Source organism: Microcoleus sp. POL10_C6 (assembly GCF_036701585.1).
Lineage (GTDB): Bacteria > Cyanobacteriota > Cyanobacteriia > Cyanobacteriales > Microcoleaceae > Microcoleus.
In genome coordinates, this window is record NZ_JAUBRB010000007.1 from 1 (window position 1) to 57,671 (window position 57,671).

Consider the following 57,671-nt stretch of genomic DNA (forward strand, 5'->3'; position numbering starts at 1 on the left):
TACTGCTATGGGAATTACACGGCTGCCCTAGAAAACATTACCCAAGTCAAACAGTATTTGATGGGAGTATCGGGATCGGTTTTTGTTCCCATTTTTCATTTTTATGCCGCCCTCACCCACCTGGCACTTTTTCCCACACAGCCAGAAAGCGAGCAAGCTGAAATTCTCGCCCAGGTGGAAACCCATCAAAGCACGCTGCATCAGTGGGCGCAAAATGCTCCCATGAATTATTTGCATAAATGGTATTTAGTAGAGGCTGAACGACATCGAGTTTTAGGTCAAAATATGGAGGCGATGGATGATTACGATCGCGCCATTAAACTCGCTAAAGAAAATCAGTACATTAACGAAGAAGCACTTAGCAATGAGCTGGCAGCAAAATTCTATTTAAGCTGGGGAAAAGAAAAAATAGCCCAAGTCTACCTAACTGATGCTTACTACGCCTATGCACGCTGGGGAACCCAGGCAAAAGTTGAGGATTTAGAAAAGCGCTATCTCCAATTACTGGCGCCTATTTTTCACCCTACAACGAGCTTAAAGAGAGGTCATACACTTGCCCAAATGATGACGGCAACTGTTGCCACTACCAGTTCAGGTGTTTCACACATTCTGGACTTGGTAACAGTAATCAAAGCATCTCAATCACTTTCAGGAGAAATCAACATCGATAAGTTGCTCTCCACTTTGATGCAAGTGATGATTGAGAATGCGGGAGCAGAAAAAGGATCTATGATTTTGAGAGAAAAAGATTCTTTCTTCGTCGCGGCTCAATGTGCGATCGGTAAATCGTGCAACCTGCACTCAACTCCCGTTGCTGACTCTAACGAAATTCCGATCGCGATTATTAACTATGTCTCGCGCACCCAAGAAACTTTGGTAATTAATGATGCGACGATTGAGGCTACCTTTGCTGCTGACTCTTATATCATCCAGCATCAACCCAAGTCGGTTTTGTGTCTGCCGATTCAACATCAAGGAAAGGTGATCGCCATTCTTTACTTAGAAAATAATCTCGTTACAAATGCCTTTACTCCCGATCGGTTGGCAGTCTTAAATATCTTAGCGTCCCAAGCTGCCATCTCCATAGAAAATGCCCAACTGTATGCCAACTTAGAAGCAAAAGTAGAAGAACGCACCCAAGAATTATCGCAAGCTTTAAGCAATCTCGAAGCCACCCAAGAAGGATTGATTCAATCAGAAAAAATGGCAGCTTTAGGACAACTTGTGGCAGGAGTTGCCCACGAAGTTAACACTCCCCTGGGTGCAATTCGCTCGTCGGCAGGAAATGTTTCTAAGTTCTTGAATCAAACTTTAGAACAGTTGCCCGCACTTTTTCAATCTCTCTCTCCAGAAGAAGCACAGAATTTTTTGAGTTTACTTCAGCGTTCCCTCCAACAAGAAGCAAGCTTATCAACCAAAGAAGAACGCAAATTGAAGAGAGCTTTGAGAAGCCAACTGGAAGAATTAGGAATTGACAGTGCCGATACCGTAGCCGATCGCCTAGTGATCATGGGGGTTTATAATGAAATTGATACCTTTGTCCCTTTATTGCAAAGATCGGATAGTTTACATATCCTAGAAATCGCCTACAAAATTTCTGAATTAAAAAGAGGTATTGCTACTATCAGCACAGCTACAGATAGAGCATCAAAAGTAGTTTTTGCATTGAAGACTTATGCCCGCTACGAACAGTCTGGCGAAAAAACAGCAGCCAGTATCAGAGAAGGTATTGAAACAATCTTAACCCTCTATCAGAATCTACTGAAACAGGGAGTTGAGGTCATCAAAAACTATGCCGAAATCCCGCCGATACTGTGCTATCCCGACGAACTCAATCAAGTTTGGACGAATTTAATTCACAATGCTTTGCAAGCCATGGATTATCGAGGCACGTTAACAATTGAGTTAACTGCTCAAGATGACCAGGCTAAGATTAGCATTAGCGACAGCGGCCAGGGGATACCCGAAGAAATAAAAGGGAAAATATTTGACCCATTTTTTACTACTAAGCCCGCAGGAGAAGGCAGCGGATTGGGACTAGATATTGTGAAGAAGATTGTTGACAAGCATCAGGGAAAAATTGAAGTCGAATCAATTCCGGATCAAACTACATTTAATGTTTTCCTGCCAATGAGCGGTGTATAATACCAATTTTATATGAGGCTGCATAGAATCTGATCCCCCTTAGTAGGGGCGGGCACGGGGGCACCGCCCCTACTAAGGGGGGGACAAGAGCTTGGTCAAAGTCAACCCCTACTCCCCTTATTAAGGGGGATGCGAGGGGGCTCGAAATATATGTAATTTCACATTAAATTGGTATAAGCAGGTGAAGGATCTCGCCAACGATATAAAGCAGTAAGTAGGTCGGGTTTTACTTGGTTACACCTCACATCTTGCACCATTGTCAATAAACCTTTTATGAACAGGCTTTCCGGTCTGTTCCACAAAAAAATTTATCTCTCGTGGAACAGGCCGGAAAGCCTGTTCTTGAGAATGGTGCAAGATGTCAGTTACACCCAACCTGCAATCTACCCAACTGGGAGGATTTTAAAAGTTAAAGCGTTATGATGCCAATAAGTTGGATTCCACAGGAAACGGATGTAAAACAGCACTACAATGCGTTATGCTTACGCATATAAATTGCTTGGTTTCGGCGACTGGGGAGGGGGAGAGGATTTGGCGAGCCGTTGACTTGTGACATCTTAAGATAAGATGGGGTCGACTAATACACTTTACTACTGTGACTACTTTTGCTACTAATAACAAGTAAAAAGGAGAAAAAATAGATGTCTAAACCAGTTATTTTGTGCGTTGACGATGAGAGAATGGTATTAGACAGTCTCAGGACGCAGCTAGCAGCAGAATTTGGCAATGTCTACACCTACGAAGCAGCCGAAGATGCTGAGGAGGCTTTAGATGTAATCAGCGAACTTTCTGACGAACAAACCCACGTGATTCTGATTATTTCGGATTGGTTAATGCCCGGCATTAAGGGAGATGATCTACTAATTCGCATTCACAAAAAACACCCGCATATTATTAAAATTATGCTGACTGGTCAAGCAGATGAAGTAGCAATTGATCGAGCCAAAAAACTGGCTAACCTTCATTGTTGCTTATCTAAACCTTGGTTGGAATCCGATTTACTAGAAACGATTAAATCTGGTTTATCTAAACTATGAGCCAACAGGTAATTATCTGTGTTGATGATGAAAAAACTGTACTCAGGAGTCTTAAAGCAGAACTGCAAGAGGCTGTTGGCAATGATTATATAATCGAAATTGCTGAAGGTGGGCAAGAGGCATTAGAGTTAATTGAAGAATTGCTAGAGGATGGGGATGAAATTCCTTTAATTATTTCCGACCACATTATGCCTGAAATGAAGGGAGATGAGCTGTTAAAACAGGCTCATATAATTTCGCCTAAAACTATAAAAATTATGCTGACAGGACAAGCAGATATTGGGGCGATCGCCAATGCTATTAACTCTGCCAACTTATATCGTTATATTACTAAACCTTGGCAAGCTGAAGACTTGAAATTGACGGTTAGAGAAGCGCTAAATAGTTATCTTCAACATCAGCAACTCGCACAACAATATGCCCAACTCCAGCAAATAAATCAGGAGTTTGCCGAGTTAAACAGCCAGCAAACCCTACTCATTGCTAAACTACACGAAGATGAAAATCGGTTGACGCAGTTTTTGGAAGCAATGCCGATTGGTGTGGGTGTCCTAGATGCGGACGGCCAACCTTACTACATTAATCGGAAAGCAAAAGAGATATTGGGTAAAGGAGTTGTGCCGGATACCAGTTTCAAGGAATTGTCAGAGGTTTATCAACTCTATCAAGCAGGCACAAATCAAAAGTATCCTACGGAAAATTTGCCCATCGTGCGCGCCTTGAAGGGGGAAAGTGCTACGGCTGACGATGCAGAAGTTCATCAAGGCGACAAGATTATTCCCTTAGAGATATTCGCTACTCCAATCTACGATCAACAAGGAAATATTGTTTATGCTATCAACACTTTTCAAGATATCACGGAACGCCAAGAAGCTGAGGCAGAACGCAAAAAGTTCATTGAGGATCTCTTTGAGGTCAATTGCAATTTGGAACTTTCACTGGATGCAGAATTAGAAATTGCGGAGGCGACAAGTCGCTTTGTACCCAATGAGTTTTTAGCTTTTTTGGGATGTGATAGTATTGTTGATATTAAATTGGGAGAAGCGGTGGAGTTGGAAATGTCAGTTTTGTTTTCTGACATCCGCGATTTCACTACTCTCTCGGAAAAGATGACACCGGAAGAGAATTTCAAATTTATCAATTCTTATCTGAGTCGAATGGAACCGCTGATTGTGGAAAATCAGGGGTTTATTGATAAGTATATTGGCGATGCAATTATGGCTTTGTTTAGTGAGGGGGCGGATGATGCTGTGAAAGCCGGAATTGCGATGCTGCATACTCTGGCTGAATACAATCGAGATCGCGCTTCTGTGGGTTATGTGCCAGTTGAGATTGGGGTGGGAATCAATACTGGTTCTTTGATTCTGGGTATAGTGGGCGGAAAAAGCCGCATGGAGGGTACTGTGATTAGCGATGCGGTTAATTTGGCTTCTCGGATAGAAAGTTTGACGAAGAATTACGGGGTGTCGCTGTTAATTACTCAGCAGACTTTCGATCGCTTGACAAATCCTGCTGATTACGGAATTAGGGTAATTGATAAAGTTCAGGTTAAGGGTAAGTCTGAATGGGTGACTGTTTATGAAGTTTTCGATGCGGATTTGCCGGAAGTTAAAGCGGGGAAGTTAGCGACTCTGCAACTATTTACTGAGGCTTTGTCTTTGTACAATATGAATAATTTTAGGGAAGCTGCGGGACTTTTTGCGGATTGTTTGGGGCCAAATCCGGGGGATAAGGTGGCTCGAATTTATTGGGAAAGGTGTCAGTAGTTAGTTGGCAGTTGGTAGTTGTTAGTTGGCAGTTGGCATTTGTCAGTTGTTATTAGTTATTAGTTATTAGTCATTAGTCATTAGTTATTAGTCATTGGTTAGGGATCGAGCGTCATCAGTCAACAGTCATCAGTCAACAGCCAACAGTCACAAATAACCAATAACCAATGACTAATGACTGCTGACTACGGTTGTTCGATCGGCAATTCTATGATAAACTCGGCTCCGTGGCCGAGTGCGGACACGCAGCTAAGTTTGCCACCGTGTTCTTGGACAACTTTGTAGGAAATTGACAGGCCTAAACCGGTGCCTTTGTCGGCGGGTTTGGTGGTAAAAAAAGCCTCGAATAACTGCTGGGAAACTTCTTCGGGCATACCGGGGCCGTTGTCAGAAATCCTAATTACAGCATGGGAGTTTTGGACTTCTGTCCTAATTTTAATCTTGCTGCGGTTAGCTTTGACTTCGGCAACTGAACGCCCTTCGTTGTATTCCTCGATCGCGTCGATCGCATTTCCGATCAAATTCATAAATACCTGATTGATTTTCCCAGCATAACACTCAACCAAAGGCAAATTTCCATAGTCCTTAATTACTGCAATTTCGGGATAGTTGCCTCTGGCTTTCAGGCGGCTTTGCAGGATCAGCAACGTTCCTTCAATCCCTTCGTGCAGGTTAACTTTGCTCATTTGAGAATCATCTTTGCGGGAGAAATTTCTGAGCGATCGCACGATTTCCCGAATGCGATCGGCCCCAACCTGCATCGAAGACATCGCTTTCGGCAAATCTTCTAGCAGAAACTCTAATTCGATATCCTTAATTTTATTTTGAATTGCTGCCGGCGGCTGCGGGCAGTGCTGCTGGTACATATCGAGCAAATTCAGCAAATCTTCCGTGTAGTGGCCGACGTGAACGAGATTGCCGCAAACGCTGCTAACGGGATTGTTAATTTCGTGAGCAACACCGGCTACCATTTGACCGAGAGTAGACATTTTTTCAGTGTGAATCAATTGAGCTTGAGTTTGCTGCAATTCGTGCAAAGTATTTTCAAGTTGAAGTTTTTGTTGGGTTAACTCTGTTTGCGATCGCCGCAAAGCTTCTTCACTGCGTTTCTGCTCGGAAATGTCAGTAATTAACCCTTCCAAAGCTATCAATTCTCCCGAGTCGGAAAACACTCCCAAACCTTGCTCCCAAACCCATTTTAATTCGCCATTTTTAGCAGTAATTCGGTAATTTAGCTGATAGGGTCGATTTTCTTGCAAAGCAACTTGCACGGCATTCCACAAATTCTCACGATCGTCCGGGTGAGTCAATTCCGATATAGAAACTTGCCGAGTGCCGATAAATTCTTCAGGAGAATAGCCGGCTAACTGATAGCAACCTTCGCTGACAAACTCCATACTGCGATCGGCATCGTTGCGAAAACGGTAGGCCATTCCCGGCAAATTGCTCATCAGCGTCGCCAAGGCCCGCTGGCTTTCCCGTAGGGCTTCTTCGGCGTGTTTGCGATCGGTAATATCCGTCATCACCGCCAGCATACAGAGTTCGCCGTCCAAATTAATCAACTCTGCTGACAGCAAACATACCACCACAGATCCCGACTTCATCCGAAACTCGCATTCCTGATTGCGAACAACACCTTGTTCGTGCAAACTTCGCCTAAAATTAAGTCTGTCTTCAGGCCTTACCCAAATATTTAACCCCGGTACTGTATTCCAGGTCGTTTCTTCTAAATCGTAACCAGTCATCGACAGAAAACTATCATTAACTTCAATAAAACGACCCTCAGCAAAAGTAGTAATAATCATCGGATCTGGGCTCGATCGAAAAGCCTTAGAAAACTTTTCTTCCGATAAACTCAACTTTTTAATAGCCTCTTCCAACTGACTTGTCCGCTCTTTAACCCGGCATTCCAATACCTCATTAGCCTGCTTCAGGGCTTCCTCAGCCTGCACCCGATAAGTGATATCGCGCACCACGCCTTGCAGCCCTATTTTGCCGCCGATATCCATAGAAGTTAGCAGCACTTCCGCCGGAAACTCAGAACCATCCAAACGACGGTGCCGCCAGTCAAAACGGCAATTTCCCGATCGCAGAGCCGTATTAATTCGCTCTTGAGAAAGACTCCTAGAATCTTGTCCATCCGGTTGCAACGGCGGGCTGAACTCCGAAGGATGCTTGCCGCAAAACTCCGACTCAGTGCTGCATCCAAATAAGTTTAAAGTAGCCGGATTGCAATCCAAAAAACCCTCTTCATCTAGCAGCATTACCGCATCAGTCGTCGATTCGTACAAAGTGCGAAACTTTTTTTCCGACGCCTGCAAAGAAGCAATCAACTGCATCTTTTCCTCAGCCGCCCGCTTTTGCTCAGTAATATCCTGCATTACTTGAGAAAAGCCCTGCAACTTTCCCCTTTCATCGCGCAAAGGAGTAACAATAATATTCGCCCAAAATCGCGATCCGTCTTTGCGAAGCCGCCAGCCTTCATTTTCGTATCGACCTTCTGCCACCGCCAGGATTAATTTTTCTTTGTGCTTGCCGATTTCAAGATCTTCTTTAGTGAAAAAACACTCCGAATTATTGCCGACTATTTCATGAGATCTGTATCCCAAAATGCGTTCTGCACCAGAATTCCAGCTAGCTACATACCCCTCAGGATCTAACATGAATATAGCGTAATCCTTAACGCCTTCAATTATTAAGCGCAGGCGTTCTTCGCTTTCTCGAAGTGCAGATTCTGCTTGCTTTCGCTGGGTAATATCTTCTACAAAACCTTCGTAGTAGAGCAATTTTCCTGCTTCATCGCAGACAGCGCGCGCATTCTCAGCGATCCAAATTATTGTTCCGTCCCGCCGATAAATCTGCGACTCAAAATCCGATACGATGCCCTGTTCTTGCAAAGCAGAAACAAACTGATCGCGCCGATCGGGATTGACATAAAGCTGATCGCTGATATCAGTCAGACAGCCCATTAATTCTTCGGCGGAATTATATCCGTAGATGCGAGCCAAAGCTGGGTTAGCGCTGATGTAGCGACCGGATTGGCTTGTTTGAAAAATACCCGACACAGCATTTTCAAACATACTATAATATTTTGCTTCCATTTGGTGCAGTGCCTCCGCGACATTCAGGCATTCTATCGCTTTATTTCCTAATTTTTGATTTCCCACTTGTGAATACCCTGCTCTTGTGTGTGAGTTGAATATTTTTGGTCTACCGCCTGTTAAATTTGAGCCGTTATTTAGGCTGAAAGATGGTGTATCGCAGCCGGAGACGAGTGTGTTTATTCATCTGTCCTACTGGACTGTTAGTTATTAGTGATAGTTGCGGAAAGTTTAGCTAATCCCGTATTTATTTGATGCTTGACTGGCTGTCACGATCGCATTGGCACATCGATCGGCTTGCGGTGCAGGTGTTCGAGCAAAACCCGCTCCTTGAAATCTCCCTGAATATATTAGCAGTTGAATACCCTGAAATAAGTTAGTAGCAAGGATGTTCTTACAATAAAAGGCAGCGACTTCTACAACCGCAAGATCCTATTTTTAGGATTTGGGTGAGAGTACGACGATCGACTCTTGCCCAATGCCACAAACCCGCCTGCAAGAGCTAAACGCTCGCTGTCCTTGCTGTCAATCGATTTGAGATTTTAGATTTTAGATTAAAGAATTGACTCCACAGATGAATCTTGGGCTCCCTAATGTCTAAAATTTTTTGGTCTCCAGAACTCCTCTCGGAAACTTTTATCGGTCTTTGGCTGCTCTGAGTTAGTGTTAAGTATTATTGCTGATAGATAATACAGCAGACTGCTAGCAGTTGTACGATTTGGGGTTTCTATGTAAAGTTGGCACAACAATAGGGTAATTGTTGTATCAAAAAATTCATATTCTGCTACTGCGGGCGGAAAAATTCTGTAGCGGTGCTGGCATTTGAGCAAAAATCGGGGCCCGATCGCGCAAAATGTGGTCGGCAAGTCTGGTAAAATCCCGATCGATTCTCGGTTTGGCCACAAAGCTCGATCAAGCTAAATTTGACTAAAAACTAATAAATGACAAATTCTCCTCTACTAGCAACGCCAGAGTTATCCCCTGCTTCAACCCAGACGCCGGATTCTCCTGTGTGGCCAGCCCTCCTGCAACAACTATTAGACAGACAATCTCTCTCACGCACCCAAGCAGCCGACTTGATGCAGGGATGGCTAGCCGAAGCTATTCCCCCCGTCCTCTCAGGAGCCATTTTAGCGGCCATCCAAGCCAAAGGCATCTCAGCCCAAGAATTGGCAGGAATGGCTCAGGTATTGCATTCTCAGTCGCTTGCAGGTGAATCAGAGAGCATTTTCAATCCCAAATCCTCAATCTCCAATCTCAAATTAATTGATACTTGCGGCACAGGTGGCGACGGCGCTTCCACGTTTAACATTTCCACTGCTGTAGCTTTTGTGGCCGCCGCCGGCAAAGTTCGAGTCGCCAAACACGGAAATCGCTCCGCATCGAGCAAAGTGGGTTCTGCTGACGTGTTGGAAGCACTCGGAGTCAACCTCAACGCCGATCCCGCGAAGGTAAGATCTGCGGTAGACTCTGTGGGCATCACCTTTTTATTTGCCCCTGGGTGGCATCCCGCACTTAAGGCTGTAGCGCCGCTCCGGCGAACTTTGAAGGTGCGGACTATTTTTAACCTATTAGGGCCCCTTGTCAATCCTATGCGCCCTACAGGGCAGATAATCGGGGTGTTCGATCCTACTCTGGTATCAACTATTGCTCAAGCTTTGGGCGAGTTGGGGACTGAGTTAGCTTTAGTCGTTCACGGCAGAGAAAAATTGGACGAGGCGGGTTTGGGTGATGTGACTGATTTGGCGGTTTTGTCTGATGGCAAAGTGGAACTCACTACTTTAGACCCGGAAAAGGTAGGATTGACACCAAGTGCGATCGGCTCATTAAAAGGCGGAAATGTTGAGGAAAACGCCGAGATTTTGCGGAACATTTTGCAAGGGAAAGGTACGCGCGCGCAAATGGATGTTGTAGCTTTGAATGCGTCTTTAGCTTTTCAGGTGGGAGGTGCAATTCCTATGGGTTCTCACGCAGCAGGAGTTTCTCTGGCTAAGGAGATTTTATGGAGCGGCGAATCTTGGTTGAAGTTGCAGCAGTTGATTGAGTTTTTGAAATGAAGGAAGAAGGAAGTTCGCCAACGGATTTTGCAACGGATGTAACGGAAGGAAGAAGGAAGAAGGAAGAAGGAAGAAGGAAGAAGGAATTTTTTGTTTTAACTAACCCACAAGAAAAATTATTTAATTTTCCATTTTTCTTTACTTCTTCCCTCTCCCTCCTTCGTTCTTGTTAAGAGCGCGCTCGAAATTCAATGACATCTTGCTTAATAGTCACATCTTTATTACCAAAAAAGTCGTGACCCAACAGTCCGATATCTAGCGACGGCGAGACTGCGACAACTACATTGTTAACTGCCAGACCACCTGCTTCCATAGAGCTCAGGCGACCGAGGGGAAAAGTAGCCACTCCGTTGGGAGTTTGTGCTTGCACTGTTCCCTGGAGAACAACGCCCAAGGCTTTAGCCATTGCTGGTGTAATTACTGTGCCACTAGCTCCAGAATCTACCATCATCTCGAACTTTTGTTTGCCGTTAAACGTGACTTCTATGACGGGGATATTAGCCTCTCGGCGTTTGATTTTTGCCTGAAACACTCCCGACTTTGCCGCCGCCGAAGTGGGGGGAGTCAATTCTTTGGGGAGAAAACCGCAGACTGATTGGCTGAGGTTGACGGTTCGGCCTGACGAGCTCCGCATGAAGCATCCCTCACTTTCTTGAGCCACTGCTGGCGAGGAGTTGGCAACACTCCCTACTAAAATTGAACTGCTCAGAGAAATAACCCCTGCTAAAACCAGTAAAGGTTGGCGCAGGTTTTGAGGGATCGGTAGAGGCTTTTTTGAGTTTGAGAGTAAAGGCAAGGGTGATTTACTAGCCATAGTTTCGTTAAACGCTGTAGCTCGATCGTAACAGCGACAACTGCCTTTTGGTATAGATATAGAATTTCCGCCCGCCTCCTAAGCTGCTTGCAGATAAATTGCTGGCGCGGGGGAGATGGAAAATTTGCACGCACTTATAGCCTTTCTCAGTAACATGAGGTACACGCTTTATAAGCGGGCATAGGGCATAGGACATAGGGCATAGGGCATAGGGCATAGGGCATAAGGCATAGGGCATACCTCACCAAGATTGAGAACTGCTGTATTGCTGCTTTTTGATTACCTGCGGCATAAGTGCCTTGCTTTTCCGAACCCTTGCACAAATTAAAATAATATCTGTATATTGCCGACTAGCATCAAATCCCTGGCAGTGGTAAGAATGAAACCAAACGAAAGTAATTAAGGATGCCATGTCACTTTCAACTGCACAACCCGCTCTCCTAGTCCTGGCTGACGGTACTGCTTACCGCGGCTGGTCGTTTGGCGCTGACGCCACCGTCGTTGGCGAGGTAGTATTTAATACGGGAATGACGGGCTACCAAGAAGTATTGACCGATCCCAGCTATTGCGGTCAAATTGTAACTTTTACTTATCCAGAATTGGGCAATACCGGGGTAAATCTCGAAGACGAAGAATCCTCGCGCCCGCAAATTCGGGGTGCGATCGCCCGGAACGTATGCAGCCGCCCCAGCAACTGGCGCTGCTCGCAATCTCTGCAAGACTACCTGAAACAGTACGATATCCCCGGAATTTACGGGATCGACACCCGCGCCCTGACTCGCAAAATTCGCACGGTGGGAGCGATCAACGGTGGCATTTCGACCACGATTCTCGACCAGGCAGAGCTTTTGGAGCTAGTGCAAGACGCCCCCAGCATGGACGGGCTGAATCTAGTCCAGGAAGTCACCACTCGCGAGGTTTACGAGTGGTCTGAAGCCACGGACTCGGTTTGGGAGTTCAGTCCTACAGTCAAACCTGCTAACGGCAAAATGTGGACTGTGGTAGCGCTAGACTTTGGGATCAAGCGCAACATCCTGCGGCGTCTGGCGAGTTACGGGTGTCGGGTCATCGTTGTCCCCGCTGACACGTCGCCGGAGGAAATTCTCAAATACAACCCGGACGGCATTTTTCTGTCCAACGGCCCTGGAGATCCGGCGGCGGTAACGGAAGGGATAGCGACTGCGAAAGCTTTATTAAAGTCGGACAAACCCGTATTCGGCATCTGCATGGGACACCAAATTTTGGGACTTTCCTTGGGTGCAGAAACTTTTAAACTTAAGTTCGGCCATCGGGGATTGAATCATCCAGCGGGTTTAACTGAGCAAATAGAAATTACTAGCCAAAATCATGGTTTTGCGATCGACCCCGATTCCCTAGCCCCCGAAGTAGAGATTACTCATCTCAATTTGAACGATCGCACCGTAGCCGGATTGAAGCATAAAACTCTGCCACTGTTCTCAGTGCAGTACCACCCAGAAGCCAGTCCGGGCCCGCACGACGCCGACTATTTATTTGATCGATTCGTGCAGTCAATGCGAGACAATCAGAAAGTAGCCAGCAGTAAGTAGTCAGCACTCAGCAGTCATTAGTCAGTAGTCATCAGAGGCTGTTTGTGTCGATCGCTTCTGACTAATGACTAATGACTAATGACTCATAACTAAAAAACTGTAGACAAAAAACCAAAAAACTCCTATAATGAAGCCTCGACTTTAAGCCATATCTAGCTAGGAGGGTGTCATTTCTGAGTCATTGACCCTGACCGTTAGCCTCAGAGGCACTCGCGAAGTCAGGAATAACTGTCAGTTATTTCGCCTGACGGGCCTGCTGGACGCTTTTTCTGAGGCCACTTTTCGGAAGGTAATAAGCAAATGTATTGACGACGGCCCAAAACACGTAATTTTGGACTTGTCTCAGATAGACTTTGTGGATAGTTCAGGCTTGGGCGCACTTGTGCAACTTGTCAAAAAAGCCCAAACCTTGGAAGGGACATTGCAAATTGTCTCAAATCCCCGCGTAACTCAGACTGTTAAACTGGTTCGCTTAGAGAAATTTTTGTCTTTGCAGCCTTCGGTTGATGAGGCGGTAAAAAACGTCAAGGATGCTTGACGCCAAAGTGGATTAAATTAGCTATCCGGTTCTCAACGCTGGATAGCAAATTTTTATTTTTTTGCGGGTAAAATAATACCGATTTTCCCAGAAGCTGCGACACGCGCCAGCCGCTATTTCCCCGATGCTTAGAGTTTCGGTGGATGGGCAGTAAAATATGTGTGGCAAACACGCGAAAAAATGGTATAAAAATTAGAGCATCCCGATCTGGTAAAAAGCCTTTTTTAGGAGTGCGATCGTCACGCCAACCTTTGCCTATATATCTCGCTTCGCGATCGGACAGCGAACACTCCTGTGAAAGCTATAATTGCTGAAGTAACGAAAGACGAAATAAGTAAGTGACTAGAAAAACCAAGCTGTGCGGAAGTTTTATTTAAAAAAGTATGTCGCCGATCGCAGATGACGGACTCAAACTGAGTCTGACGGATATCAGTTTAAATCGAGTGCATCCTGCGAGGGCTACACCAGCAGAAATAGAAAGAATTTCGCCCGCAGCCTGGGCATATTTGGGAGATGCAGTGTACGAACTCTACGTTCGGAGTTCGTACTTAGTGCCACCCAGAAGATTGCAAGCTTATCACGAATTAGTGGTGGGGCAAGTACGAGCCGAAACTCAAGCGCGTCATTTGCGATCGATCTCTCCTTACTTGAACAGTACAGAATTAGCAATTGTCAAGCGCGGCCGCAATGCTGCAGCGGGCCGTTCTAAGCGAGCAGATCCAGAGATATACCAACAAGCCAGCAGCTTAGAAACTTTGATCGGATATTTGTATCTCACCGATCCCGAAAGATTGACCGAACTTCTGGCACTTTTAGATCTTGAGACTTAAAGGATTTAGCAGTTAAAAGTTGGGAATGGGGAGGGATTAATTAACCATCCTGGCACGGCTAACATAAAACCGCAAAAATCTTGATCGGCAAAACAGGATTGATCAGTTATTAACTAGCAATTTGAACACAGCAAAATCCTTGCTCCCTCGCTAGACTATCTCAAATCTCAAAGCCCAAAGATTGCTCCCTCAATCAAGAATCTCACATCTACCATCTACAATCGACTAGCCTTCAGCCAAAACGTTTTGAGCACAAGAAACCCATGAGAAAATTTACCAAACCCAACTTTTCGCGATCCAATTCCGACAGCAAGCCATTCAAAAGCGAAGGCCGCCGTCAGGACTCACAACCATCCTCTCCCCGCTTTGAACGCAAGCCCCGTCCCGATACTCGCGGAGTAGACGCGCCTCAAAAGCGATCAACCTTCGCCCCGCAATCACGAGAAATGCCTGTGAGAGCAATTTTCAAACGGAGATCCGATGCCGACGGCCAACCGGAAATTCGCAGAAATAATCATTTCAAAGACAGAGACAGCAGCCCGCAGGAATCCAGGGGCAATTATTACCAAGACAGAGATAGCAGCAGCCCCCAGCCGGCCCGCAACAATTTCCGAGACAGAGACAGAGACAGAGACAGCAGCCCGCAGCCGGCCCGCAACAATTTCCGAGACAGAGACAGAGACAGCAGCCCGCAGCCGGCCCGCAACAATTTCCGAGACAGAAACAGAGACAGCAGCCCGCAGGAATCGAGGGGCAATTATTACAAAGACAGAGACAAAGACAATAGCCCGCAGGAATTCCGGGGCAACCATTTCAGAGACAGAGACAAGGACAGAGACACTCGCCCTATTGACAGTGCCTCAAATACTGTCGTGCAACCAGACGCAGACACAGACGACATGATTTACGGCCGCCATGCGGTGCAAGCAGCTTTAGAAACAAACCAAGTCCTCAACCGGATCTGGGTTGTTCCCCACCTGCGCTACGATCCCCGCTTTCACAGCTTGCTAACCGAAGCCAAAGCCAATGGCAGCATCATTGACGAAGTTGACGATTTGCGCCTCGACTACATCACGCGCAAAGCAAACCACCAAGGCGTAGCCGCTCAAGTATCAGCCTACGAATACCTGGATTTGAGCGAGCTGATCGCAAAGGCTAAGTCGGCTTGCGAAGATCCAGTAATTGTGGTAGCAGAAGGACTCAACGACCCGCACAATCTAGGGGCGATTATTCGCACCGCAGAAGCATTGGGATCTCAGGGCATGGTGATTCCGCAGCGACGGGCTGTTGGGATTACCTCAGCAGTGAGAAAAGTGGCAGCAGGGGCATTAGAAAGCCTGCCCGTGGCGAGGGTTGTCAATCTTAACCGGGCGCTGGAAGAACTCAAAGAGGCTGGATTCTGGATTTATGGCACTGCAGCAGGTGTCGGTCAATCGGTAGAGACAGTCAAGTTCTCGGGGCCCACTGTTTTAGTGGTGGGCGGTGAAGCTGACGGTTTGAGCCTTTTGATACAGCGCGGATGTGATGGATTAGTTTCAATTCCTTTAAGGGGCCATACTCCTAGCCTGAATGTCTCCGTAGCAACGGGGATGGCTTTATACGAAATTTACCGCCAGCGCGGGCCCAAAAAGTTTCACGTACACGGATCGTAAAGGTGGTTGAAAAAAAGAGCACAACAGAGTAGCTTATTGTGAATGTCGCCCAGAATGGAGTGGCATCACACCGGGAACAAGTAAGGATAGCCGATCGACTGTCGTTACTTGTTCAGGCCAAAGTATAAGGGGTCTTGCCCCTACGTTCAAACAGGAATTCGACACAAATCTATTTAGATATATTTAAATAGGTTTGGAGCGGTTCTTGGCAGCAGTCAGCCACGTGTAAATAACAAAAGCCTAGGCGTGTTCGCAGCACCCAGAAAACACCGTCAAATACATTAGAAAAGCAGATGAAAGAATTCTTGATTAGCTTGCTCAACTTTTTCGGATTGGCTTGGTGGGTTGAAGTTAAAACTTCAGCGCCGCGGTGCATTTACTATTTTGGCCCGTTCTTAACCCAGGGAGAGGCGGAAACGGCAAAAGCAGGATATGTAGAAGACATAGAAAATGAAGGGGCAGAAGGTGTTAGTGTTTCGATTTACCGCTGCAAACCAATTACTTTGACTGTTGCAGAAGATTTGGGAAAGCTTGGTGATGGAGGGCTGTGGCCGGTTTTGAGCGGTCAGTAGAAACAGGGGAGTTTTGAGTTTTGAGAGGGCTACGCTTCCCTCGCAACGCTGTGCGGTTTTGAGTTGTGAGTTATAACTTCAAAACTCTTGAGTGTTGGGTGATAAATTGCTTCTGACAAACTCCCAACTCAACACTCGCAATTTCCAACTGCTTCGGGGTGACTCTCAATCCAACTATCGATGTCTGCGATTACCCGATCGGGAATTTCCCAAGGGAACAAGTGGGCTGTATTGGGATAGCACTGCCACTGACAATCCTGGAGGTGGCGGGCGGTTTCTAAACTGGATGCTGAGGTGATGTGCCGATCGGCCTCTCCGGCCAACACCAAGCTGGGACATTGAATGTCGCCAAGGTGCAGCAGTCGATCGTATCCAGCCCTCAGAGCGGTATTTAACGCCTTGGTGGCCGTGTTGGAAGTCTTGAGGTAGGCGGGAGTACCTGCCTGTGCTAAGTAGCGGTAAGGGGTGGCGTTATGCTGCTGTATCAAGTAGCGAAAGAGCGATCGCCTCGCAAAAGTATCAATATTCCACTGCCAACCGGGTAGGGCCCAATTGATAATTCCGGCTAAACCGGTGTAAAGGTTATCTTGCCAAGAGATGGGAGGGTGACTTCCTCGCGGTTTGGCTGCGGATGCAAGGAGAATCAAACCGGTGACTCGCTGGGGATATTTCATGGCTAATTCCAGGGCTAAAATCCCTCCCAAAGACCATCCAATCACCAAACAGCGATCGACTCCTAATCTGTCTAATAGTGCTTCTAAATCCACCAGATGATCGGTCATTTCAAAGAAAGTTGAGGTGCGACTGTTGCCGTAGCCGCGCAAGTCTGGGGCGATCGTCTGGAAGCGTTTTGAGAGGTGTTCTGTGAATACCGACATACAATCGCCGGAACCTGGATGGCCGTGCAAGCAGAGAATAGGAAATCCTTTGCCTTTGACGGAAACACTGAGTTTTTGATGCGGCATTTTTTAACTGTTTGGGCGGTGCGTTTTCCCCCGCTATAAATTGTATATTCCAGCGATTAAAAGCTGGGGTTTCGGACCATGTAATCTGCAATTTTAGAAATAGACTGGCGCATTTGTAGCTCGCCGCTGCGGCTGTCAATCACAGTAATCACATAGGCCTCGTCGTCAATGCTCATCGCTAAAGTTGTGCCGAGCACCCAGGAATTTTGACCAGTTTTTTCCCCCAACCACTGAGCTTTAGTTCCTTCCAAGGCAGCAAATCCCAGAGCGTGATCGTACTGGCGGTTGAGAGTTTCTATTAACAGTTTAGCACCGGGTGTTTCGCCGTTGTAAATTTGCACCATCATTTCGGTGAGTTCGTTAGCAGTCACGCGGTTGCGACCCGAACCGGGGTTGGAGGGCATAATTCTTTCCCCCATTAATTTGAAGTTGACGCGGGTGACTTCGTAGCCGCTATTATCTAAATATTGATTGATGTAATCCGAACCTAAATAATCGATCAGTTGATTGGTGGCGATATTGCTGCTGCGATAGATCATTTCTTCTAACAGTAGCTGTAGCGGGTAATTGCGATTGGACCTAATCTTTGCCGATGCGTCTTCGGTGAAATTACCGCGAGTGACTAATACTTCCTGGTTCAGACTAATTTTTTCTTTATCGACTTTTTGCATCAGGGCGACAGCAATCGGCAGTTTAATTAAGCTGGCTGGACTGACAGGAGGTACATCGCCCCGGAGGTTTACGCATTCTCTAGAAAGGTTGCAAATACCGATCGAAGCTTGAGCCGACAAACCGCTTTCTCGGGCAAGCGCACCCAAAACATCAGATTTTGCTTGCTGCACTTGAAAGGTTGCTGCTGTTAAATTTTCCCGGTATTCTTGAGTTTTTGAGGCAGTGACGGAAGCTAAAAATGAATTTTGAGGAACTTCCTGCAAGTTGTTGAGCGCCTGATGCCAGAAAAATTGAGTTTGCTGCGAAGATTCGATCGACTTATTTGGCTGCCGTTTAGTTTCTACGGCTCTGTTGGCTAAACGGACTGCTTGCTGTAAGTTGTCGTTAGCCCTCTGTTCTACTAATATTTGAGCTTCCACCGCTTGCAACTGCTGTAGCAGTTGTTCTTGAGGATTAGCTGCGAAGGGAACTAAGCCGGAAAGGATGGTTGGTTCTGGGGAGGGAGATGAGGGTTGTTCTAATTCGGTGATCAGCCCATCGCGAATTTTGTAGAGTTCGTCGAGGGAACGCGGGTTAGATGATTGAGAGAATGAACTTGCGATGGTTAACATCTGAACCAGTCCAATGCCGGCTACTACTGCCGCCATCTTGTTGGCGATCGACAAAAAACCCCTGATTTCTGGCATATTTAACATCCTCCACACAACCCTATTCAATATAAGCAGCTATTGTTACATCATTGAAATACTCACCGGCCTCTTATGAGCGGTGATTCTTGACGCTTCATCGGGTTTTGCTAACCGTTGCTAGTCTGACAATCCCTCTGCGCCCGTTTTGAGTCGTGGCGATTCCCCATCCCGACTTTCTCTATAATTCTAGAAGCGTTTTGATCCCTATCTTGTTTAGTACCACAACTCAGGCAAAGCACTGAACGAACAGACAAATCGATTTTACCCCATTTGAAACCACAATCCGCACAAACTTGGCTAGTAGGTTCCCACCTACTAATTACTTGAAACTCTCTGCCAAACTTTTCGGATTTGGATTCACAGAGAGTTCTAAACTCTCTCCACCCTTGCTGGCTAATTGCCCTTGAGAGCTTCCGGTTTCTTACCATCCCGGATACATTTAAATCTTCCAAAATAATCACTTGGTTTTCGTTAACTACTTTAGTTGACAACTTGTGCAGAAAATCTTTACGGGTGTCGGCAATGCGGTTGTGCAATTTAGCAATCTTGATTCGTGTTATGTTTCTCCTTTTAGAGTCTTTCGGCTGGCGAGCTAATTTACGTTGAAGTTTACGGATTGTGCGGTCTAGACTTTTATAGCTAGGGCTTTTGGCTTCCTCACCGTTACTCATCACTGCAAAAGTTGTGATTCCTAAATCGATTCCGATACTTTGGTTTTTCGCCTCAGATGGAATGTGTTGAATTTCTACTAAAAAACTCAGGAAATAACGATTTCCACAATCTTTGATTACTGTGACAGAGCTAGGTTCGGATGACAGTGTTCTTGACCATATAGGGTTAACAACACCTATCTTGGCTAAATAGACACCGCCATTTTTCAGAGAAAAACCCCCAATCCTAAATCGTGCCGACTGGCTATTTGCTCTTTTTTTGAACTTGGGATAACCAACCTTGCAACCTTTTCGCTTTCCTTTGCAGGAGTCGAAAAAGTTCTTGAAAGCCGTTTCCAAGTCCGCTACAGATTGCTGTAGAGGAATATTGGAGACTTCGCTTAGCCAAGCTCTTTCTTCGGTCTTTTTCGCTTGGGTGATCACGATTTTTTGCAGTTCGGCCGAACTTGGCTTTTTCTCGGACTGCTTGCAGAGAGCTAGGCTATCGTTCCAGACCTTCCTCACGCAGCCAAACAGCCGAGCCAAGCTCTGCTTTTGTTCTGTCGTTGGATAAAATCTGTACTTGAACCTCGCCTTCATGTTTATACTAATATTGGTCTGTAGGTTTGATTATATATTGGTTTGCAAGTAATGACAACTATTTACCGCCATGAGCGCAATTCTGTTACAGAACTTAAAATGCACTTGGTCTGCGTAACAAAGTATCGTCGGTCTGTATTTACGAGCGAAAGTCTTGATTTGATTGAAAAATCGTTTCGTGAGGTAGCTCAAAAAATGAACTTTCAAGTGCTAGAGTTCGATGGCGAAGGCAATCATGTTCATGCGCTGATTGAGTATCCGCCTAAATTATCGACATCTCAAATTGTTAACGCATTAAAAGGCGTTTCCAGTCGTCGGTACGGACAGGCTGGACACGAAAAACCCCACAAAGAAGCTTTGTGGAGTCCTAGTTATTTTGCTGTTTCTGTAGGAGGTGCGCCTTTAGAAGTTTTGAAGGAATATATTAGAAACCAAGAAAAGCCGTCCTAGAAGGACGGGGCTTGTATCTCATTTTTTTTGTCAAACGGTTTTAGATTTTAGATCGGAGATTGTAGATTGAAGAACAAATCTCAAATCTCAAATCTCAAATGGTTTTGATCGCGCCAATGTGGCAAAATAACCAAAATAAAGGGAGCGATCGCACCAAAGCAATCAACCCCCTCTAAATATTGCGAACTATCTACTTTCTGCGCCGCCGTCGCCAGTCAGCACCCAACCGCTTGAGGTAATCCCAGCCGCGTTGGGGCCAGACATGATCGCTACCAATCTTTTCGGCAATCCAGCGAGCGACTTTGGGGCCTGTCCAGTCTCCGCCGTCGGGGGCAGGGCCTTGCAGCGCTTGTCGCAGTTCTTCTTGCTGTTCAGGATTCAGCAAGGATTTTGCAGGAGGGGGCTGGCGGTCTCCGCTGCGATTTCTCACAGAGTTAGGCCCTTCTCGGTTGTAGCGCTGGACAATTTCTTTGGCGTAGTCGTAGTTGAGACCTACGACTTGGGCTGCTTGTTTGATAGTCCAATTTCGGGACACTAACAGCAGCAAGTGCCAGCGGCGCGACTCTGTGGTGTTTTGTGCCTGCCGGTAGCGAATTTTGAGTTCCTCTGCCGTCAGGTGGGATTCTAAGTGAGCTTTAGGTGGCATTCCTCCAACGGGGCATCGGGAACTTCTTACCATATATCTTGGGTTTTGGGGATAATTCCGGATGAAATTATTTTCCTGGGGATCGATCGGGCAAATAAGTAGCTTTTTTTACCGCAGATGCACGCAGCTAGTCGCAATTGAGGAAGGACTGCTGTTTTTTTGCAGGTGCGCGCAACAGGAGACCACGGCGTGGCGGTGAGCGTTCCCAGCTTTTTTGTGAACCCCAGATTTCTGACAGGCTTGTTGACCTCTGGCACAAGGGGCGTGGATCGGAAAAGGTCGATCGCTATTTTCTTCGATCGGGCAGCGGCCCTTAATTCACTCGGCTGAATGATAACTTTTAGTCATTTTTGAATAAAAAAGTATTCTTCATAATCGGATACTAATTATTAGGCTATAGACCGCCATAATCTAATCTTTATTATCATATTTTTTTTATTTTAAGTTCATTTTTTTGTGGACTTACAGGAGATGAGTTTTTTATAAAATCAGCTTTAAACGCTGCTAGTTATGCTCTTTAAAATAACTTAAACCTAATAAATAAATAAATATGTATTGTGAATTATAATACTCTGAAAGTTACCCGGAATAAAGCATTCACAATCGGGAATTGGTTTATTTTATATGCCATCTTTTTCTTCCCTAAATACTGGATGGCGTCGAAGAGAAGCTAGGTTCTAATGTTTGAGAATTTAGATTGCAGAATTGGGAATGACTAATTCCCTAATGATTGTGATCTTGCATACACATTCTTGGAGGCAGAACCTAATTATGTAGGGGTCTCATTGCACACATTACCGCTTCCTCACATAATTCGTGCGTCCAACCACTTGTTGCATAAGTTTTGATACAGTTGCATTCTTGGTTTGTTAAAAGATGAGGTAAAAAACTCGATCGCTATTTTGTGTTCGGTGGGATTTGGGGAATTTAATCTATTGTAGATAAAATGACCTATCGCCCGTTAGCGGAGTCCTCTTTGAGGCTCGAACTTTCGCCACAAAAATAGCCGACTTTGCCTTCGGGCTGTAAGCAGGTACAATTGCCAGTTATATTAACTGTATTGTCTCAAAGTAGAAATAATAAAGGTACGAGCATGGCATCCATCCGCGAGTTGCACCGACAACTGGTCAATAAAGAACGCTCTGCTGTGGAAATTACTCAAGAAGCATTAGACCGAATTACCCAGCTAGAGCCGAAGTTGAAAAGCTTTCTGTGCGTGACGGCAGACAGCGCACTGGCGCAGGCCCATAAAGTGGATGCCCAAATCGCAGCCGGAGAGCAAATTGGCCTGTTGGCCGGCATCCCGATCGCCGTTAAAGATAATATGTGCACCGAGGGCGTTCCCACAACCTGCGCCTCTCGGATTTTGGAGAATTTTGTGCCTCCCTACGATGCAACCGTCGTCTCCAAACTCCAAGCAGCCGGTGCGGTGATTGTGGGTAAGGCGAATATGGACGAGTTTGCAATGGGGAGCTCGACGGAAACTTCTGCTTATCAAGTTACCGCGAATCCTTGGGACTTGGAGCGCGTGCCCGGAGGGTCTTCTGGCGGTTCTGCTGCAGCGGTAGCCGCTGGAGAATGCGTCGTGAGTTTGGGTTCGGATACTGGGGGCTCAATCCGCCAACCTGCTGCTTTTTGCGGGTTGGTGGGGCTGAAACCAACTTATGGGTTGGTTTCTCGCTACGGTTTGGTGGCCTATGCTTCTTCTCTCGATCAAATCGGGCCCTTTGGCCGGACTGTTGAGGATACGGCGATTTTGTTGGGAGCGATCGCCGGTTATGATCCGAGAGATTCCACGAGTCTTAATGTCCCAATTCCTGACTACGCTCAAGCTTTAAGACCCAGTTTGCGACCCAAGGGTCAAATTAGAATTGGTGTAATTAAAGAAACTTTTGGTGTAGGGCTGGACTCGGGGGTTAAAGACGCTGTTACTAAGGCGATCGAGCAATTTCAACAATTGGGCGCAGAAATTCAAGTCATTTCTTGTCCCCGCTTCCGCTACGGTTTGCCCACTTACTACATCATTGCTCCCTCGGAAGCTTCGGCAAATTTGGCGCGATATGATGGAGTGAAGTACGGTTTCCGATCTCCAGACTCCGATAATCTTTTGGATATGTATGCCAAAACCCGCTCTCAGGGGTTCGGTGCGGAAGTTAAACGCCGGATTGCGATCGGCACTTACGTATTGTCGGCTGGATATTACGATGCCTATTATCTAAAAGCTCAAAAAGTTCGGACTTTGATTAAAGAAGACTTTGAAAAAGCTTTTTCTCAAGTTGATGTTTTAGTCTGTCCCACTGCTCCTACTACCGCATTTAAGGCAGGCGAAAAATTCAATGACCCTCTGAGTATGTATTTGTCAGATTTGATGACTATTCCCGTGAATCTTGCTGGTTTGCCAGCTTTGAGTTTGCCCTGCGGATTTGATGATAAAGGACTGCCCGTGGGTATACAACTGATTAGTAATGTTTTGCAAGAATCTCGGTTGTTTCAAGTGGCTCACGCTTACGAACAGTCTACGAATTGGCACTTACACCACCCGGAATTGCATTAATTTTTGAAAATCGGCGGAATACGGTGGCGGAAGTTAGTAATCGATCTTGGCTAATTGTCTGAATTAATAATTTGCCATTAGCTTTTGAGCGATCTCTAATTTCCCGCGTGCTCTATCTATGAACAATTTGCTAGTATTCCTTTTGTCTAAATCGCTAATAGCTTTTGGGATAGTTTTGGCCGTTGCTTATTCTGCTGCTTGTGTATTCCTATTTGTAGCGCAAGGTAAGTTTATCTTTTTTCCTGCGCGGGCGATCGAAACTACGCCAGATGATTTTCAGTTGAAATATCAAGATGTCTGGCTGCCAATTTCAACTAAAACAGGCGCGGTTGACAGCGTGCACGGGTGGTGGATTCCTGCCTCGGAAAATCCCCCCAGCCCCCCCTTAGCAAGGGGGAGAGCAAGAAAGGGAGAGGCTGTTCCCTCTGTTAACACCGGAGACTCGGATAGCCCCCCCAGCCCCCCCTTGCCAAGGGGAGGAGCTAGAGGAGTCGGAACGTCCCCGCAAAGTGAGAGACCGGCAGTCGCTCCGGTTCCCCCCCTTGTTAAGGGGGGGTTAGGGGGGGTAGTTTTGTACCTGCACGGCAATGCTTCAAATGTGGGATCAAATGTCGAACACGCTCATCGATTTCATCGATTAGGTTTGTCGGTATTTGTGATGGATTATCGTGGTTATGGAAAAAGCCAGGGCGATTTTCCGAGTGAATCTCAGGTTTATGAGGATGCTCAACTTGCTTGGGATTATTTGGTGAAACAGCGCGGGATTAACCCAAATCAAATTTATATCTACGGTCATTCTTTGGGAGGCGCGATCGCGATCGATCTAGCCGTGCGTCACCCGGAGGCGGCGGGGTTAATCGTAGAAGGCTCTTTTACTTCGACGCGGGCGATGGTGAATTTTCAAAAAGGGCTGTTTTGGATGTTTCCGATCGATTTTTTGCTGACACAGCGGTTTGATTCTCTTTCAAAAGTCGATCGCCTGCAAATGCCCGTGCTCTTTATTCACGGGACTGCTGACAATGTAGTTCCAGTGGAAATGAGCAAAAAAATGTTTGAGGCAGCACCTGAACCCAAACAGCTTTACATAGTTCCTGATGGAGGTCACACTAATGTGGCACAGATCGGGGGCGCAGAATATCTGCAAATACTGAGCCAATTTTTAGGTTCTTCAAAGTAGATAAAAGCTATTGGCGGTAACAGGTTAAGTTTGATATCTGTACCGCCTGCTCGCACTTCTAACAGTACATATTAAACACAGTAGTGATGACGATGATACTGCTTAGTAGAACCTTAATACATTTAGCCACCAGTCATTCAAAGCATAGCAGTAATTACAGTAATTGTTCGTGCTGAGCGCTGGTTCTTTCTTAACTTCGCAGCCTCGCCGAGAGGTTTTTCTGTTCGGCATCCGGGCGCCACAGAGATTGGCATCTGTGAGATTAGCTTTGTTCAATCTCGCATCCGTCAAGTCGGCCGATCTAAGGTCGGCACCGCTGAGATTTGCACCGCTTAAATCGGCTTCTTTGAGGTCGGCACCGGTGAGATTTGCACCGCTTAAATCAGCATTTCTCAGGTCGGTTCTATTTAGTTTAGCGGCGCTCAAATTACTGCATTTTAAGTTAGCCAACTGGAGCGATGCGCCTCGCAGAAAACTCTCGCTGAGGTTAGCATTTTCTAAGTTTGCTCCCCTGATGTCGGCTCTGCTCATGTCGGCTTTGCTGAGGTCGGCGTCAGCCAAAAAGGCGTTTCTCATGTTGGCGTTGTTTAAATTAGCTTCCATTAAGTCAGCCGCAGTCAAGTCGGCATCAACTAAGTCGGCCCTGCTGAGAGTGGCGCGGCTCAAGGAAGCGCCAAACAAATCTGCACGGCTCAAGGAAGCGCCAAATAAGTCGCATCCGGGACATCCTCTGGTTTCTAGCAGCCGCTTGACTAGAGACAGATTTTGAGCTTGCAAGGGAAGTGCGGCGCAAAATGGGAGTAGCATTATCGCAGCAGTCAGAATTTTCAGTTTGATTTTGGTCATAGTCTTGGTAAGTCCTGTAACTGCCTTTCATCACCGATTTGTCTGCGGGACTTACGCGCGGGGGACAAAAAAACCCGGTTTCCTCGTTAATTCCTCGCTGTCAAACCCAATATTCTAAGCAGAAACTGGGTGGTTTGCGTAAGTCCTAGTCTAGTGGATGGACGCGACTCGACGGTGTAAGGTTCGATCGCGCTCACGGATATTACTTACACGTTGGGGATGAAAGCGCGCACCTCAAGGCTTCTTTGCAGCGAGCGGCCAACGGCCGGATGCCCTGAATACCAGGGATTCGGGAGCTTGCGACGGCTGGAACAAGTGGCCGATTCCGACAACGGATAAGTATTTGTAATCGATTCAGTTGGATTTTGCTGCCGAGGGCGATCGTTCTCCGTACAGGCGATCGATAAATAAGCCAATTGGCTTAGACTCTTAAGACATATTGCTGATGCGCTGCCTTCTATAAAAAAGATAGCATTTTTGTGTGATCCCCGAAATAATACCGAGCCAGCAAGTATAAAAAAGATACCGGGTGTCTCGGCGGGCGGGAAAATAGGGTACAGCTAATACTTTCAAACGAGGAAAATAGATGTCTCACAGCATAGATCGACTTGCAGAAGGCGGCAGGGGGATCAAACTCATGTGGCAGATTGCAGACGAGCTCAGTTACACCCGGACTCTCGACAATCGAAACTGTTTGTCGCTAAGAAAAACTTACGAAGTAGAAAATCGCGATCGCTCCCAAAATATAAAAAAAGCTAGCATTTTAGATGGGTTAATGAATTTATTAAACACCTGGGATTGGCAGACTGAAAAACAGCAGGAAGAAGAGCTGAATGAAACTTGTATTCAACATATTAGCCTGCAAGTCAACACAGATGTCAATGCTTTAACCCAAGTTTTGTTGTGGTTTGAACAGTTGAAAGATATATCGCTCCCCGATGAAGTTTGGTGGAACTTGCAGTTGGCGTTGGCTGAAGGTTTCACTAATGCAGTTCGCCACGCTCACAAAAATCTGCCAGTAGAAACTCCTGTTCAACTGGAAATTAGGGTATTTAAGGGACGGTTGGAACTCAAAGTTTGGGATTGCGGCCCGTGTTTTGATTTTAATGCTAAGCTGAAGGAAATTCTGGCAGAAGATAGAAATAACGGCTTGGATTTAGAGGTTGTGAACGATACTTGCTTGATGCCTACCAGACAGAAAACTGTGGAACAGTCTCTATTTCTAATTGCTGGGTAGCTTGGGAGTGAGGGACAATTAACAGACTGGCACGGTGAAAAATGTGTTATGCTAAAAACGGTGTTAGGGGAAAAGTAACGGGTTTTGTCTCCGAGTGGGTAAGGGGGTTTGAATACTGCCAACCTGCTGCGGCTTGGGTTAAGAGCTATGGTCTTGGGTGATTCTATAGCGGTTTGATAGAAACGGGTGCATCTGTCTAATTAAATATTAAAAACTCAACATTAAAAGTTAAAAATTATTAACACTAATTTTTGATATTTTAATTTATCATAGTATCTGGTTGCTCACCAATTACTAATGATTTCCAAAGAAACTTTATTTGTTCTGTCTCTATTTCCCTACTTGGGATTTCTCTGGTTTTTGACTCGATCGGGAAAAACACCCCGTTTAGCTCTAATGGGATTTTACGGCACTCTCGTTTTTGTAGCGGTGACGATTCCCGCCGCAATTTACGCAAAAGTGGCCTACAACGAGTCACTAGCAAATGTCGATTGGCTGCACGGTTCTGCGGAACTATTCTTGACACTTGCCAATATTTTATTAGTTTTAGGCTTTAGAGAAGCGGTGATTAAAGCCAAAGCATCCTCACAGAAGGGCGGCGAGGAGCCAGAGTGTCTTTTAGATGGGGGAGAATAGCCGAGCTCATCTCAGTTTTGTATTTACTCTCCGCATAAATGCTCCAGAATAGCCGTAGTTAACAGTTAATTAACTGTTGACATACCAGTTTGTGAGCCGCCAACCGGCAAAATTTTAGGAAAGCATTAGAATATATGGAAACTCACATCAAGCACTTCTAGTGTCCTCACCTTGGTTTCTTGGCACGGGCTCAAGTTGAGAGCCGAGATTTTTGGTTAAGAAAGCGAGTTTCTCAGGTATTATCGAGAATGGTGCTCTGGGCGTGAGTGGAAACAGACTACCATGTTGCTAAGTTTAGCTGTGGTGGGAATCTCCAGGCCGGAAAAAAGATGAGCTATTGCCTCAATCCCCATTGCCAAAAGCCGCAGAATGCTGACTCAACCAATTTTTGTCTGGCCTGCGGCTCTAAATTGCTACTGAAAGAGCGTTACCGCGCCATTCAACCTATCGGTGAAGGAACATTTGGCAGAACTTTTTTAGCTGTCGATGAAGATAGGTTGAAAACTCCCTGCGCCATCAAACAATTTTTCCCCCAAGTTCAAGAAAAAGCTGAATTAGAAAAGGCAACTGCACTGTTCAAACAAGAAGCTCACCGGTTGCACGAACTCGGAGAACACCCGCAGATTCCAAGTTTGCTGGCTTCTTTTGAACAAGCCAAACGTCTGTATCTTGTGGAAGAGTTAATCGAGGGAAATAATTTGTTTCAGGAGTTGCAGCAGCGGGGAGCTTTTAGCGAGGAACAGATTTGGGAATTGTTGATCAATTTGTTGCCTGTTTTGCAATTTGTTCACGAGCAGCAGGTGATTCATCGGGATATTAAGCCGGAAAATATTGTGCGGAGAACTCCCCAAACCTTGTGGGCGGCGGGATATGGCCCCTCGACTCCTGGTAAAGGAAAAGGAGGGGCATCTTTACCTCAATCTTCTGGTGGTATGAAAGGGATAATTGTCGCTGAATCTCCTGCTGTACAGGGGAAGGCCAGGGGGGGTCAGTTTGTGCTAGTAGATTTTGGAGTTGCTAAGCACATTACCGGCTTTTCTGAGGCGCAAACTGGGACGATAACTGGAACTGCGGGCTATGCGCCGATCGAACAAATTCGCAGCGGCAAGGCTTATCCGGCGAGCGACCTTTACAGTTTGGGCGTTACCTGCATTCACCTGCTAACTGGGGCGGTATTGAAGGATTTGTTCGATGCTTTGGAATGCAAATGGATTTGGCGATCGCACTTGGCGCAAAAAGGCATAAAAGTCAGCCAAAAATTAGCAACTATTTTGAATAAATTGCTCAAAGATTCGGTACGAGAGCGATATCAATCCGCTGCTGAAGTGTTGCAAGACTTGGTAAATTTTGGGCAATATCCCCGCTCTCAAATCAGTTATAATTCCCCAACACAAATAGCTATTAATTCGCCAGTAACTAACTCGCAGCCAAATACAGCAACCGCCGTCTCGGCCGCGCCGCCCCAGAAGATTCATGTTGTGCCATCCGCTGATCCGAGATTATTGTCCTCTAATAACTGGCGGTGCGATCGCATTCTCCAGGGCCATTCGGCTCCGGTTAATGCTGTAGTTATTAATCCTCAAGGTAATATTCTCGCGAGCGCCAGCGACGATAAAACAATTAAGCTCTGGAACCTGCAAACAGGTGAATTCATCCATACTTTTTTCGGCCATTCCGCAACGGTTGATGCTGTGGCAATTAGCCCAGACGGGAGAATGCTGGTTAGCGGCAGTTTTGACAGAAAAGTCATTGAGTGGAAGCTGGATAAAAAGGCGATGATTCGCGAATTTTACAGCGATTTTGGTTCGCCGTACAGTCATCGCTACGGGTCCGTGTACTCGGTGGCTTTTAGTTGCGACTCTGGAGCAATTGCGAGTGCCAGTGGCGACAAGAGTATTAAATTGTGGAACCAGCGCAACGGAGCATTAGTTCAAAAGCTTTCGGGACATTCTGATAAGGTTTTATCTGTTAGTTTTCGCCCTCAAAGTATGATGCTGGCCAGCGGCAGTGCTGACACAACTATCAAGATGTGGCTGGTAGGTGTTGGGGAGAGTGTACGGACTTTTGTGGGTCATTCAGATTGGGTTTATGCGATCGCATTTAGTCAAGATGGAAAGACGATTGTCAGTGGAAGTGCCGACGCTACTGTTAAATTGTGGAATGCCGATACAGGGGAATTGATTAATACTTTGAGGGGGCATTCTGATGCGGTAATTTCGGTGGCGATTAGTCCAGATCGCGAAACTATGGCTAGCGGCAGTCGAGACGGTACGGTTAAACTCTGGAACCTGGAAACAGGAGAATGTTTGTCCTCTCTTGCTGGGTGCAATCCGGTGGCTTTTAGTCCTGACGGTCAAACTTTAGTCACCGGTGGGGATGGTGGCGAAGTGTTAATTTGGCGGGCGTCTGTTTAGTTGGGCGAGATAATTGACATACTTGTGAAGGCGATCGGTGTCAGTGTCAAGTAAGCGACTCGCCCAAGAATGTACATTAAGTTGCGATCGCATTTCTCGAAACACCGCAGCATCCCCGCGATTGTGTAGAGGAAAAACCCAAGCATCAAATCCAGCCGACTTGAGACGGCTAACAGTTCCCTCGCCATCTTGCACCCACAATTGAGGGTTAATCCGAAGGGGTTGACAGGAATATTCACCGACAACAATTCCGCCCACCGAAACGCTAGCACCTTCTCCACGATTGGAAAGTTCTTGTAAAATCGCTTTGAGAGAATTGAGTTTTTTCCCGTCTTGTACTTGCTGCGGTGTCAGCTTGACAATCACCATTTCTAAAACTTCGACAGGTTTTGTCGATCGTACAACGTTGACTGGTTCCGCCGCCCAAGAATTTTGTGTTTCCGGTTGCGCCGCCCAAGAGTTTTGTGTTTCCGGTTGCGCCGCCCAAGAGTTTTGTGTTTCCGGTTGAACCCTCTCGAATTCCTCTTCAACCTGTACTGTTTTAACGGGCTTTGCAGTGTCTACAATTATCTGAATTTCCTCGCCATCTTTCTCTATTTTTCCACTAATCAGTAAGATCGCATTCTCTACAATGTAAGGTTTCACTTGTTCGTAAGCCTTGGGGAACACCACAGCTTTTATTTGAGCTGTCAAATCTTCTAATTGCAAAATTGCCATCGAATCGCCTTTTTTTGTCACTACCATTTTGATAGCGCTGAGCATGACAATAACTGATACTTTCCCTTTTTTATTTGCTAACTGTTCGAGAGCCACAACATCGGGGTCTTCGTTTACTTGCATGAGAAACTTTAGGGGATGTTCTGACACATAAAAGCCAAGCAGTTCTTTTTCTAAACGCAATTTCTCTTGTTTTTCAAAATCTTTTACCGCTTTAGATTTGGGCGCAGACTCATAGGTATTGACCGACTTGCCAAAGCTATTCGCACCTAACAAGTCAAAAAGATTACCTTGGCCACTTTCTCGGTCTCTTTTGCGATCTTGCGCCCATTTGATCACCCCTTCGAGGTCGTGTACTAATTGATTGCGGTTGTGTTCAATTTTATCAAAAGCACCGCATTGAATTAATGCTTCTAAAGCGCGGCGGTTGACAGAATGGAGATTTACGCGATCGCACAAATCAGCGAGCGATTTAAACTTACCCCCTTCCTGGCGCGCCGCCAAAATATTTTCAATTGCCGCTTCTCCCACATTTTTAACAGCCGAAATTCCAAACAAAATTTTATCCTTTGCAGCTCCAGTCATCTGTTTCGGCATCGGTGTAAAAGTAAGTTCAGAGCTATTAACATCGGGCGGCTCAACCTCAATACCCAACTTGAGACAATTGGCAATATATTTCTGTACTTTATCCTGATCGCCCCTGTTAGCCGTCAGCAGTGCCGCCATGTATTCTAGAGGATAATTCGCCTTTAAATAGGCAGTTTGATACGTGATATACGCATAGGCCATTGAATGGGATTTATTAAAACAATATTCCGCGAATTGTAGCATCTGCGCGAACAACTTTTCAGCAATTCTTTGACTGACTCCATTCTTAGTTGCGCCGTCGATAAACGTTTCTTTTTGCTTCTGCATTTCATCAGCTTTCTTCTTGCCCATTGCGCGCCGCAGCAAGTCAGCTTGACCCAAAGAATAGCCCGCCAAATCTTGAGCCATCCGCATAATTTGCTCTTGAAAGCAAAGCGTTCCGTAAGTCTCTTTTAAAATCGGTTCTAATAGCGGATGATCATACTCAACTGTTTTACCGTGCTTGCAGTCAATAAACTGAGGAATCAAACCTGCATCCAGCGGGCCAGGTCGGTAAAGTGCCAAAATAGAAGAAATATCATCCAGACAGGAAGGTTTGAGTTTTTTCACTACATCCAGCATTCCAGATGATTCTAACTGAAAAATACCTTCTAAATCTCCTCTTTCTAAAAGTCTATATGTTTTATCTACATCATCGGGTAACTTTTTGATTCTGCCAAAAGTCTCTTGAGCTCGGCGCTCTATATCAGAAGGTAGCATTTCTGGATCGACAATTAGATTTTGGGTTTGCTTAATATAATCAACAGTTTTCTGGAGCGTTGTTAAATTTTTCAATCCCAAAAAGTCCATTTTCAGCAGCCCCAAAAATTCCAAATCTTCCATGAAATATTGGGTAATCACAGCACCCTCATTATTCTTCTGTAGCGGTACAATTTCATCCAACGGCTCTGAAGAAATTACCACACCTGCCGCGTGAACACCATAGGTTTTGTTGGTTCCTTCAATGCGAATTGCCATGTCAATCCACTGACGAACGGGGACTTCAGTACCAGTTTCTGCATTTATGCAAATTGTATTTTCATAGTTGTCTTTAAATTCCTGTGCAGGTGTGTCATCGGAAATCATCACTTTAAGTTTTTCCGGTTTCCCCCTAGACACGGGAATTAATTTTGCCATTTCGTCTGCTTTTTTGTAGGGAATACCTAACACTCTAGCAACATCTTTCAAGACAGCTTTTGATGTCATCCTGTTGAAAGTAATAATTTGCGCTACGCGCTCGCTACCATATTTTTCAGTAACGTATTTAATCATGTCGTCTCGCCTTTCTATGCAGAAATCGCTATCAATATCTGGCATAGATTTCCGTTCGGGATTGAGAAATCGCTCGAATAGTAGTCCGTGGTGTACGGGGTCTATATTGGTGATTTTGAGGACGTAGGCAACTAGAGAACCTGCGGCAGAACCGCGTCCTGGCCCTACTGGAATATCGTTATCTCTAGCATATTTTATGTAGTCCCAAACTACTAAAAAGTATTCTGAAAAGCCCATCTGCTGAAGCATCTTCAGTTCGTATTCTAGTCTCTGTTTGTAGACTGGGGGGATTTCATTTCTGGTGCGGGCCTTGAGGCGTTCTAACAGTCCCAGCCAGGATATTTCTTCTACATAAGTATCGGCTGTATGTTCTGGGGGAATCGGAATTGTGGGAATTCGAGCTTCTCCTGTGAGCTCGTATCTCGATACTTTATTTGCGACCTCTAGGGTATTTTCGATCGCCTCTTTGATCGTTTCATCATCCAAATGGTCTCGAAACAGTTGCGCCATCTCCTCTGCGGACTTAAGATATTCAGTACCGCTGTAGCGCATCCGCTTGTCTTCTTCAATCAGTTTGTTGGTGTTAATGCACAGTAAAGCATCGTGTGCTTCTACGTCGTTGCAGGAAATATAGTGAGAATCATTGGTGGCAATTATTTTAATTTTGAGTTCGCGGGCAATTTTAACGATTTCAACATTAACAATCCGGTCTTCCGGGGAACCGTGGTCTTGAATTTCTATATAGTAATCTTCCCCAAATACTTCTTTATACCATTTGGCTACTTCACGGGCAGTATCTAGCTTGTTTTGGAGAATCATTTGGGGAACTTCGCCACCCAAACAAGCACTGGTGACAATTAAACCTTCGGAGTATTGTTTTAGCAGTTCCTTGTTGATGCAGGGGCGGGCAAAAATACCTCTTTCTGGCATTCCCTTTAAGTGGGAAATTGTGGTTAGTTTAACGAGGTTTTTATAACCTTGGGTATTTTTAGCTAAAACAACTTGATGGTATTTTCTTCTACCTCGAACTTTTACTTCAAAATCGCCGTTGACGACATACATTTCATTGCCAATAATCGGCTTAATATTTTTATTTCGGCAAACTTTGATGAGTTCGATCGCCCCGTACATCACCCCGTGGTCTGTAAGGGCGATCGCGGGCATCCCCAATTCCACCGCCCGTTCTGCGAGCTGTTGTAGCTGAGAAGCCCCATCTAGTAAGCTATAATCGCTGTGAATGTGCAAACCAACGAAGGACATAGGGATTTAAAATATAAGATTTGAGAATTTAGATTTTACACCATTGGCGTGTCAAAGGGTAAAATAAAAAACAAAATTTTATATCACTTTTGAGCTGGTTTGGGTTGGGGGTCTGATGTCACAGCGCATCAGTTCGCCTCCGCCGTATTTGTTAACAATTATCAATTGTTGAGTTACGAGTTCAAGGTTATGGATTAAAATCTTGAGCGGTACAGTTAAGCATTTGCTGTTATTTTTTAAGTAGCTAACCAGGTAATTAAATGCTGCACAATTATCAACTAGCTCTCGAAGTAATGCCCCCGCTGGCTCAAACTATTGGCGAGCATTTTAGCAGTTTGCCTCAAGTTGTAGCCGTAGTTTTAGCAGGTTCTCGAACAACTATAGTTACGGATGAGTCGTCGGATTTTGATTTTTACGTATATGTTCAAGAGGAAATTCCTGTTGACATACGGGAGGCGATAGCGAGACAATTTTCCGATAGCATCGCCATCAACAATCAATTTTGGGAACCAGGGGACGAGTGGATAGATATTAACACTGGCTGCGGTATAGATATTATGTACCGCCAGCCCGAATGGATCGAAGAAGAACTCGATCGCGTCCTGGTCAAACATCAAGCATCAGTAGGTTATTCAACCTGTTTTTGGTGGAACGTTCTCACCTCAGTATCATTGTATGAAAGAGACGGTTGGTTTCAGCAATTGCAAGCCAAGGTCGATCGACCTTATCCCGAACAACTCCGTCAAGCGATAATTGCCAAAAATTATCCGATTTTGCGCCACCAGATTTTTTCATTTCGCCACCAGCTAGAATCCGCGGTTTTGCGCCGCGATTCAGTAAGTATTATCCATCGAACAGCCGCTTTTTTAGGCAGTTATTTTGATATTGTTTTTGCTATTAATTCTATCCCTCATCCGGGCGAAAAGCGTCTGGTAGAAAGGGCAACAGCTTTGTGTTCAAAATTGCCGGAAGATTTGGAAAGCCAAATTTATAGTCTAACTAATTCTGTTTCGTTACCTGCAGGCGATCGCCAAATTTTACATTGTCTTGATGGACTGGTTGACAGTCTCGATCGATTGTTGATTGAGGCAGGTTTAATTGCTACTAATTCTCTCGCTAACTAGGTAAGTGCCACAAAACAATAGTTTCATATCCTAGGGTTAGCAGTGTGCACCTCCCTAAATAGCGATCGAACTTTTACAAACTTGCTTGTTGCAAATAACGCTCCAAGTCTTTCACTCGTTCTTGTGTCACCCTCGCTCTGCAATAACCGTAGGTAGAAGCAGCCAAAGTTCCACCTTCAAACTGCCCCATTTCATAATTGCAAGATTCATCTCTAAACTTGAGCCAACTACGCTGTGCTACTATCAATCTTTGCTTTTGTTTGCTGTTGAGTTTCGGCTGAAGTTGCTGATATACTTGATTGAGTTTTCTGTCTGCTGCCTGAAACTCTTGACTGGAACACGCATTCTGCTCCTGTGTAGTTTGAGGACTTTTGCAGTTGGGCTGTTGGGCGAGTTGCAAGGAAGTGTTGCTGGCTTTGCTGGGAAGCAAAAATCCGGCTGTTAACAACAGCGAACTCGCGGCTAATTTGACCCAAATAGTGATTTTTTTCAAAATATTTACCTCTTTTTCAATCTTTAATTTTTTCTGGTTGAGCCGATCGCCAAATCCACCAAGCCGCGGCCCATAGAGTAAAATTGCCGATGAGAGTCATCCCCGCTTGCAGGGTAACAATCCATTCTAGGGCTGGGGAGTTGTCAAAATAGTGCCATGTACAGGCACACATAGCGCTGACAAGAGCGGGCAGCATTCCGGCGGAAAGAGCCCACCAAGCTCGGTTTTGAGTGACTTCGCCGTAAGTCCAAATTAACCAGATGGCGGCAATCCACTCGACGACGCTAGAGACGTGAATAATCCAGGTGGGAATTGACAAAGCGTGCATTTTTTGTATTGTGAACGAAGATGAAAGATTTATCGATCGGGACTTACGCAACGGTCATATAAAGTATGATGAGTCAGTCGATTTTAGATTTTAGATTTTAGATTTTAGATTTACTCCACAGATGAATCTTGGAGCTTGAGCTTTGGTCTAAAATTTTAGGAGCATCCACGACTTAAGTCGGGGCTTGTACCTGTTTTTGGGCTGGTCATACAATTTTAGATTAGCGATTCGAGATTTTATTAGATTTGCGATTTGAGCTGACTGATGACGTAAAGCCTTGAAGCTTGATGACAGTAGCATTTTTTTGGTAGTAGGATCAAATCTCAAATATCAAAAAAATCTAAAATCTAAAATCTAAAATCTAAAATACTTAGATTCTCCATCACAAACAAACAAAAGAGTAGAAATGCGAGCAATTTTGTGCGGCTATTACGGTAAAGGCAACGGCGGCGACGAGGCGCTGTTGGCATCGCTACTGCAAATGTTACCAGATGGCGTGACGCCGATCGTCCTGTCTGGCAATCCTGTCGAGACAAATCAGCGGTACGGGGTAGCTGCGCGCGATCGTATGAATGCCTTCCAAGTTCTCGAAGCACTCCGCACATCCGACGCGCTAATTTGGGGCGGCGGTAGTTTAATCCAAGACGCTACTAGCATAGCGAGCCCTTTCTATTATGGGGGTTTGATGGGATTAGCGCAGCGGATGGGCTTAAAAACTGTTGCCTGGGCCCAGGGAATCGGCCCTTTGAAGCGCGAAATGACTCGCAAGTTATCTCAGCGCTGTTTTGCTGGATGCACCGCCGTCAGCGTGCGGGATAAAGGCTCAGCTACTTTACTTGCAGATTGGAAAATTCCCTTTACTTTAGCGCCCGATCCTGTGTGGGCTTTGGAGAATTCTCCCGTGTCGGGTTTGTGGGATTTACCAGCACCCAGAGTTGCTGTTTGTTTGCGTTCTCATTCTACACTAACTCCTGCCCGTTTGTCAATCTTAACTCAAGCTTTAGTTGACTTTCAAAAAGCAACTCGCACCTTAATTTTGCTGCTGCCTTTTCAAGCGTCTCACGACTTAGAAATTGCCCAACATTTGCACGAAGCCCTGCCGAAAAGGAGTCGCATCCTCAGTTTAGACGATCCGAGAAAATTGAAAGGAGTGTTCCGGGGAGTCGAAATGGCGATCGGGATGCGCTACCACAGTTTAATTATGGCAGCATCGGAAGAATGCCGCTGTTTTGCCCTCAGCTACGATCCGAAAGTCAGCCAGTTAATGGAAGAGCTAGAAATGCCGGGATACTTATTATCAGAATTGCCAGACGATCCTTATTTAATCAGCAAAACCTGGATCGAACACTATGCTAACGGCGACGCCTTATCGTCAGACAGGATAAAATTTATTGTAGGGCGATCGCTCTTTCACCGCGAAGTATTGCAAACTGCACTCCAGTAATCTCATTTAGAGGTGAAATACAATGACAATCAGTACAGCCGACTTAAAAATTACCTGGGAAAAATTGCCAGACGACTTCATTTTAGACGAGGAACCTGTGGAAAATATCGACCAACCCTTGCTCGCTGCAGCCTTGCGGGAAATCTTAGAAATCGCAGGGCTAATTATAACAGGAATATTAGTTGCCCCAAACATGGGAATTTGCGCTACATTAAACGGCAAGCTAGTAATCAAAGCTCCAGATTGGTTTTATGCCCGCAACGTACAACCGCTTTCTAGTCAAGAAATTCGCCGCAGTTACACTCCCAACTTAGAAGGAGACATTCCGGCGATCGTGATGGAATTTTTGTCAGCTACTCCCAACGATGAATATTCTAGTAAACAAACTTATCCGCCTGGAAAATGGTATTTTTACGAGCAAATATTGCGAGTGCCAATCTATGCACTTTTTGAACCTGCCACGGGAGTGTTAGAAGTCTACCACTTGGATTCATCAGGAAAGTATGAAGTACAACCACCCGATGCTTTCGGCCGTTATTGGATTTCAGGAGTTGGGTTATTTCTGGGTGTTTGGCAGGGAACAAAAGCCGAAAGAATTGGATATTGGTTGCGGTGGTGGGATGAGAGCGGAGAGATGTTATTGTGGGGAGTAGAGATGGTAGAAAGGGAAAGGCAAGAAATAGAAATTGTTCAAGATCGAGCTGAACAAGAACGAGAACGGGCCGATCGACTAGCCGCCCAATTAAGAGCAGCAGGCATGGAACCAGAGGCCTAATGCAATAATGAGCAGTTTAAAATTGTCTCTCTGTAATTTAAGATTGCTCATTAATTAAAAAGTATTGAACAACATCGCAAAAATCAATATTTATCTGCGTAAATCCACGTTCATCTGCCTTCATCAGCGGTTAAAAATTACATTCAGGAGACAGCAAAATTGGCAAGAGTAAGAGTGCGGGAACACGTCAATCCCCTATCAATTAGATATCAAGCATCTGCAAGTCCCCCGGATTGGACTAAAATCTATGCCGACTTAAATTTACCGCTGCATTTAGATATCGGCTGCGGCAGAGGAAGGTTTTTGTGGCATATGGCGCAAATCCAAACAGACTGGAATTTTATAGGATTAGAAATTCGGGAACCTCTGGTAGAGGAGGCGAATCTTTGGCGGGACGAAAAAGGATTGACAAATTTGCACTATTTGTTTTGCAATGCGAATAGTTCCCTAAAGCCAATTTTAGAAACTTTACCCGCAGGTATTTTGCAGCGAGTTAGCATTCAATTTCCCGATCCGTGGTTCAAGAAAAAGCACCACAAACGGCGGGTGGTGCAGCAAGAATTAGTCAACGAATTGGCAACTTATCTGGCAATTGGCGGCGAAGTTTTTATCCAGTCAGATATTGAGGAAGTAGAAAGGGAAATGTGCGATCGCTTTTCATCTCACCCTAGTTTTAAACGTCAAAATGGGGGCGAATGGCTAGCAGAAAATCCCCTACCTGTTGCTACTGAAAGAGAAATTGCTACTCTGAAACGGGGCGAACCAGTTTATCGAGCACTGTATCAAAAATAATGCTCGCTTTTGCCAACTCACCTTTGTCATAAATGTTATAACTTACATCTTGCACCTTTGTTAGGAACAGGCAAGATGCCTGTTCCACAAAACTTAATTTTCTTGTGGAACGGGCCGGAGATCCCGTTAACAAAAGAATTATTTCTAACTTAAACCCAAGACGGCACCCACATCCTAATTTTCCATTCCATTTGCGACAAAGGCAGTCCCAAATAGATAGGCATCCAGAAAATAAAAGCACCCAAAACCAGAAAAATAATTGTTACCCCCATCCCTCGGAGTCGAGTTTGAGGGCTGTGCAGCCACCTGTCAGTCCACCAAGCAAGTGCTAAGGCTGCAAACACAGAACACCCCATATAATGGTACAAAAATATGCAGCGAGTCACCTTCACCCAAGGCAGCAAATTAGCGGCCCAATTAACTATTAAATATAACCCCAGCCACATTTCAGCAGTCGGCGGAAACAAAATCGGCCGCTGCTGTTCTATGGTGTCAACAGAAGCCTCGCTGCGCGTTTGCAGCCACACTAAAATCCGGTGAATTAAAACTCCTATTACTAGCACTAAAGCTAAGGTTGACAGCCACCAAAGGAAGGGATTTCCCATTGCGTGAACGTCAAAAATTACCTCAGTTGCACGTTCAGGTAAAGGCGGCAAAACCGGATCGGGTTGGGCATTGTTGCTAGCTTTTTTGAAGAAGTAAACTATCGGGCGCAGCATCAACGGCCAACTGTACCATGTGGAACAGTAAGGATGCACATCTGGGCCGCTTTTAATCCGCTGGTGATAAGTCAAAATTTCCGTTTGCATCTGCCAGAAATTGGGAGTTGGATTAAAGTGCAGGTGAGGAATCCAAGAGATGCTATAAACTAAAATAGGAATAATAGCTAGACTTAAGCAGAGTTCTATAAAATTGAGTTTAGTCAGTTTTTGTACGGGACTTTCGGCAGGAATTAAAGGCGAATCTACCTCGCGGCTTTGTTCTTCATTTCCTCTGTTACCCTGGATAAAACGAACTGCCCAAGCACAGATTAAAATTAGATAAGTACCGAAAAGAAACCATAATCCGTTCCATTTGATAGCCGCAGATGCGCCGAAACCTATTCCGGCGACTACCAGCCCAAGCCAGCGCTTTTTGCCTTCTGCTTCTACCGCTTTTAAAATAAATAACTGACCTACAATTCCAAATAAAACCAGATAAATGTTGTTCAGCGCGTAGCGAGACTCAACTAAAAACAGACCGTCGCAAGCGATCAATAAAGCAGCAATAAAAGCAAAGGTGCGGCGCGGAACTAGCTGATAAGCCAGGGCTCCCACAACTAGCGGAATAAAGGAACCTGTAAGAGCATTCAGCCAGCGGTAATCCCAAGGAGAAAGCAGGGAACCAGCCATACTGTTGACGGCTGTTTTTCCGAAGGGAAGGTGAGTGCCGATCCAAATGCCGATCGCAATTATGTACTGGCTCAGAGGCGGGTGAGCGTTGAAAAAAGGAGTTTTGGTGAGATAATCGTTGGCAAATTTAGCGTAGTAAACCTCGTCAAATACTAAAGTGTTAAATCGCTCCAGTTCCCAAAAGCGTAGTGTTAAGGATAGGAGGAACACAGCCAACATTCCTAAGCAAAAAACTAAAGTATATCTGTTGAAGTGTTTTTTGTGGATTTTCATAAAACAGCAGTAAATAGTAAATGCTAGATTTGAGGGTGATCGCTAATTTAAAAATACTGAGTTGAGAATAGCGTAAAAATTACAATTATGACTTTTAACCTTCGCGGAGGCAAATCCGATGCGGCCGATCGCCCTTGGAGGGTGCGGTACTACGTGCAGCGGCGGATGCGATCGCACAATATGCCCCCGACGCAATCGGCACGCAGTCTAGGAAAGCGCACCTGACAAGCTGCGATCGACTATGATAGCGGTTAACCAGGTCTTGTTTGAGCAGGTGTTTATGAATCTCAGGCTGTGGGTTTGGGGGATCGCTGTAGGTGCGAGTATCCTGCTAGGAGTCCCGGCGGTAGCTGCGCCCAGCGTTATAAAAATTAGCCAAGGGGTATCGCAGCAGGGAGGGGGAAACCCGGCGGCGGATGCTCAAAGAGCCTTTACAGAAGGGGATCAACTGTACCAGCAGGGGACGGCGGAATCTTTAAGAAAAGCGATCGCCAAGTTTGAAGAACTATTAAAGCTGTATCGGCAAGCGGGCGATCGCGCTGGGCAGGCTACCACCCTCCACAGCATCGGCAAAGTATACTCAGATTTGGGAGAAAAACAGAAAGCGCTAGAGTATTACAGCCAGTCCCTTCCCCTGAGTCGGGCAATAGGCGATCGTTCAGGGGAAGCTGTCACCCTCACCAACATCGGCAGAGTCTACTCAGTTTTAGGAGAAAAAAAGAAAGCCCTAGACTATTACAATCAGTCCCTTTCTTTGAGCCGGGTAATAGGCGATCGCCAAAAAGAAGCCTACAACCTTCTAGGTATTGGCATAATCTACGCAGAATTTGGAGAACAGCAGAAGGCGCTAGAGTATTACAATCAGTCCTTTTCTTTGAGCCAGGAAATAGGCGATCGCCGTTGGCAAGCTTTCACCTTGATCGTCGTTGGCAATGTCTATTCAGGTTTGGGAGAAAAACAGAAAGCCCTAGATTATTACAACCAATCTCTTCCCCTCAGTCGAGAAATAGGCGAGCGCTCTGTTGAAGCCTTCGCCCTGATTTCTGCTGGTAGAGTCTACTCAGAATTGGGAGAGAAACAAACAGCCTTAGACTCTTACAACCAGTCCCTTAAATTGTTCCGGGCTATAGGTGAACGCGAACAAGAAGCTCGTACCCTTAACTACATAGGTATTGTCTATTCAGAAGTGGGAGAAAAACAGAAAGCCCTAGAGCATTACGGCCAGTCTCTTCCCATCAGCCAAGCTGTGGGCGATCGATCTGGGCAAGCTGTTACTCTAATCAGCATTGGCCATGTCTACTCAGAATTGGGAGACCAACAGAAAGCTTTAGAGTATTACAGCCAGTCCCTTGCAATTTTCCAGACTCTAGGCGATCGATCCTCAGCAGCAACCACTCTCACCAGCATTGGCATTGCCTACTCCGAATTAGGAGACAAAGAGAAAGCCTTAGAATATTTTAACCAATCCCTTATCCTCAAGCGAATAGTAGGCGATCGCTCTGGAGAAGCTCGCACTCTCACTGGCATTGGTAACATATACGCCGAATTAGAAGACCAACAAAAAGCCCTAAACTATTACAATCAGTCTCTTTCTTTGAGCCGGGAAGCACGCGATCGCCAAAGAGAAGCCTACAGCCTTATAGGTATCGGCAGGAGCTACGCAGAATTAGGAAACAAAGAGAAAGCATTAGAGTATTTCAATCAATCCCTTCCTCTGAGTCAAGCTACCCTCGATCGCTCCTTAGAAGCTCTTACCCTCTATAGTATTGCTACTATCAAACGTGACTATGGTAATCTTAACCAAGCTCTCACTGAGATTGAAGCCTCCCTCAAAATTATTGAAAGCCTCCGCACAAAAATTGCCAGCCCAGAACTCCGCACCTCATACTTTGCCACCGTACAAAACTATTACCAGTTCTACATTGATCTGTTAATGCAACTGCACAAAAGGCAACCCAAATCTGGTTATGATACCAAAGCCTTTGAAGCCAGCGAACGTTCCCGCGCCCGCAGTCTCCTCGAACTTCTGCAAGAAGCAAATGCCGATATTCGCCAAAGTGTCGCCCCTGAATTATTGCAGCGAGAACGCAGTGTGCAACAGCAACTCGATGCCCTTGAAAAACGGCGTGTCGAAGTTCTCAATCGCCCCAACTACACTCGCACCCAAGAAGCAGAATTAGAACAACAACGGCAAACTTTAATCGCACAATATCAGGACATTCAAACACAAATCCGCGCTACTAGCCCCCGGTACGCAGCCCTCACCCAACCGCAACCTCTAACGCTTGCACAAATTCAACAACAAATCCTCGATGAGAATACAATTTTACTCCAGTATTCTCTAGGGAAAGAGCGCAGCTATCTGTGGGCTGTCACCAAAACCAGCATCACCACTTATGAATTACCAAAAGCTGCCGACATCGAGACAAATGCCAGAAAATTCCGCGATGCTGTCACAGCTCCAAGTTCCCGAAACAGCCCCAATCAAATCGCCCAAGCCAACGATGCTATCAGTCAAATTATCTTACAGCCCGTTGCTGCCCAACTCGGTCAAAAGCGCCTGCTGATTGTTGGCGATGGCATTCTCAATTACCTCCCCTTTGCTGCCCTTTCCCTCCCGGGAAAATCTGGTGAAAATGGGAATCCGCCTTTAATAGTAGACCATGAAATCGTGCTGCTGCCTTCCGCTTCCACCTTGGGAATCTTAAGACAAAACTACAATGACAGACAACCTCCTACTCGGACTTTAGCGATTCTCGCCGATCCAGTTTTTAGCCCGGAAGATGAACGAGTCAAAAACCAGTCAACCGCCACCAATCTGCAAGCAATAGAATCAGTAAATCTGGGTTTAAGCCGCTCTGGTCGCGACAATAACTTACAGTTGAGCCGTTTAAACTTCACTCGCCAAGAAGCTCAAATCATTCAAGCGTTAATTCCTTCCAATTTTCGCACCGAATCTTTGGATTTTGAAGCCAGCCGCGCCGTCGCAACCAGTCAGAACTTAAGCCAATATAAAATCATTCATTTTGCCACTCACGGTTTAGCGAATAGCACTAACCCGGAACTATCGGGACTCATCTTGTCACTGGTAGATGAAAAGGGCAATCCCTTAAACGGATTCCTGCGACTTACTGATATTTTCAATCTCAAATTAGCAGCAGATTTAGTCGTGTTAAGTGCCTGTCAAACCGGAATGGGGCAGAACATTCAAGGCGAGGGCATGGTAGGATTAACACGGGGATTTATGTATGCAGGGGCTCAGCGAGTGGTGGTGAGTTTGTGGAGTGTGGACGATGAAGGAACGGCTAAGTTAATGTCGAGTTTTTATCAGGGAATGCTGCAAAAAGGGTTAACGCCAGCAGCAGCATTGAGGGCCGCGCAACTCGAAATGTGGAAGCAGGAAGAGTGGCGTTCTCCTTATTATTGGGCGGCTTTTAACCTTCAGGGGGAATGGCGATAAATTTTAGGGAAAACCAGCATCAATTCCAATTCCGGGCGAGTGTAAGTCTGGCGAGAACTTTTTGCGGTGAATCTGGATACCAAAAAAAAGCGGCTCCGCTTGTCGCAGAACCGCCGTCACAGAGGATGAAAAATCAAAAATTAACGGACTGCGCCCTGTACTGAAGGTGATTCAATTGTCTTCATGAAGTACAGCTTCAACAACTGCCATCCGTTCGACAAATACAAAGGCAATTTTTGGAAGAATTGCAAGAATTTTGGAGTATTAGAAGCAACAATTGCGGTCAACTGCTGATTGTTCTTGAGGCAAACATCCAGCCGTTCATAAAATTCTGGGTTGTTCACGTCCAGCATGACGGGGAATACGCGGCCGGCTGTTTCGTTGGTCTTTTTAATCACTTCGATGTCGTATTCGCGAGCATCGAGACCGAGCGATCGATAAAAACCGGCACGCTGGATATCATTGAGATACATTGTCGCGAACACTGACAGCAAGAAGAAACGGCACCAAAGCTTAGCGCGCCAATCGTTCAACATCTGAGGCTGAGCTCTCATCACCGCATCAAAGAAATCTCCGTGGCGGTTTTCATCCTGGCACCAATTTTCAAAGAATCGGAAAATCGGATAAATCTGGTCTTCAGGATGCGCTTTTAAGTGCTGATAAATCGTGATATAGCGCCAATAACCGATCTTTTCAGACAAGTAAGTCGCGTAGAAAATAAACTTCGGCTTAAAGAATGTGTAACTGCGGCTTTTTGTCAAGAAACCCAAATCCAGGGACAAATTAAAGTCCGAGAGGGCTTTGTTGAGGAATCCGGCGTGCCGCGCTTCGTCCCGCGACATCAGCAAGAAACCTTCGGCCAGCACTGGATTTTTGTCCTTGAGCTTGCGTGCCAACTCTTTGTAAAGCAAGAAGCCAGAAAACTCAGCGGTGCAGGAACGTTCCAGGAATTCAATGAACAATTGGCGCTTTTCGCCGTCGATGTGTTCCCAAGATTGATCGAACTCGGCATCACGCACGAAGTGGTTGCGGTTGTAGTCAACGCGGAACTCTTCAATAATTGCTTTTAGTTCGGCTTCATTTACCGAGATGTCCATTTTGGCCATCTCGTCAAAATCTGTTGTGTAAAATCTCGGCGTGAGAATAGTTTCTTTGGCTGGGGCTTTCACTCCCGGCCGCAGTTCTTCAAAAGTGGGTTTTTTGAGGGAATCTACCATATTTTTATTGGATTTCTGCTTATAACTACTCGCTTGTTTCCATTGTCGGGTACTGCGGGCGATCGCGCTCGTGTATGTCCGGCCAGCGCTGGCGGCGCGCTTGCTTTGGCGCTCCGTGTGGAATCCTGGTCTAAGCTGCTGTAATTTCCACGCCCTCCAGTTTACCAAGCTCTCGCCCGCCCAAATATGTTGCTGGCGTTAAGAATTGCTACGCAAAATTACTCATGGGCTTCGAGACAGAAGGTATGGGGAAACCAAATACTGCCTTTTGTCAGTTTATTAGGCTACCACACAAATAAATTCCCATGTCAAGCTGTTTAAACAGCAGATAGAAAGTACAAAATGTATAAAGGGACTCCAATTCTTAGAATAATCAGGCAGGACGGTCAGAAAATGAGCAATTTAGGTGTTAGTTACCTTTTATGGGCAGCTTGTTTTTTCGGCCCCTTCGGACTCCACCGCCTCTACAACGGCAAGATTGGTAGTGGTTTGCTGTGGCTGTTTACCTTTGGTTTGTTTGGATTTGGGCAATTGTTTGACTTGCTGCTGCTGCCGAACATGGTGGACGAACGCAATGCCAGTCTCAGGGGCAAACTCGGCGTATCTCGCGAAGGTATACCGCTATATCCAGTCAGCGGGGCGATCGCCGCGACATACCCCAAGCAAACTCCAGACCAGTTAGGGGTTAAACTCCTGAAGGCAGCTTATACCAAGAACGGAAGATTATCTGTCACCCAAGGGGTGATGGCGACCGGCGCTACTTTTGCCGAAGTGGAAGAGGCTTTTACGGCAATGCTCAAAACGGGTTATGTGAGTATCGAGAACGATGCCGTAACTGGCGTCGTGATCTACCACTTTCACGAACTTTAGCTGCTGCGGGTGCGTTGCCTAGGGGATTTTGTCTATTTTTCTAGAAGCTAATCGCTGACGCACCCTACTACTTGATATTGGTTGGTGAGCAGTTATTGCCGTTTTTTGAGTAAGCATTGCCGGCAAAATCGGCTAGAATGTTTGTTTGTCTATATAAGCAAGCAAAAAGTATTTAGCGTCATGGCAGTCCCTAAGAAGAAAACCTCCAAATCCAAGAAGAATATGCGTAAGGCCACATGGAAGCGCAAAGCTGTCGTGGCAGCTCAGAAAGCTCTGTCTCTGGGCAAATCTGTTCTGACTGGGCGTTCCAACAGCTTCGTGTATCCCGGCAATGAAGAAGAGGAGGAAGAATAGAAACGGAATACCGGGCATGGGGCGAACCCGATGCCCGATCGCTCAATCCTTTTTTGCTGTTGGTAAAATCAGCATGGCATCGCCAAAGGAATAAAAGCGGTACTGATGCTCGATCGCTTCTCGGTACACATCCAACAGCCGAAGCCTTCCAATCATCGCACTTACCATCATCATCAAAGTAGAGCGGGGCAAGTGAAAATTGGTAATCATCCCCTCTACAACCCGCCACTTGTAACCAGGGTAGATAAACAAATTGGTCGGGCCGCAAAAAGGTTGCAAGGAAAAATCGCCACTCGCGGCGGCGGCTCCCTCTAAAGCTCGCACTGCTGTGGTACCCACGGCAATGATCCGCCCCCCTCGGGCTTGAGTTTCCCGGATTTTCTCAACGGTGGCGGGGGGTACTTCCACCCATTCGCCGTGCATTTTGTGAGCCGTCACGTCTGCCACCTCCACCGGTCGAAACGTCCCTACTCCGACGTGTAAGGTGACAAAAGTTTTTTCTATTCCCCGCTGTTCCAAGCGGCTGAACAATTCTTCGGTGAAGTGCAGGCCTGCTGTGGGGGCAGCCACCGCCCCAAGCCGATCGGCATAAACAGTCTGGTACTGTTCCGCTGAAGCTTGGGAATTTTCGATGTAGGGCGGCAGGGGTACGTGCCCGTATTCGTCCAAAAACTTCGCCAGATTCTCATCTGTGGGGATGTCAAACTCCAACAGCCGTCCCCCTGTTGCGTCGTCCCTCTCTATAACTGTTGCAGTCAATCGACGACGATCGGCGGGCATCGTGGCATCGGGAAGGCAACAGCAAGGAGCTGTGGTCGAGTCCTGACAGGCAGAGGCGATGGGATCAAACTCAATTTTTGCTCCCAACTTTAAGCGTTTCCCCGGTTTAACCAAAGCCAGCCAACAGTTGTGCTGCCGTTCTTCCATCAACAATATCTCCACAGCCGGGCCGTTGGGTTTGTGCCCGTAGAGCCTCGCTGGCAGCACGCGGGTGTTGTTCAGTACCAACAAATCGCCCGGTTGCAGCAAATCGGGTAAATCCCTAAAAATCCGGTGTTGGTGGCTGCTGGGAGAATCTACAGCCAGCAAGCGAGAACTGTCCCTCGGCACTACGGGATTTTGGGCAATGCGTGAGGGCGGAAGTTCGTAGTCGTAGCCGTCCAAAGACCAGTCCATCTCTGTCATCGAGTGAATTCCTGTGCGATCGATCTGTCAACTGGGTAACAAATTGGGTAAAAACCCCCATCCAAAGTCGGGTGCTTTTCCCCTTGTGGTGGCGGGTATAGCCCGCGAGGATAGAGGTATAGCATCAGCTTTGCTCATAAGGATCGTTATGGAATACCTCTACTACATCGCCAATACTAGCCTTACTCTGAGAGTCGTGGATTACCTACGCACGGCTCACCATCTTCCCTTGCAATTTATCACTGTTATTCACCAAATTGACGGCTGGGTGGTAAAGGTGAAAATGAGCCAATATTTAACTCCCGAAATGCACGGGGATTTTCGGGCTTTTATGAACGAACTCGGGATTCCTTACGATCCTGAAATTCGCTTGCAAATGGCGCTTTGGAGTTTGGAAACCGGACAGTCGCCACTGAGCGTGATGCGCCGCTACCAGGTGGCAGTGGTTTGTCACGGCAGCCCTGACCGCAAAGAAATTGAAGCGTTTCGCCAGCAGTTTGTCAAGGGCCTGGGGTATTGCCCGGAAACTCTCGCCTAGATTGCTACGCATATAAATTAACTGTGATGACAGAACAGGAGAGGGAGAGAAGGGGAAAGCGGGAGAAGATTTAACGCTTTTTTCAGCTCCGTTAAAGCTCAAGAGAGAAATGCGCGACAGCCTAGGCAAGTTAACAATAAAAAATTACCTAGTGGCATTGCTTTGAGATTTTACCCTCTAAATTTTAATTATATACTTTTAAATGCTAAAAGCCGACCGAATGTATTCTTGCAGGGTGAGTCGGTAGTTTCCTGCAACGGCGGATTGAGAGTTCGCTGCAGTTAATGGTGGTAATATTTGTTTAGTGTTTTGTTTTGAAGGTTCGCACCTGACTAAAGCGACATCAAAGCGACAAGAATTATTGGCTAAATCTGGATGAGTGCTTAAAAATATTTCGGCTGTTTGCCAAAGTTTGGCTTTTTTTGTGGTGGTAATAGCCAACATTCCACCAGCATCCCAATTTCCTCGACGGCGAGTTTTTACCTCAACAAATGCTAATGTTCGGGATGTGTGATTGGGAAGAACTTGGTTTTTTGCGCTTTCTTCATCTCTTCCGAGTGCGATGATGTCAATCTCTCCCCAGCGACAGTGCCACTGCCGGTGCAAGATTTCCCAACCTTGCTGCTGCAACCAGTCGGCGACTAAATTTTCTCCCAATGTACCGATATCCCTAGAGTTTGGGGATTGAGGGGAATTGGAGTCAGCCGTGGCAAGCGGGCGATTCCCTACGGGATAGCTACACTTGACGCTCTTTCTGGTAGAATTCAATTCTGAACTGTCACGACTGCCCATTAGCTTGAACTTGTATGATGATTTCTCGACTTCGCCAACATATTTATACTTTCTTGCTGAGTTTTGTTATTTTAGCAGTAATTGCCGCTGGGGCGATCGGCATTAATCCCGCACCTGCTTTCGCATTGGATCACGACAAAGAAATCCTAGTCGGCGCAGATTTTACTGGCCAAGTTCTGACTGACGACAGCTTTAATAAAGCCAATCTTCGCAACAGCAATTTTACTAATGCAGATTTGCGGGGTGTCAGCTTTTTTGCTGCCAATATGGAAGAAGCAAATTTAGAAGGCGCTAATTTCACGGGGGCTACTTTAGATTTAGCTCGCATGATGAAAGCAAATTTAACTAATGCTATCCTTGAGGGTGCTTTCGCTTACAATACAAGGCTGGAAGGAGCTATCATTGACGGTGCAGATTTTACTGAGACACTGCTGCGAGACGATATGATAGAAAAACTTTGTAAAGTGGCAAAAGGTACTAATCCGGTGACGGGTAGAGATACTCGCGAAACTCTTTTTTGCGATTATTAAAATCTCGTTTAATAAAGGAATAAAGTTTTTACTACAAACGGGTTCGTAGTAAGGACTTTATTCCTTATATCAGTTTAAAATAATGTAACGGCAGGCAAGCTTCAAACCTATATCGAACGAGTCATCTCCAATCTAAAATCTAAACTTTAAAAGGGTATTAGCCCCAAGGCACGGAGGTTAAATCGTAAAAATTAACTTGACGCAGTCGCTCTAATTCCTTGAGCCATTCTTGTTCGGCACAGAAGAGTTGGTGATATTCTATAGCCTCTTCACCACTGCTCGCGGCCTTGGCTTTTTCCCACATATTGAGTGCAATTCGGCGGCGCTTCATGCTGATAATTTGCTCGATACAGGCGAGGGCAGATCTAATGACTAGAGGTGCGCGATAAACATTTCTTTCTGAGAACTCATTCAAGTGAAATAAATGCGAGATTTGATTGAGTTGATGGGGATATTCAATGAAGCTATCTTGTAATTTCAATATTAACTCAGAAGGGGTTACTTGTAAAGACATTTTGTGCAATATTTCTGCATTCACAATCTGGTGCCACAAAAATCTGTGGTGAGAAAGGCTAAACTGCAGGTCTCTAGCTTCTATTGCTTCTCTAACATCTTGGCGGTATTCGGGACAGTGCAAATAAATCTGCAATAATTGCGCTTCTGCTTCTTCTAAAAGACTGCGAGCTACAGCAGCAGATAAACTTGATTTTGAGCTTTTGTTTTCGCTACTTGCACGCTGTTTTTTATATTGCGTGTGCCGCTTCAGCTTCTTTCTAATTAACGGCGGAATTGTCAAAGATTCGTCTTGACTCAGCCTTTTACCCCAATCGCTAACTACTTGGTTTAACAGATTTTCTCTTAGTATTGGTGTCCGTTTAGAGTCTTCTTTACTTAGGATTTCCGCGCACTTTGCAATGTAAAGTATGAGTTGATTATCGTTAGTAATATTAGTTAACAAACTAATAAAATTTTTAGTAATTTGCTGGTAAATATCTGCTTTTTTTAAATCTTGATTAACCAGCATTTGTTGCAGTTGCCAGTCGATCCACAACGGAGCATTTTCGAGCAATTCTCGATATTGTTCTGGGGAGTATGTTTTGAGATATTCGTCGGCATCTTTGCCGTCGGGAATGTTGAGTACCCGCAGTTGCACTTCTCCTTGATAAGCAAGTTTTTCTATTTCTCCAATCGCGCGTTCGGCCGCTTGAGTTCCTGCTTTGTCGGCGTCAAAGTTGAGGATAATTTGTTTGGAGTCAGTGTACCGCAATAACTGCCGCACTTGGTTTAAACTTAAGGCTGTGCCGAGGGAAGCGACGGCGTTGGAGATGCCGGCGGCGTGAAGTGCGATCGCATCAAAGTAGCCTTCTACAACCACTGCGCGATCGGCTTTGCTAATGGCTGTTTTTGCTGTATCTAAGGCGAACAAAGTTTTGCCTTTGTCGAACAGTTCTGTTTCGGGAGAATTGAGGTATTTCGGCTGTTCGTCGCCGAGAGCTCTGCCGCCGAAACCAATGACTCTGCCTTGGGTGTCGCGAATGGGAATCATAATCCGATTGCGGAAGCGATCGTAATAACCGCTGCCGCCATTTTTTCGGGGTACAATTAATCCAGCTTGTTCTACTAATTGCGCCGGATAGTTTTTCTGTTCTACTAAATAACTGTAAAGTGCTTCCCAACCTTGGGGTGCATAACCTAATTGAAATTGTTGGATAGTTTCTTCGCTTAGCTGGCGCTCTGATTTGAGATATGCTAAGGGTTCTTCTCCTTGGGTTTGTCGCAAAGCGTGTTCGTAAAAGTTGGCTGTTAGCGCTGAGATTTCATAAAGTTGTTCCCGCAGAGAAATTTGCCGCTGCAATTCTTGTCGGTGTTCCGGTTCGACAGTTTTGACGGGAACTTGATAATTTTTAGCTAATTCTAATACTACTTCGCTGAAAGAGCGTTTCTCCAATTCCATGAGAAACTTAAAAGCATTGCCGCCTGCACCGCAGCCGAAACAATAATACATTTGTTTGCCGGGACTGACAGTAAAGCTGGGAGATTTTTCATCGTGAAAAGGACACAAACCTACAAATTCTTTGCCGCGTTTTCGCAACACGACGCGACCGGAAATAACGTCTACTATGTCGGCTCTTTGTTTAACTTCTTCGATGGTTTCTGGATGCAGCCGGGGAACTTGCATAGGGCTATTTTAGGCAAATTGAAAGTATTGGAGAAGGAAAGCACTACACGGATGAGGACACGGATACACGGATGAATTATCTACTCTGAGTGATTTCTCATGAGATTCAAAATCCCAGCCCCCTTAAAAAGGTGAAAGAATCAGTATCAAAGTCCCTCTTTTTAAGGGGGATCTCCGGGGATAGAAAACACGCCCTAGGGCATAAATTTATTGTAAGATATTTACACTAACTGTAAGGAGCATCGAAAATAATGCGAATTTTAATGATGGGCGGTACTCGGTTTATTGGGGTTTATCTTACTAAGATTTTAGCAGCACAAGGGCATGAAGTGGTGTTGTTTAACCGGGGCAACAAGCCTGTACCGGTTGCGGGCGTAAAACAGATTCAGGGCGATCGCACAAATGTCGAACAACTGCAAGAAAAGTTATCGACGGTCGAGTTTGACGCGGTTTTTGACAACAACGGCCGCGAACTCAGCGATACAAAGCCTTTAGCTGAAATATTGAAAGGGCGGGTGCAGCACTTTGTTTACATGAGCTCTGCAGGGGTTTATTTGAAATCGGATCAAATGCCTCATATCGAAGGGGACGCTACTGATCCTAAAAGCCGGCACTTGGGTAAATGCGAAACCGAAAATTACTTGGCCGAGTCCGGTTTGCCTTGGACTTCGATTCGCCCGACTTACATTTACGGCCCCCAAAATTATAACGATTTAGAGGCTTGGTTTTTCGATCGGATTGTGCGCGATCGACCGATTCCGATTCCCGGTAACGGAATGCACTTCACGCAGTTGGGGCACTGTCAGGATTTGGCTAAAGCAATGGCGGCGGTTTTGGGGAACGAAAGGGCGATCGGGCAAATTTACAACGTTTCGGGCGATCGATTTGTCACCTTTGACGGTTTAGCCCGCGCCTGCATTCAAGCCGCAGGCAAATCCCCTGATGCTATTAAGATTGTACACTACGATCCGAAACAATTTGACTTCGGCAAAAAGAAAGCTTTTCCGATGCGATTGCAGCACTTTTTTGCTTCAGTTAATAAAGCTGTCACCGATCTTAACTGGCAGCCGGAATTTGACTTACTTTCTGGATTGAAAGATTCTTTTCAGAATGATTATGTAGTTTCGGGACGGGACAAAGCTGAGATAGATTTTTCAGTCGATGATCAAATTTTGAAATCGGTTCAAAGTTAAGTTAGAGTGGGAGCATCCCAATCCCCGAAAAAATCTAGAACCCCACCCTAACCCTCCCCTAGTAAGGGGAGGGAACAAGAAAGAAAGCAAAGGGAACTAAATTAATGATTGAAGAACGGCATAATGGATTTCACCCGTAAATTTATTTTATGGAAATTCAAACTCCCCAGTGGTCGTTCGACCCATTAAAAAATTTAGAGAGACCATGTTAGAATTTTCAAATGCGGAAGATGTGACAGCTTGGTTGGAAGCTAATTCTCCAAACGACTAGGAAATATTAGGTGAATTTCATGCTTGGAATAACACTCGGCAATCGCTACAGTATTATCCGTCACTTGGGAGGCGGCGGATTTGCTCAAACTTATTTAGCTGAAGATAAGCAGCTACCAGGCAATCACCTCTGCGTCGTTAAGCAGCTTAAACCTCAAGCAACTGATCCGCAAACTCTACAGGTAGCAAGACGTTTATTCGATACCGAAGCACAAGTTTTGTACAAATTGGGAAATCACGATCGCATTCCCCGACTTTTTGCTTTTTTTGAAGAGAACCAAGAGTTTTACCTAGTTCAAGAATTTATAGAAGGTCACGATTTAAGTCAAGAAATTACGCCCGCTTCTCCTGGGAATGCGGGAGTCATGCAGCAAGATCAAGTTATTTGTATATTGCAAGAACTTCTGGAAATTTTAGATTTTGTACACCAGCAAAATGTCATTCACCGCGATGTCAATCCCCGCAATATTCTCCGCAGAGATAGAGACGGAAAATTAGTTTTAATTGACTTCGGCGCAGTCAAAGAAATTACTACTCAAATCACCAACTCTCAGCCCAAAAATAGCCTGAGTGTCAGCATCGGTACTCCCGGTTATATGCCCAGCGAGCAAGCTCACGGCAACCCCAAACTCAGCAGCGATATCTATGCCGCAGGTGCGATCGCAATTCAGTTCCTCACTGGCATAAATCCTCACCAAATGCCAAGAAACGCCGATACAGAGGAAATTATTTGGCAGGACAAAACATCAGTCAGCCCTGAATTTGCGAAGATTTTAGATAAGATGGTAAAGTACGATTTTCGCCAGCGTTATTCTAGTGCCGGCGAAACGCTGCAAGCTATTAAAGAATTGAAAGATTCTTTCAGCGGTACAGTTCCTGTATTGCCTCCGGTTGCTGCTGCGAATAAGCCTGTAAAACACCGCAAAAAACTGTATTTAAAAATATTGTCGATCGCCAGTTTAATTGGTATCAGTATTATAGCATCAATTTATGGTGTAAATAGTTTTAATTCTGCCAATGCAACTGACCTGTACAACCGAGGCAATACTCTTTACAATTTAAGCCGATTTGAAGAAGCTCTGGCAGCTTACGAGCGAGCAATAACTCTCAGGCCTGACTACGCGGAAGTTTGGCAGGAAAAAGCCAAAACTTTGTACGAATTGAAAAAATATCGAGAATCGCAGTCAGCTTATGATAAAGCCATAGAATTAAAGCCGGAATACTTGGAAGCTTGGACGGGACGCGGTTATGCTTTGGATAAGTTGCAACAGTCTCAAGAGGCGATCGCATCTTTTGATAACGCTTTGAAAATCCAGCCCGACTATGCCGCCGCGTGGGAAGGCAGAGGCGATGTTCTGTTAGATTCGCAGCGGTACGAAGAGGCGATCGCCTCCTACGAAAAAGCTGTACAATTTCAGCCCAATTTGTACGGTGCTTGGTACAATCGGGGACAAGCTTACCAAAAATTAAAACAGTACGATCGAGCCGTAGAATCCTATGAAAAAGCAGTTGAAATTAAATTCGATAATTCTGAAGCTTGGTACAATTTAGGCAATGTTTTCCTAGAATTAAACAAAAACCAAGAAGCTTTTGAAGCCTACGAAAAAGCCGTACGGTTTCAGCCCAATTTTTATCAAGGCTGGTACAGTAAAGGCATCGCTTTGCTAAAAATGCGCCGACATGAAGAAGCGGTAGAAGCTTACGAAAAAGCTGTCAAATTAAAACCTGATTATTATCAAGCATGGTACAATTTAGGTTGGTCGTACCACGAATTACGCAAGTATGAACAAGCAATTGAGTGTTACAGCAGAGCCTTAGACTTAAACCCGAAAGAATATCAAGCCTGGTACAATAGAGGAAATGCTCAGTACAATTTAAAACGGTACGAAGATGCGATCGCCTCTTACAATGAAGCCGTCTATGTCAAGCCTGACTACTCGGAAGCTTGGTACAGCCGCGGCAATGCACTTGTAGCAGTAAAAAGATACGAAGATGCGATCGCCTCCTATGACAAAGCAACTCGCTACAAACCGGATTACGGAGCGGCAATGGAAGCAAAAAAGCGGGCAGAAAGTCAGCTAGGAAGCAGCCCGCTAGAATCCGAACAACAACAATAATTCTTATTAGTTCCCTTAAGCGGACTTTGTTTGACAAGAAGCAATTTTAATTGCCAACTTTTATATTTTAGCGAACAGCGGGAGCAATTACGGTAACTCGGCGGCTGTCTACTAACATCGGCCAAAAACCTCGATCGCTCAATGCTTTTACCGCAGCAGTAGCGGCGTTTTGATCCGTTGTATAAGCGACGAATAAAAAGGGACGCTGGCCGTAGGAAGCTAAGCCTACTTGCGTGCCTAATGCTTGCCTGACTTGGGCGGCTAATTCCGGTTGGTTGAAGTAATCTACTAACACTGCATAACTAGGGCCCAGGGGTTGGGGATTGAAGCCTAGATTGCCCGTTGAAGGATTGGTGATTGGTTCAGAACCTGGTGCTGGCTGAGGGCTGTAGACTGGCAAATTTTGGGGTAGTGCCGCTGCGGGCGATCGTACTACGTAAGCTTGTAATCCGACAACATCTTCGATGTATTTAACCCAATCGCTGGCGATTTGCGAGTCGCGAAAGCCACCAACTCGCGTCACCGTGTCATTGATGTACCGACAAACTGTGTTGTTAGTATTTCCAGGGAAAGAGCGTTTTGCTCTTTCTTGCTGTTCGGGTGTTCGGGTGACAATTAACAGTAGATATTCATCGGGCTGAGGCGGTTGGCAGCTCGATTGAGCTTTAACAGAACTCGATAAAATTGTCAATACCAAAAGGGCGATCGAAGTAGCAGAAAATAGGGGAAGAGACAAAATAAGTTTGTACAATTTACCCCTAATTGTTGTTAGTTCTTTTGTCGGATATTTTGCTATTTTAGTCATGCTGTCTGTAGGGATGCGAGGGCATCGGGAATAGTTGCTGACGGTGCTTGAAATTCACCTGTCAGTACATATTCTAATCGCAGTTTCAACCAGGTGATGAAGACTGGATCGGTAGAAATAATAGCGGCGGCTGGCTGAGGGCATTTTGCTTTAACTTCTGCCATGGTCGGTGCTTCTAGAAAAGCCGGCTGTTTGACCAACCAGAAGTCTATTTGTTTTTCTTGTTCGTTGTAGTTGCGGGTTCTTTCTTTAAACACTTCATCTAGGGCTTCTTCTTCTAGCAAAAAGCGTTGGCTGGCTAAAACGTAGTAGTAGGTTTGCATTTTTGTCGGTTGTTAGGGGTTGACGGTTAGCGGTTAATGCCGCCTGTACTGGCCAGTTTTGCTGGTCAGGGGCGGGCTTGCCGAGTTGCGGTCGTTGGAGAGTTCTAGACTCTTGTGCCGTTTACTTTACCTTATTTGCTGTCATCTTGGGTAGATGCAGAGCAAGTCGCCTCAGAAAAATCTTTGGTGGTGAGAGTTGGAGGAGTTGTGAGAGTTGCGAGAGTGGCTGGTTGTTTGGGGATTTGGGCGATTATTTTTCTGGCGAGCGATTTTTGGGAAAATTTAGGTGACAATAGGAAATTAGATGGAATTGCAGGTTGAATAATTACCAATTCTTGAGGCAATCTGGGGGCTGTTAAACTTGATTGGGAGTAGTTTGCATATGAAAACACTTCGGACAGTTTTTGATTGGGAACCCTAAAAAAAGGCTTTCATGGTGATCAATGTGCTCGCGGGAAAATCACGGGTTTGTGGCTACTACCTAAAAATAGTCCTTACTATTGTATTAAAAATGTAAAATGTGTGGATTGATTTGCTCTGACCGGAATAGCCATCGCCCCGCTGTCACTTCCCCCATCCCGCCAAAAGCGATCGCCCTCCGCCCCTGTTCAAATAAGCTCAACAAATCAGCTAAATTTGTTGCCCACGTACTGCAACCAAAGGCTAAACTAATCTAAGTTTTACCATAAAATTTTCTCCCCGTTCATGAACATCGCTTATTTAGTCAACCAATATCCCAAAGTCAGCCACAGCTTTGTCCGCAGAGAAGTGCTAGCCGTTGAAAAATGCGGCATGAAAGTCGCACGTTTTTCGATCCGATCCTGCGAGTCTGAACTCGTTGATGAGGCCGACAAACTAGAGCAAGAATTGACTAAAGTAATCTTAGGAGTTGGTGTACAGGGGTTAGCGTGGGGTTTGCTGCGCGTTGCCGCAACTAGACCAATTCGATTCATCGAAGCTGTGCGGTTAATGTTCAAAGTTGGCTGGCACTCGGAACGGGGGATTTTGCTGCATCTAGCTTATTTAGCAGAAGCTTGCATTCTTTTAAATTGGTTTGCAGAATCCGGTACAGCACACGTTCACGCTCACTTTGGGACAAATTCGACAACAGTCGCTATGCTGTGCCGCGTGCTTGGCGGCCCGACTTACAGTTTCACCGTTCACGGCCCTGAAGAATTTGATAAAGCGACACTTCTTTCCTTAGACGAAAAAATTAAGCGATCGACCTTTGTAGCAGCAGTTAGTTCCTTCGGTAAAAGTCAGCTTTTTCGGTGGTGCGATCGCACTTTTTGGTCAAAAATTCACGTCATACACTGCGGCGTAGATGCCGCATTTTTAGCTGCACCCTACGTCCCCATACCCGCAGCACCCCGCTTAGCTTGCATTGGCAGACTCAGCGAACAAAAAGGTCATTTGTTATTGCTAGAAGCTGCTAACTTGCTAGCAGTTCAAGGCTTAGAGTTTAAGTTGGTACTGGTAGGAGACGGGCCACTGCGATCGGATATTGAACAGCAGATTCTGCAACTCGGCCTGCAAAATCATATAGAAATTACCGGCTGGGCCAGTGGCGATCGAGTTCAGCAAGAGATTTTAGCTTCACGGGCAATGGTATTGCCTAGTTTTGCTGAAGGTTTGCCCGTCGTAATTATGGAAGCCCTCGCTCTCAATCGGCCCGTAATTAGCACTTATGTTGCTGGCATCCCCGAGCTCGTAGAACCCGGTGTTT

The 57,671-nt window shown here is 45.6% G+C and carries 47 protein-coding genes (1 of these 47 running past the window's edge); 30 read left to right on the top strand and 17 right to left on the bottom strand.

Translation table 11 applies throughout. From position 1 onward, the window contains the following. The 3 genes from QUA34_RS05725 to QUA34_RS05735 form a co-directional block, all read left to right on the top strand. Positions 1–2,145: ATP-binding protein (locus QUA34_RS05725; RefSeq protein WP_333384743.1), on the top strand; the 2,145-nt coding region annotated here is incomplete at its 5' end. A gap of 641 nt (positions 2,146–2,786) precedes the next feature. Further along, a complete protein-coding gene (locus tag QUA34_RS05730) occupies positions 2,787–3,182 on the top strand; it encodes a response regulator (RefSeq protein WP_333384746.1) in 396 nt (131 codons plus the stop codon). After that, on the top strand, positions 3,179–4,948 hold the full coding sequence (locus tag QUA34_RS05735; protein ID WP_333322103.1) for an adenylate/guanylate cyclase domain-containing protein: 1,770 nt from the start codon (positions 3,179–3,181) through the stop codon (positions 4,946–4,948). Before QUA34_RS05730 ends, QUA34_RS05735 begins: the two co-directional genes overlap by 4 nt. Before the next feature lie 185 nt (positions 4,949–5,133). Here the strand turns inward: QUA34_RS05735 and QUA34_RS05740 are convergent, their stop codons facing one another. Further along, a complete protein-coding gene (locus QUA34_RS05740; protein ID WP_333322101.1) occupies positions 5,134–8,115 on the bottom strand; it encodes a PAS domain S-box protein in 2,982 nt (993 codons plus the stop codon). Between the two features lie 875 nt (positions 8,116–8,990). Between QUA34_RS05740 and trpD the strand changes: the two genes are divergently transcribed. Both trpD and QUA34_RS05750 read left to right on the top strand, forming a co-directional pair. Continuing rightward, positions 8,991–10,106 carry an anthranilate phosphoribosyltransferase gene (gene trpD / locus QUA34_RS05745; RefSeq protein WP_333322099.1) on the top strand — a complete coding sequence of 372 codons (1,116 nt, stop codon included), beginning with the start codon at positions 8,991–8,993 and terminating at the stop codon, positions 10,104–10,106. Next, a complete protein-coding gene (locus tag QUA34_RS05750; RefSeq protein ID WP_333384751.1) occupies positions 10,103–10,279 on the top strand; it encodes a hypothetical protein in 177 nt (58 codons plus the stop codon). Before trpD ends, QUA34_RS05750 begins: the two co-directional genes overlap by 4 nt. On the opposite strand, the gene QUA34_RS05755 is transcribed toward QUA34_RS05750, so the two are convergent. Then, entirely contained in the window at positions 10,276–10,920 is a 645-nt protein-coding gene (locus QUA34_RS05755; RefSeq protein WP_333322097.1) for a retropepsin-like aspartic protease, read from the bottom strand. The genes QUA34_RS05750 and QUA34_RS05755 overlap by 4 nt on opposite strands. 410 nt (positions 10,921–11,330) lie before the next feature. On the opposite strand from QUA34_RS05755, the gene carA reads away from it, so the two are divergent. From carA to QUA34_RS05780, 5 genes are all read left to right on the top strand, one after another. After that, positions 11,331–12,488, top strand: coding sequence for a glutamine-hydrolyzing carbamoyl-phosphate synthase small subunit (carA, locus tag QUA34_RS05760; protein ID WP_333384754.1), 1,158 nt, complete (start codon positions 11,331–11,333; stop codon positions 12,486–12,488). Between the two features lie 181 nt (positions 12,489–12,669). Continuing rightward, on the top strand, positions 12,670–13,026 hold the full coding sequence (locus tag QUA34_RS05765) for an STAS domain-containing protein (protein ID WP_333082737.1): 357 nt from the start codon (positions 12,670–12,672) through the stop codon (positions 13,024–13,026). A gap of 383 nt (positions 13,027–13,409) precedes the next feature. Next, on the top strand, positions 13,410–13,856 hold the full coding sequence (locus QUA34_RS05770) for a ribonuclease III domain-containing protein (RefSeq protein WP_333227565.1): 447 nt from the start codon (positions 13,410–13,412) through the stop codon (positions 13,854–13,856). A 263-nt stretch (positions 13,857–14,119) separates the two neighbouring features. Further along, a complete protein-coding gene (rlmB, locus tag QUA34_RS05775; protein ID WP_333384759.1) occupies positions 14,120–15,508 on the top strand; it encodes a 23S rRNA (guanosine(2251)-2'-O)-methyltransferase RlmB in 1,389 nt (462 codons plus the stop codon). A gap of 293 nt (positions 15,509–15,801) precedes the next feature. Beyond that, positions 15,802–16,080 carry a DUF1816 domain-containing protein gene (locus QUA34_RS05780; RefSeq protein ID WP_333384762.1) on the top strand — a complete coding sequence of 93 codons (279 nt, stop codon included), beginning with the start codon at positions 15,802–15,804 and terminating at the stop codon, positions 16,078–16,080. 128 nt (positions 16,081–16,208) lie between these two features. Here the strand turns inward: QUA34_RS05780 and QUA34_RS05785 are convergent, their stop codons facing one another. The 3 genes from QUA34_RS05785 to QUA34_RS05795 form a co-directional block, all read right to left on the bottom strand. Further along, positions 16,209–17,045 (bottom strand): alpha/beta hydrolase, encoded by an 837-nt coding sequence (locus QUA34_RS05785; RefSeq protein WP_333384764.1) that lies wholly within the window; start codon positions 17,043–17,045, stop codon positions 16,209–16,211. 56 nt (positions 17,046–17,101) lie between these two features. Then, positions 17,102–18,403, bottom strand: coding sequence for a serine hydrolase (locus QUA34_RS05790; protein WP_333322084.1), 1,302 nt, complete (start codon positions 18,401–18,403; stop codon positions 17,102–17,104). Between the two features lie 110 nt (positions 18,404–18,513). Then, positions 18,514–19,602, bottom strand: a complete 1,089-nt coding sequence (locus QUA34_RS05795; RefSeq protein WP_333322082.1) for a transposase — start codon at positions 19,600–19,602, stop codon at positions 18,514–18,516. Positions 19,603–19,707: 105 nt separating this feature from the next. Between QUA34_RS05795 and tnpA the strand changes: the two genes are divergently transcribed. Beyond that, positions 19,708–20,106, top strand: a complete 399-nt coding sequence (gene tnpA, locus QUA34_RS05800) for an IS200/IS605 family transposase (protein WP_333322080.1) — start codon at positions 19,708–19,710, stop codon at positions 20,104–20,106. A 190-nt stretch (positions 20,107–20,296) separates the two neighbouring features. On the opposite strand, the gene QUA34_RS05805 is transcribed toward tnpA, so the two are convergent. Beyond that, a complete protein-coding gene (locus QUA34_RS05805; protein WP_333082743.1) occupies positions 20,297–20,752 on the bottom strand; it encodes a helix-turn-helix domain-containing protein in 456 nt (151 codons plus the stop codon). 1,093 nt (positions 20,753–21,845) lie between these two features. On the opposite strand from QUA34_RS05805, the gene gatA reads away from it, so the two are divergent. After that, positions 21,846–23,306: an Asp-tRNA(Asn)/Glu-tRNA(Gln) amidotransferase subunit GatA gene (gene gatA / locus QUA34_RS05810; protein WP_333082744.1), complete on the top strand. Its 1,461-nt coding sequence runs from the start codon at positions 21,846–21,848 to the stop codon at positions 23,304–23,306. Positions 23,307–23,424: 118 nt separating this feature from the next. Continuing rightward, complete coding sequence (locus QUA34_RS05815) at positions 23,425–24,483, top strand: alpha/beta fold hydrolase (RefSeq protein ID WP_333322078.1); 1,059 nt, start codon at positions 23,425–23,427, stop codon at positions 24,481–24,483. A 102-nt stretch (positions 24,484–24,585) separates the two neighbouring features. Here QUA34_RS05815 and QUA34_RS05820 read toward each other — a convergent pair whose 3' ends face one another. Beyond that, positions 24,586–25,329: a pentapeptide repeat-containing protein gene (locus QUA34_RS05820; protein ID WP_333322076.1), complete on the bottom strand. Its 744-nt coding sequence runs from the start codon at positions 25,327–25,329 to the stop codon at positions 24,586–24,588. A gap of 586 nt (positions 25,330–25,915) precedes the next feature. On the opposite strand from QUA34_RS05820, the gene QUA34_RS05825 reads away from it, so the two are divergent. The 3 genes from QUA34_RS05825 to QUA34_RS05835 all read left to right on the top strand — a co-directional run bounded on the left by QUA34_RS05825 (position 25,916) and on the right by QUA34_RS05835 (position 29,616). Then, complete coding sequence (locus QUA34_RS05825) at positions 25,916–26,566, top strand: ATP-binding protein (RefSeq protein WP_333384770.1); 651 nt, start codon at positions 25,916–25,918, stop codon at positions 26,564–26,566. Positions 26,567–26,863: 297 nt separating this feature from the next. Beyond that, on the top strand, positions 26,864–27,202 hold the full coding sequence (locus QUA34_RS05830; RefSeq protein WP_333322069.1) for a DUF3593 domain-containing protein: 339 nt from the start codon (positions 26,864–26,866) through the stop codon (positions 27,200–27,202). 329 nt (positions 27,203–27,531) lie between these two features. Then, entirely contained in the window at positions 27,532–29,616 is a 2,085-nt protein-coding gene (locus QUA34_RS05835; RefSeq protein ID WP_333384773.1) for a protein kinase domain-containing protein, read from the top strand. On the opposite strand, the gene QUA34_RS05840 is transcribed toward QUA34_RS05835, so the two are convergent. Next, positions 29,593–33,492: a DNA polymerase III subunit alpha gene (locus QUA34_RS05840; RefSeq protein WP_333384776.1), complete on the bottom strand. Its 3,900-nt coding sequence runs from the start codon at positions 33,490–33,492 to the stop codon at positions 29,593–29,595. The genes QUA34_RS05835 and QUA34_RS05840 overlap by 24 nt on opposite strands. Before the next feature lie 260 nt (positions 33,493–33,752). Here QUA34_RS05840 and QUA34_RS05845 point away from each other — a divergent pair, with 260 nt between their 5' ends. Then, positions 33,753–34,616 (top strand): DUF4037 domain-containing protein, encoded by an 864-nt coding sequence (locus tag QUA34_RS05845; RefSeq protein ID WP_333384779.1) that lies wholly within the window; start codon positions 33,753–33,755, stop codon positions 34,614–34,616. Between the two features lie 73 nt (positions 34,617–34,689). Here QUA34_RS05845 and QUA34_RS05850 read toward each other — a convergent pair whose 3' ends face one another. Then, positions 34,690–35,109 (bottom strand): lysozyme inhibitor LprI family protein, encoded by a 420-nt coding sequence (locus QUA34_RS05850; protein ID WP_333384782.1) that lies wholly within the window; start codon positions 35,107–35,109, stop codon positions 34,690–34,692. A gap of 16 nt (positions 35,110–35,125) precedes the next feature. Then, positions 35,126–35,437: a DUF2499 domain-containing protein gene (locus QUA34_RS05855; RefSeq protein ID WP_333384785.1), complete on the bottom strand. Its 312-nt coding sequence runs from the start codon at positions 35,435–35,437 to the stop codon at positions 35,126–35,128. Between the two features lie 406 nt (positions 35,438–35,843). Between QUA34_RS05855 and csaB the strand changes: the two genes are divergently transcribed. From csaB to trmB, 3 genes are all read left to right on the top strand, one after another. Further along, entirely contained in the window at positions 35,844–36,881 is a 1,038-nt protein-coding gene (gene csaB, locus QUA34_RS05860) for a polysaccharide pyruvyl transferase CsaB (protein ID WP_333322051.1), read from the top strand. Positions 36,882–36,903: 22 nt separating this feature from the next. Further along, positions 36,904–37,656 carry a Uma2 family endonuclease gene (locus QUA34_RS05865; RefSeq protein WP_333384788.1) on the top strand — a complete coding sequence of 251 codons (753 nt, stop codon included), beginning with the start codon at positions 36,904–36,906 and terminating at the stop codon, positions 37,654–37,656. 159 nt (positions 37,657–37,815) lie between these two features. Further along, the gene (trmB, locus tag QUA34_RS05870) at positions 37,816–38,448 is read left to right on the top strand and encodes a tRNA (guanosine(46)-N7)-methyltransferase TrmB (protein ID WP_333384791.1); all 633 of its coding nucleotides are present in this window, start codon (positions 37,816–37,818) and stop codon (positions 38,446–38,448) included. A gap of 149 nt (positions 38,449–38,597) precedes the next feature. Here trmB and QUA34_RS05875 read toward each other — a convergent pair whose 3' ends face one another. Next, the gene (locus QUA34_RS05875; protein WP_333384794.1) at positions 38,598–40,112 is read right to left on the bottom strand and encodes a phospholipid carrier-dependent glycosyltransferase; all 1,515 of its coding nucleotides are present in this window, start codon (positions 40,110–40,112) and stop codon (positions 38,598–38,600) included. A gap of 87 nt (positions 40,113–40,199) precedes the next feature. Here QUA34_RS05875 and QUA34_RS05880 point away from each other — a divergent pair, with 87 nt between their 5' ends. Together QUA34_RS05880 and QUA34_RS05885 are read left to right on the top strand one after the other, a co-directional pair. After that, positions 40,200–40,337, top strand: a complete 138-nt coding sequence (locus QUA34_RS05880; protein ID WP_333384797.1) for a hypothetical protein — start codon at positions 40,200–40,202, stop codon at positions 40,335–40,337. A 55-nt stretch (positions 40,338–40,392) separates the two neighbouring features. Further along, complete coding sequence (locus QUA34_RS05885) at positions 40,393–43,572, top strand: tetratricopeptide repeat protein (RefSeq protein WP_333384800.1); 3,180 nt, start codon at positions 40,393–40,395, stop codon at positions 43,570–43,572. A gap of 140 nt (positions 43,573–43,712) precedes the next feature. On the opposite strand, the gene acsF is transcribed toward QUA34_RS05885, so the two are convergent. Further along, positions 43,713–44,789, bottom strand: coding sequence for a magnesium-protoporphyrin IX monomethyl ester (oxidative) cyclase (gene acsF / locus QUA34_RS05890; RefSeq protein WP_333384989.1), 1,077 nt, complete (start codon positions 44,787–44,789; stop codon positions 43,713–43,715). Between the two features lie 393 nt (positions 44,790–45,182). On the opposite strand from acsF, the gene QUA34_RS05895 reads away from it, so the two are divergent. Both QUA34_RS05895 and rpmF read left to right on the top strand, forming a co-directional pair. Further along, complete coding sequence (locus tag QUA34_RS05895; protein WP_333384804.1) at positions 45,183–45,659, top strand: TM2 domain-containing protein; 477 nt, start codon at positions 45,183–45,185, stop codon at positions 45,657–45,659. Between the two features lie 180 nt (positions 45,660–45,839). Then, positions 45,840–46,013: a 50S ribosomal protein L32 gene (rpmF, locus tag QUA34_RS05900; RefSeq protein WP_006632406.1), complete on the top strand. Its 174-nt coding sequence runs from the start codon at positions 45,840–45,842 to the stop codon at positions 46,011–46,013. A gap of 42 nt (positions 46,014–46,055) precedes the next feature. On the opposite strand, the gene queA is transcribed toward rpmF, so the two are convergent. Beyond that, the gene (gene queA / locus QUA34_RS05905; RefSeq protein WP_333384807.1) at positions 46,056–47,198 is read right to left on the bottom strand and encodes a tRNA preQ1(34) S-adenosylmethionine ribosyltransferase-isomerase QueA; all 1,143 of its coding nucleotides are present in this window, start codon (positions 47,196–47,198) and stop codon (positions 46,056–46,058) included. 148 nt (positions 47,199–47,346) lie between these two features. Between queA and QUA34_RS05910 the strand changes: the two genes are divergently transcribed. Then, positions 47,347–47,736 (top strand): hypothetical protein, encoded by a 390-nt coding sequence (locus QUA34_RS05910; RefSeq protein WP_006632408.1) that lies wholly within the window; start codon positions 47,347–47,349, stop codon positions 47,734–47,736. 198 nt (positions 47,737–47,934) lie between these two features. On the opposite strand, the gene QUA34_RS05915 is transcribed toward QUA34_RS05910, so the two are convergent. Continuing rightward, positions 47,935–48,528: a YraN family protein gene (locus QUA34_RS05915; RefSeq protein ID WP_333384809.1), complete on the bottom strand. Its 594-nt coding sequence runs from the start codon at positions 48,526–48,528 to the stop codon at positions 47,935–47,937. A gap of 14 nt (positions 48,529–48,542) precedes the next feature. Between QUA34_RS05915 and QUA34_RS05920 the strand changes: the two genes are divergently transcribed. Beyond that, on the top strand, positions 48,543–49,058 hold the full coding sequence (locus QUA34_RS05920) for a pentapeptide repeat-containing protein (protein ID WP_333384812.1): 516 nt from the start codon (positions 48,543–48,545) through the stop codon (positions 49,056–49,058). A 157-nt stretch (positions 49,059–49,215) separates the two neighbouring features. Here the strand turns inward: QUA34_RS05920 and dnaG are convergent, their stop codons facing one another. After that, positions 49,216–51,237, bottom strand: coding sequence for a DNA primase (dnaG, locus tag QUA34_RS05925; RefSeq protein ID WP_333384815.1), 2,022 nt, complete (start codon positions 51,235–51,237; stop codon positions 49,216–49,218). 251 nt (positions 51,238–51,488) lie between these two features. Between dnaG and QUA34_RS05930 the strand changes: the two genes are divergently transcribed. Next, positions 51,489–52,430: an NAD-dependent epimerase/dehydratase family protein gene (locus QUA34_RS05930; protein ID WP_333384818.1), complete on the top strand. Its 942-nt coding sequence runs from the start codon at positions 51,489–51,491 to the stop codon at positions 52,428–52,430. A 290-nt stretch (positions 52,431–52,720) separates the two neighbouring features. Beyond that, positions 52,721–54,817, top strand: a complete 2,097-nt coding sequence (locus QUA34_RS05935) for a tetratricopeptide repeat protein (protein ID WP_333384821.1) — start codon at positions 52,721–52,723, stop codon at positions 54,815–54,817. 67 nt (positions 54,818–54,884) lie between these two features. Here the strand turns inward: QUA34_RS05935 and QUA34_RS05940 are convergent, their stop codons facing one another. Further along, positions 54,885–55,622: a hypothetical protein gene (locus QUA34_RS05940; RefSeq protein ID WP_333384824.1), complete on the bottom strand. Its 738-nt coding sequence runs from the start codon at positions 55,620–55,622 to the stop codon at positions 54,885–54,887. Next, positions 55,619–55,945 carry an MgPME-cyclase complex family protein gene (locus QUA34_RS05945; protein WP_333042436.1) on the bottom strand — a complete coding sequence of 109 codons (327 nt, stop codon included), beginning with the start codon at positions 55,943–55,945 and terminating at the stop codon, positions 55,619–55,621. Before QUA34_RS05945 ends, QUA34_RS05940 begins: the two co-directional genes overlap by 4 nt. 114 nt (positions 55,946–56,059) lie before the next feature. On the opposite strand from QUA34_RS05945, the gene QUA34_RS05950 reads away from it, so the two are divergent. Together QUA34_RS05950 and QUA34_RS05955 are read left to right on the top strand one after the other, a co-directional pair. Continuing rightward, positions 56,060–56,266, top strand: a complete 207-nt coding sequence (locus tag QUA34_RS05950; protein ID WP_333322020.1) for a hypothetical protein — start codon at positions 56,060–56,062, stop codon at positions 56,264–56,266. Positions 56,267–56,650: 384 nt separating this feature from the next. Further along, positions 56,651–57,671, top strand: the 5' portion of a protein-coding gene (locus QUA34_RS05955) for a glycosyltransferase (RefSeq protein ID WP_333384828.1). Its footprint extends 179 nt past the window's final position; 1,021 of the gene's 1,200 nt are visible here — the first part of the coding sequence; the start codon lies at positions 56,651–56,653; the stop codon falls past the right edge of the window.

Coding starts and splice junctions, on each gene's coding strand:
- QUA34_RS05730 (WP_333384746.1), top strand. CDS start 2,787: ATGTCTAAACCAGTTATTTTGTGCGTTGACGATGAGAGAATGGTATTA.
- QUA34_RS05735 (WP_333322103.1), top strand. CDS start 3,179: ATGAGCCAACAGGTAATTATCTGTGTTGATGATGAAAAAACTGTACTC.
- trpD (WP_333322099.1), top strand. CDS start 8,991: ATGACAAATTCTCCTCTACTAGCAACGCCAGAGTTATCCCCTGCTTCA.
- QUA34_RS05750 (WP_333384751.1), top strand. CDS start 10,103: ATGAAGGAAGAAGGAAGTTCGCCAACGGATTTTGCAACGGATGTAACG.
- QUA34_RS05755 (WP_333322097.1), bottom strand. CDS start 10,920: ATGGCTAGTAAATCACCCTTGCCTTTACTCTCAAACTCAAAAAAGCCT.
- carA (WP_333384754.1), top strand. CDS start 11,331: ATGTCACTTTCAACTGCACAACCCGCTCTCCTAGTCCTGGCTGACGGT.
- QUA34_RS05770 (WP_333227565.1), top strand. CDS start 13,410: ATGTCGCCGATCGCAGATGACGGACTCAAACTGAGTCTGACGGATATC.
- rlmB (WP_333384759.1), top strand. CDS start 14,120: ATGAGAAAATTTACCAAACCCAACTTTTCGCGATCCAATTCCGACAGC.
- QUA34_RS05780 (WP_333384762.1), top strand. CDS start 15,802: ATGAAAGAATTCTTGATTAGCTTGCTCAACTTTTTCGGATTGGCTTGG.
- QUA34_RS05785 (WP_333384764.1), bottom strand. CDS start 17,045: ATGCCGCATCAAAAACTCAGTGTTTCCGTCAAAGGCAAAGGATTTCCT.
- QUA34_RS05790 (WP_333322084.1), bottom strand. CDS start 18,403: ATGCCAGAAATCAGGGGTTTTTTGTCGATCGCCAACAAGATGGCGGCA.
- tnpA (WP_333322080.1), top strand. CDS start 19,708: ATGACAACTATTTACCGCCATGAGCGCAATTCTGTTACAGAACTTAAA.
- QUA34_RS05805 (WP_333082743.1), bottom strand. CDS start 20,752: ATGCCACCTAAAGCTCACTTAGAATCCCACCTGACGGCAGAGGAACTC.
- gatA (WP_333082744.1), top strand. CDS start 21,846: ATGGCATCCATCCGCGAGTTGCACCGACAACTGGTCAATAAAGAACGC.
- QUA34_RS05815 (WP_333322078.1), top strand. CDS start 23,425: ATGAACAATTTGCTAGTATTCCTTTTGTCTAAATCGCTAATAGCTTTT.
- QUA34_RS05820 (WP_333322076.1), bottom strand. CDS start 25,329: ATGACCAAAATCAAACTGAAAATTCTGACTGCTGCGATAATGCTACTC.
- QUA34_RS05825 (WP_333384770.1), top strand. CDS start 25,916: ATGTCTCACAGCATAGATCGACTTGCAGAAGGCGGCAGGGGGATCAAA.
- QUA34_RS05830 (WP_333322069.1), top strand. CDS start 26,864: ATGATTTCCAAAGAAACTTTATTTGTTCTGTCTCTATTTCCCTACTTG.
- QUA34_RS05835 (WP_333384773.1), top strand. CDS start 27,532: ATGAGCTATTGCCTCAATCCCCATTGCCAAAAGCCGCAGAATGCTGAC.
- QUA34_RS05840 (WP_333384776.1), bottom strand. CDS start 33,492: ATGTCCTTCGTTGGTTTGCACATTCACAGCGATTATAGCTTACTAGAT.
- QUA34_RS05845 (WP_333384779.1), top strand. CDS start 33,753: ATGCTGCACAATTATCAACTAGCTCTCGAAGTAATGCCCCCGCTGGCT.
- QUA34_RS05855 (WP_333384785.1), bottom strand. CDS start 35,437: ATGCACGCTTTGTCAATTCCCACCTGGATTATTCACGTCTCTAGCGTC.
- csaB (WP_333322051.1), top strand. CDS start 35,844: ATGCGAGCAATTTTGTGCGGCTATTACGGTAAAGGCAACGGCGGCGAC.
- QUA34_RS05865 (WP_333384788.1), top strand. CDS start 36,904: ATGACAATCAGTACAGCCGACTTAAAAATTACCTGGGAAAAATTGCCA.
- QUA34_RS05875 (WP_333384794.1), bottom strand. CDS start 40,112: ATGAAAATCCACAAAAAACACTTCAACAGATATACTTTAGTTTTTTGC.
- QUA34_RS05880 (WP_333384797.1), top strand. CDS start 40,200: ATGACTTTTAACCTTCGCGGAGGCAAATCCGATGCGGCCGATCGCCCT.
- QUA34_RS05885 (WP_333384800.1), top strand. CDS start 40,393: ATGAATCTCAGGCTGTGGGTTTGGGGGATCGCTGTAGGTGCGAGTATC.
- acsF (WP_333384989.1), bottom strand. CDS start 44,789: ATGGTAGATTCCCTCAAAAAACCCACTTTTGAAGAACTGCGGCCGGGA.
- QUA34_RS05895 (WP_333384804.1), top strand. CDS start 45,183: ATGAGCAATTTAGGTGTTAGTTACCTTTTATGGGCAGCTTGTTTTTTC.
- rpmF (WP_006632406.1), top strand. CDS start 45,840: ATGGCAGTCCCTAAGAAGAAAACCTCCAAATCCAAGAAGAATATGCGT.
- queA (WP_333384807.1), bottom strand. CDS start 47,198: ATGACAGAGATGGACTGGTCTTTGGACGGCTACGACTACGAACTTCCG.
- QUA34_RS05910 (WP_006632408.1), top strand. CDS start 47,347: ATGGAATACCTCTACTACATCGCCAATACTAGCCTTACTCTGAGAGTC.
- QUA34_RS05915 (WP_333384809.1), bottom strand. CDS start 48,528: ATGGGCAGTCGTGACAGTTCAGAATTGAATTCTACCAGAAAGAGCGTC.
- QUA34_RS05920 (WP_333384812.1), top strand. CDS start 48,543: ATGATGATTTCTCGACTTCGCCAACATATTTATACTTTCTTGCTGAGT.
- dnaG (WP_333384815.1), bottom strand. CDS start 51,237: ATGCAAGTTCCCCGGCTGCATCCAGAAACCATCGAAGAAGTTAAACAA.
- QUA34_RS05930 (WP_333384818.1), top strand. CDS start 51,489: ATGCGAATTTTAATGATGGGCGGTACTCGGTTTATTGGGGTTTATCTT.
- QUA34_RS05935 (WP_333384821.1), top strand. CDS start 52,721: ATGCTTGGAATAACACTCGGCAATCGCTACAGTATTATCCGTCACTTG.
- QUA34_RS05940 (WP_333384824.1), bottom strand. CDS start 55,622: ATGACTAAAATAGCAAAATATCCGACAAAAGAACTAACAACAATTAGG.
- QUA34_RS05945 (WP_333042436.1), bottom strand. CDS start 55,945: ATGCAAACCTACTACTACGTTTTAGCCAGCCAACGCTTTTTGCTAGAA.